This is a genomic window from Salinispora oceanensis (genome assembly GCF_000383575.1).
In the GTDB taxonomy this organism is placed as follows: domain Bacteria; phylum Actinomycetota; class Actinomycetes; order Mycobacteriales; family Micromonosporaceae; genus Micromonospora; species Micromonospora oceanensis.
In genome coordinates, this window is the sequence record NZ_KB911579.1 from 1,930,676 (window position 1) to 1,986,054 (window position 55,379).

54 protein-coding genes and 3 tRNA genes (2 of these 57 running past the window's edge) are annotated in these 55,379 nt (G+C 69.8%); 17 read left to right on the plus strand and 40 right to left on the minus strand.

The genetic code is table 11. The annotated features are described in order from the left end of the window. The 3 genes from SALPAC4_RS0108960 to SALPAC4_RS0108970 form a co-directional block, all read right to left on the minus strand. A protein-coding gene (locus SALPAC4_RS0108960; protein ID WP_027645078.1) for an FAD-dependent oxidoreductase crosses the window boundary here: on the minus strand, window positions 1–562 show its 5' end (the start). 803 nt of this gene lie to the left of the window's left edge; 562 of the gene's 1,365 nt are visible here — the first part of the coding sequence; it begins with the start codon at window positions 560–562; its stop codon lies off the left edge, out of view. Beyond that, on the minus strand, window positions 559–5,883 hold the full coding sequence (locus SALPAC4_RS0108965; RefSeq protein WP_019870040.1) for a non-ribosomal peptide synthetase: 5,325 nt from the start codon (window positions 5,881–5,883) through the stop codon (window positions 559–561). Before SALPAC4_RS0108965 ends, SALPAC4_RS0108960 begins: the two co-directional genes overlap by 4 nt. A 351-nt stretch (window positions 5,884–6,234) precedes the next feature. Next, window positions 6,235–6,444, minus strand: coding sequence for an MbtH family protein (locus tag SALPAC4_RS0108970; RefSeq protein ID WP_026323559.1), 210 nt, complete (start codon window positions 6,442–6,444; stop codon window positions 6,235–6,237). Window positions 6,445–6,950: 506 nt separating this feature from the next. Here SALPAC4_RS0108970 and SALPAC4_RS0108975 point away from each other — a divergent pair. Then, on the plus strand, window positions 6,951–8,198 hold the full coding sequence (locus SALPAC4_RS0108975; protein WP_027645077.1) for a phosphodiester glycosidase family protein: 1,248 nt from the start codon (window positions 6,951–6,953) through the stop codon (window positions 8,196–8,198). A 90-nt stretch (window positions 8,199–8,288) separates the two neighbouring features. Here SALPAC4_RS0108975 and SALPAC4_RS0108980 read toward each other — a convergent pair whose 3' ends face one another. Both SALPAC4_RS0108980 and SALPAC4_RS0108985 read right to left on the minus strand, forming a co-directional pair. Further along, a complete protein-coding gene (locus tag SALPAC4_RS0108980) occupies window positions 8,289–9,821 on the minus strand; it encodes a DUF6297 family protein (protein WP_019870042.1) in 1,533 nt (510 codons plus the stop codon). After that, complete coding sequence (locus SALPAC4_RS0108985; RefSeq protein ID WP_019870043.1) at window positions 9,818–10,453, minus strand: ABC transporter ATP-binding protein; 636 nt, start codon at window positions 10,451–10,453, stop codon at window positions 9,818–9,820. The genes SALPAC4_RS0108980 and SALPAC4_RS0108985 overlap by 4 nt, the downstream gene beginning before the upstream one ends. Before the next feature lie 240 nt (window positions 10,454–10,693). Between SALPAC4_RS0108985 and SALPAC4_RS29120 the strand changes: the two genes are divergently transcribed. Then, window positions 10,694–12,841, plus strand: a complete 2,148-nt coding sequence (locus tag SALPAC4_RS29120) for a GH12 family glycosyl hydrolase domain-containing protein (protein ID WP_027645076.1) — start codon at window positions 10,694–10,696, stop codon at window positions 12,839–12,841. Between the two features lie 189 nt (window positions 12,842–13,030). Here SALPAC4_RS29120 and SALPAC4_RS0108995 read toward each other — a convergent pair whose 3' ends face one another. The 6 genes from SALPAC4_RS0108995 to SALPAC4_RS0109020 all read right to left on the minus strand — a co-directional run bounded on the left by SALPAC4_RS0108995 (window position 13,031) and on the right by SALPAC4_RS0109020 (window position 19,088). After that, a complete protein-coding gene (locus SALPAC4_RS0108995) occupies window positions 13,031–13,957 on the minus strand; it encodes an alpha/beta fold hydrolase (RefSeq protein ID WP_027645075.1) in 927 nt (308 codons plus the stop codon). A 1,002-nt stretch (window positions 13,958–14,959) separates the two neighbouring features. Further along, complete coding sequence (locus SALPAC4_RS0109000) at window positions 14,960–15,790, minus strand: helix-turn-helix domain-containing protein (RefSeq protein ID WP_019870045.1); 831 nt, start codon at window positions 15,788–15,790, stop codon at window positions 14,960–14,962. A 41-nt stretch (window positions 15,791–15,831) separates the two neighbouring features. After that, window positions 15,832–16,980, minus strand: coding sequence for a cytochrome P450 family protein (locus SALPAC4_RS0109005; protein ID WP_019870046.1), 1,149 nt, complete (start codon window positions 16,978–16,980; stop codon window positions 15,832–15,834). A gap of 157 nt (window positions 16,981–17,137) precedes the next feature. Next, complete coding sequence (locus SALPAC4_RS0109010; RefSeq protein WP_027645073.1) at window positions 17,138–17,569, minus strand: RNHCP domain-containing protein; 432 nt, start codon at window positions 17,567–17,569, stop codon at window positions 17,138–17,140. A gap of 20 nt (window positions 17,570–17,589) precedes the next feature. Further along, a complete protein-coding gene (locus SALPAC4_RS0109015; RefSeq protein WP_019870048.1) occupies window positions 17,590–17,973 on the minus strand; it encodes an RNHCP domain-containing protein in 384 nt (127 codons plus the stop codon). 356 nt (window positions 17,974–18,329) lie between these two features. Next, window positions 18,330–19,088: a DeoR/GlpR family DNA-binding transcription regulator gene (locus SALPAC4_RS0109020; RefSeq protein WP_019870049.1), complete on the minus strand. Its 759-nt coding sequence runs from the start codon at window positions 19,086–19,088 to the stop codon at window positions 18,330–18,332. 60 nt (window positions 19,089–19,148) lie between these two features. Between SALPAC4_RS0109020 and SALPAC4_RS0109025 the strand changes: the two genes are divergently transcribed. Both SALPAC4_RS0109025 and SALPAC4_RS0109030 read left to right on the plus strand, forming a co-directional pair. Further along, the gene (locus tag SALPAC4_RS0109025) at window positions 19,149–20,399 is read left to right on the plus strand and encodes an MFS transporter (protein ID WP_019870050.1); all 1,251 of its coding nucleotides are present in this window, start codon (window positions 19,149–19,151) and stop codon (window positions 20,397–20,399) included. A gap of 143 nt (window positions 20,400–20,542) precedes the next feature. Next, complete coding sequence (locus SALPAC4_RS0109030; protein ID WP_019870051.1) at window positions 20,543–21,040, plus strand: ArsI/CadI family heavy metal resistance metalloenzyme; 498 nt, start codon at window positions 20,543–20,545, stop codon at window positions 21,038–21,040. A 111-nt stretch (window positions 21,041–21,151) separates the two neighbouring features. Here the strand turns inward: SALPAC4_RS0109030 and SALPAC4_RS0109035 are convergent, their stop codons facing one another. Beyond that, a complete protein-coding gene (locus SALPAC4_RS0109035) occupies window positions 21,152–21,724 on the minus strand; it encodes a GNAT family N-acetyltransferase (protein ID WP_019870052.1) in 573 nt (190 codons plus the stop codon). A gap of 303 nt (window positions 21,725–22,027) precedes the next feature. Here SALPAC4_RS0109035 and SALPAC4_RS27730 point away from each other — a divergent pair, with 303 nt between their 5' ends. After that, on the plus strand, window positions 22,028–23,320 hold the full coding sequence (locus SALPAC4_RS27730; RefSeq protein ID WP_019870053.1) for a hypothetical protein: 1,293 nt from the start codon (window positions 22,028–22,030) through the stop codon (window positions 23,318–23,320). A gap of 150 nt (window positions 23,321–23,470) precedes the next feature. Here SALPAC4_RS27730 and SALPAC4_RS0109045 read toward each other — a convergent pair whose 3' ends face one another. Next, entirely contained in the window at window positions 23,471–24,244 is a 774-nt protein-coding gene (locus SALPAC4_RS0109045; protein WP_018817030.1) for a helix-turn-helix domain-containing protein, read from the minus strand. Between the two features lie 133 nt (window positions 24,245–24,377). On the opposite strand from SALPAC4_RS0109045, the gene SALPAC4_RS28400 reads away from it, so the two are divergent. The 3 genes from SALPAC4_RS28400 (at window position 24,378) to SALPAC4_RS0109060 (ending at window position 26,518) form a co-directional block, all read left to right on the plus strand. Then, window positions 24,378–24,611 (plus strand): hypothetical protein, encoded by a 234-nt coding sequence (locus tag SALPAC4_RS28400; RefSeq protein WP_026272130.1) that lies wholly within the window; start codon window positions 24,378–24,380, stop codon window positions 24,609–24,611. Between the two features lie 9 nt (window positions 24,612–24,620). Further along, entirely contained in the window at window positions 24,621–24,842 is a 222-nt protein-coding gene (locus SALPAC4_RS28405; RefSeq protein WP_019870054.1) for a hypothetical protein, read from the plus strand. 389 nt (window positions 24,843–25,231) lie between these two features. Further along, window positions 25,232–26,518: an autotransporter outer membrane beta-barrel domain-containing protein gene (locus SALPAC4_RS0109060; RefSeq protein ID WP_019870055.1), complete on the plus strand. Its 1,287-nt coding sequence runs from the start codon at window positions 25,232–25,234 to the stop codon at window positions 26,516–26,518. A 189-nt stretch (window positions 26,519–26,707) separates the two neighbouring features. Here SALPAC4_RS0109060 and SALPAC4_RS0109065 read toward each other — a convergent pair. The 7 genes from SALPAC4_RS0109065 to SALPAC4_RS0109095 form a co-directional block, all read right to left on the minus strand. Then, window positions 26,708–26,781 (minus strand) — tRNA-Phe (locus SALPAC4_RS0109065). 102 nt (window positions 26,782–26,883) lie between these two features. Beyond that, window positions 26,884–26,957, minus strand: a tRNA-Asp gene (locus SALPAC4_RS0109070). A gap of 26 nt (window positions 26,958–26,983) precedes the next feature. Beyond that, a tRNA-Glu gene (locus tag SALPAC4_RS0109075) sits at window positions 26,984–27,056 on the minus strand. 218 nt (window positions 27,057–27,274) lie between these two features. Continuing rightward, complete coding sequence (locus SALPAC4_RS0109080) at window positions 27,275–28,219, minus strand: MerR family transcriptional regulator (protein ID WP_019870056.1); 945 nt, start codon at window positions 28,217–28,219, stop codon at window positions 27,275–27,277. Then, the gene (gene idi, locus SALPAC4_RS0109085; RefSeq protein WP_019870057.1) at window positions 28,209–28,823 is read right to left on the minus strand and encodes an isopentenyl-diphosphate Delta-isomerase; all 615 of its coding nucleotides are present in this window, start codon (window positions 28,821–28,823) and stop codon (window positions 28,209–28,211) included. The genes SALPAC4_RS0109080 and idi overlap by 11 nt, the downstream gene beginning before the upstream one ends. Then, window positions 28,820–30,298 (minus strand): phytoene desaturase family protein, encoded by a 1,479-nt coding sequence (gene crtI, locus SALPAC4_RS0109090; RefSeq protein ID WP_027645071.1) that lies wholly within the window; start codon window positions 30,296–30,298, stop codon window positions 28,820–28,822. Before crtI ends, idi begins: the two co-directional genes overlap by 4 nt. Window positions 30,299–30,327: 29 nt before the next feature. After that, window positions 30,328–31,482 carry a polyprenyl synthetase family protein gene (locus SALPAC4_RS0109095; protein WP_019870059.1) on the minus strand — a complete coding sequence of 385 codons (1,155 nt, stop codon included), beginning with the start codon at window positions 31,480–31,482 and terminating at the stop codon, window positions 30,328–30,330. 64 nt (window positions 31,483–31,546) lie between these two features. Here SALPAC4_RS0109095 and SALPAC4_RS0109100 point away from each other — a divergent pair, with 64 nt between their 5' ends. From SALPAC4_RS0109100 to SALPAC4_RS0109110, 3 genes are read left to right on the plus strand one after another with little or no spacing between them, the layout of a single operon-like run. Beyond that, complete coding sequence (locus SALPAC4_RS0109100; protein ID WP_019870060.1) at window positions 31,547–32,479, plus strand: phytoene/squalene synthase family protein; 933 nt, start codon at window positions 31,547–31,549, stop codon at window positions 32,477–32,479. A 9-nt stretch (window positions 32,480–32,488) separates the two neighbouring features. Further along, window positions 32,489–33,919: a dihydrolipoyl dehydrogenase family protein gene (locus SALPAC4_RS0109105; RefSeq protein ID WP_019870061.1), complete on the plus strand. Its 1,431-nt coding sequence runs from the start codon at window positions 32,489–32,491 to the stop codon at window positions 33,917–33,919. A gap of 28 nt (window positions 33,920–33,947) precedes the next feature. Further along, a complete protein-coding gene (locus SALPAC4_RS0109110; protein ID WP_019870062.1) occupies window positions 33,948–35,402 on the plus strand; it encodes an MmgE/PrpD family protein in 1,455 nt (484 codons plus the stop codon). 24 nt (window positions 35,403–35,426) lie between these two features. Here SALPAC4_RS0109110 and SALPAC4_RS0109115 read toward each other — a convergent pair whose 3' ends face one another. After that, entirely contained in the window at window positions 35,427–36,188 is a 762-nt protein-coding gene (locus SALPAC4_RS0109115; RefSeq protein ID WP_019870063.1) for a crotonase/enoyl-CoA hydratase family protein, read from the minus strand. Window positions 36,189–36,313: 125 nt separating this feature from the next. Between SALPAC4_RS0109115 and bluB the strand changes: the two genes are divergently transcribed. Then, on the plus strand, window positions 36,314–36,943 hold the full coding sequence (gene bluB / locus SALPAC4_RS0109120) for a 5,6-dimethylbenzimidazole synthase (protein WP_019870064.1): 630 nt from the start codon (window positions 36,314–36,316) through the stop codon (window positions 36,941–36,943). A gap of 26 nt (window positions 36,944–36,969) precedes the next feature. Here the strand turns inward: bluB and SALPAC4_RS0109125 are convergent, their stop codons facing one another. Next, window positions 36,970–38,121 carry a LysM peptidoglycan-binding domain-containing protein gene (locus tag SALPAC4_RS0109125; protein WP_027645070.1) on the minus strand — a complete coding sequence of 384 codons (1,152 nt, stop codon included), beginning with the start codon at window positions 38,119–38,121 and terminating at the stop codon, window positions 36,970–36,972. A 14-nt stretch (window positions 38,122–38,135) separates the two neighbouring features. Continuing rightward, window positions 38,136–38,585: a pilus assembly protein TadG-related protein gene (locus tag SALPAC4_RS0109130; protein WP_019870066.1), complete on the minus strand. Its 450-nt coding sequence runs from the start codon at window positions 38,583–38,585 to the stop codon at window positions 38,136–38,138. Between the two features lie 42 nt (window positions 38,586–38,627). Between SALPAC4_RS0109130 and SALPAC4_RS0109135 the strand changes: the two genes are divergently transcribed. After that, complete coding sequence (locus SALPAC4_RS0109135; RefSeq protein WP_019870067.1) at window positions 38,628–39,344, plus strand: MOSC domain-containing protein; 717 nt, start codon at window positions 38,628–38,630, stop codon at window positions 39,342–39,344. Here the strand turns inward: SALPAC4_RS0109135 and SALPAC4_RS0109140 are convergent. The 10 genes from SALPAC4_RS0109140 to SALPAC4_RS0109185 are packed head-to-tail and all read right to left on the minus strand — an operon-like array spanning window position 39,328 to window position 46,796. Then, window positions 39,328–39,918, minus strand: a complete 591-nt coding sequence (locus SALPAC4_RS0109140) for a TadE/TadG family type IV pilus assembly protein (protein WP_019870068.1) — start codon at window positions 39,916–39,918, stop codon at window positions 39,328–39,330. The two genes, SALPAC4_RS0109135 and SALPAC4_RS0109140, sit on opposite strands and share 17 nt — an antisense overlap. Beyond that, complete coding sequence (locus SALPAC4_RS0109145; protein ID WP_019870069.1) at window positions 39,903–40,322, minus strand: TadE/TadG family type IV pilus assembly protein; 420 nt, start codon at window positions 40,320–40,322, stop codon at window positions 39,903–39,905. Before SALPAC4_RS0109145 ends, SALPAC4_RS0109140 begins: the two co-directional genes overlap by 16 nt. 4 nt (window positions 40,323–40,326) lie before the next feature. Next, window positions 40,327–40,521 (minus strand): hypothetical protein, encoded by a 195-nt coding sequence (locus SALPAC4_RS0109150; RefSeq protein WP_019870070.1) that lies wholly within the window; start codon window positions 40,519–40,521, stop codon window positions 40,327–40,329. A gap of 24 nt (window positions 40,522–40,545) precedes the next feature. Then, window positions 40,546–41,415 carry a type II secretion system F family protein gene (locus SALPAC4_RS0109155; RefSeq protein ID WP_019870071.1) on the minus strand — a complete coding sequence of 290 codons (870 nt, stop codon included), beginning with the start codon at window positions 41,413–41,415 and terminating at the stop codon, window positions 40,546–40,548. Then, window positions 41,412–42,314 carry a type II secretion system F family protein gene (locus tag SALPAC4_RS0109160; RefSeq protein WP_050564575.1) on the minus strand — a complete coding sequence of 301 codons (903 nt, stop codon included), beginning with the start codon at window positions 42,312–42,314 and terminating at the stop codon, window positions 41,412–41,414. The genes SALPAC4_RS0109155 and SALPAC4_RS0109160 overlap by 4 nt, the downstream gene beginning before the upstream one ends. Continuing rightward, window positions 42,311–43,825: a CpaF family protein gene (locus SALPAC4_RS0109165; protein WP_019870072.1), complete on the minus strand. Its 1,515-nt coding sequence runs from the start codon at window positions 43,823–43,825 to the stop codon at window positions 42,311–42,313. The genes SALPAC4_RS0109160 and SALPAC4_RS0109165 overlap by 4 nt, the downstream gene beginning before the upstream one ends. Beyond that, window positions 43,815–44,642 (minus strand): P-loop NTPase family protein, encoded by an 828-nt coding sequence (locus SALPAC4_RS0109170; RefSeq protein ID WP_018732095.1) that lies wholly within the window; start codon window positions 44,640–44,642, stop codon window positions 43,815–43,817. Before SALPAC4_RS0109170 ends, SALPAC4_RS0109165 begins: the two co-directional genes overlap by 11 nt. A 2-nt stretch (window positions 44,643–44,644) precedes the next feature. Next, a complete protein-coding gene (locus tag SALPAC4_RS0109175; RefSeq protein ID WP_018732094.1) occupies window positions 44,645–45,304 on the minus strand; it encodes an SAF domain-containing protein in 660 nt (219 codons plus the stop codon). Further along, window positions 45,301–46,260 (minus strand): hypothetical protein, encoded by a 960-nt coding sequence (locus tag SALPAC4_RS0109180; RefSeq protein WP_019870073.1) that lies wholly within the window; start codon window positions 46,258–46,260, stop codon window positions 45,301–45,303. The genes SALPAC4_RS0109175 and SALPAC4_RS0109180 overlap by 4 nt, the downstream gene beginning before the upstream one ends. Then, window positions 46,254–46,796 (minus strand): hypothetical protein, encoded by a 543-nt coding sequence (locus SALPAC4_RS0109185; protein WP_019870074.1) that lies wholly within the window; start codon window positions 46,794–46,796, stop codon window positions 46,254–46,256. Before SALPAC4_RS0109185 ends, SALPAC4_RS0109180 begins: the two co-directional genes overlap by 7 nt. A 369-nt stretch (window positions 46,797–47,165) precedes the next feature. Between SALPAC4_RS0109185 and SALPAC4_RS0109190 the strand changes: the two genes are divergently transcribed. Further along, on the plus strand, window positions 47,166–47,927 hold the full coding sequence (locus SALPAC4_RS0109190; RefSeq protein ID WP_019870075.1) for a prepilin peptidase: 762 nt from the start codon (window positions 47,166–47,168) through the stop codon (window positions 47,925–47,927). A 109-nt stretch (window positions 47,928–48,036) separates the two neighbouring features. Here SALPAC4_RS0109190 and SALPAC4_RS0109195 read toward each other — a convergent pair whose 3' ends face one another. Together SALPAC4_RS0109195 and SALPAC4_RS0109200 are read right to left on the minus strand one after the other, a co-directional pair. After that, window positions 48,037–48,228, minus strand: coding sequence for a DUF397 domain-containing protein (locus tag SALPAC4_RS0109195; protein WP_018735064.1), 192 nt, complete (start codon window positions 48,226–48,228; stop codon window positions 48,037–48,039). Further along, a complete protein-coding gene (locus SALPAC4_RS0109200; RefSeq protein WP_019870076.1) occupies window positions 48,215–49,012 on the minus strand; it encodes a helix-turn-helix domain-containing protein in 798 nt (265 codons plus the stop codon). Before SALPAC4_RS0109200 ends, SALPAC4_RS0109195 begins: the two co-directional genes overlap by 14 nt. 596 nt (window positions 49,013–49,608) lie before the next feature. Here SALPAC4_RS0109200 and SALPAC4_RS28410 point away from each other — a divergent pair. Beyond that, window positions 49,609–49,950 (plus strand): hypothetical protein, encoded by a 342-nt coding sequence (locus SALPAC4_RS28410; protein ID WP_033665051.1) that lies wholly within the window; start codon window positions 49,609–49,611, stop codon window positions 49,948–49,950. Between the two features lie 55 nt (window positions 49,951–50,005). Here the strand turns inward: SALPAC4_RS28410 and SALPAC4_RS0109210 are convergent, their stop codons facing one another. Continuing rightward, window positions 50,006–50,452 carry an NUDIX domain-containing protein gene (locus SALPAC4_RS0109210; protein ID WP_020113475.1) on the minus strand — a complete coding sequence of 149 codons (447 nt, stop codon included), beginning with the start codon at window positions 50,450–50,452 and terminating at the stop codon, window positions 50,006–50,008. A 464-nt stretch (window positions 50,453–50,916) separates the two neighbouring features. Then, the gene (locus SALPAC4_RS0109215; protein WP_020113476.1) at window positions 50,917–51,363 is read right to left on the minus strand and encodes an NUDIX domain-containing protein; all 447 of its coding nucleotides are present in this window, start codon (window positions 51,361–51,363) and stop codon (window positions 50,917–50,919) included. Window positions 51,364–51,716: 353 nt separating this feature from the next. On the opposite strand from SALPAC4_RS0109215, the gene SALPAC4_RS0109225 reads away from it, so the two are divergent. Further along, the gene (locus SALPAC4_RS0109225; RefSeq protein ID WP_223874726.1) at window positions 51,717–52,433 is read left to right on the plus strand and encodes a hypothetical protein; all 717 of its coding nucleotides are present in this window, start codon (window positions 51,717–51,719) and stop codon (window positions 52,431–52,433) included. 622 nt (window positions 52,434–53,055) lie between these two features. Continuing rightward, a complete protein-coding gene (locus SALPAC4_RS0109230) occupies window positions 53,056–53,373 on the plus strand; it encodes a hypothetical protein (protein WP_019870082.1) in 318 nt (105 codons plus the stop codon). Window positions 53,374–53,426: 53 nt separating this feature from the next. On the opposite strand, the gene SALPAC4_RS0109235 is transcribed toward SALPAC4_RS0109230, so the two are convergent. From SALPAC4_RS0109235 to SALPAC4_RS0109245, 3 genes are all read right to left on the minus strand, one after another. Further along, window positions 53,427–53,870, minus strand: coding sequence for a hypothetical protein (locus tag SALPAC4_RS0109235; RefSeq protein WP_019870083.1), 444 nt, complete (start codon window positions 53,868–53,870; stop codon window positions 53,427–53,429). A 194-nt stretch (window positions 53,871–54,064) separates the two neighbouring features. Continuing rightward, window positions 54,065–54,889 carry a MerR family transcriptional regulator gene (locus SALPAC4_RS0109240; RefSeq protein ID WP_019870084.1) on the minus strand — a complete coding sequence of 275 codons (825 nt, stop codon included), beginning with the start codon at window positions 54,887–54,889 and terminating at the stop codon, window positions 54,065–54,067. Between the two features lie 280 nt (window positions 54,890–55,169). Continuing rightward, a protein-coding gene (locus SALPAC4_RS0109245; RefSeq protein WP_020113477.1) for a HEAT repeat domain-containing protein crosses the window boundary here: on the minus strand, window positions 55,170–55,379 show its 3' portion. 129 nt of this gene lie beyond the right edge of the window; the window shows 210 of its 339 coding nt (coding positions 130–339); its start codon lies off the right edge, out of view; the stop codon is at window positions 55,170–55,172.

A 55,379-nucleotide genomic window follows, 5' to 3' on the forward strand; every position in this document is an offset into this window, starting at 1 on the left:
CCTGGGCGTGGTTGGCGCGCAGCCCGTGCTGCAGCTGCTGTCGGACGGTGGAGAAAGCCCCGTCGGCACCGACGATCAGCTCCGCGGTGACTGTTCTCGGCTCGCCGCCGGTGGTGGGCGCGACCTGCACAGTGCCGACCTCCCGGTCCAGACTGGTCAAGACGTGGTCGAAGTGGAACCGCACCCCCGGTTCGGCTTCGGCGGCGGTCACCACCAGGGAGATCAGCTCCTCCCGGAGTACCGAGTGGAGGATCTCGTGCTCGCGCACCCCGTACGGCTGGGCCCGCACCCCGCCCTCCGGCGAGTGCACCACCCGATCGCGCATCGGCACGCTGTGCTTGAGTACGTCAGCGAGGAGCCCCACCCCGTCCAGCGCCCGCATCCCCCGGGCGGAGAGCCCCAGGTTGATCGACCGGCCCTCCGGTTGGGCCAGCGCGGAACGGGGGTCCGGGCGTCGCTCGAAGACCTCCACCTCGTGGCCTTGCCGGGCGAGGTACAGCGCGGCGAGTGAACCGGCCAGGCCGGCCCCGACGACGACCACACGTTCTCTGCGCCTGTTCATGCGCCCTCCTCGGCGATCAGACTGTCCAGGAGCTCGTCAACCTCGCGGTCGGAGAGGTCGTCGAGCGAGGCGAGCAGGTACTTGGGGCTGGTGTCGGCGCTACCGATCCGGTGCGGTTTACCGGGGGAGCCCGCAGCGGTGATCTCGACCGCGAGTTCGGCGACGGTGGGGGCGGCGAAGAGGCTCCGCAGCGCCAACTCGACACCGAAGGTGGTGCGGATGCGGGCGATCAGCCGAGTCGCGGTGAGGGAGTGTCCACCCAGGGCGAAGAAGTTGTCGTGCACACCGACCTCGGTCCGGCCGAGCACGTCCTGCCAGAGCGTGCCGAGCCGCGCTTCGACCGGGGTACGGGGGGCGGTTGGGCCGCTGGCGGTGGTCTCCCGCCAGGTCGGCTCGGCCAGCGCCCGCCGATCCAGTTTGCCGTTCGCGGTACGGGGCAGCGCGTCGAGCAGGACCAGCGTGGCTGGCACCATGTGTGCCGGCAGTCGCCGGGCCAAACCGGCGCGGATCGCTGGCCAAATCGACGCCGGGTCAACGGCGGCGGGTTCGGCGACCGCGTACGCGGCGAGCCGGACGTCGGCGTCCCCGCCCCAGGTGGTCACCACGGCGTCCCGGATGCCGGGCTGGTCGCGCAGCGCTGACTCGATCTCGCCGAGTTCGATCCGAAATCCCCGCACCTTGACCTGCTGGTCGGCGCGGCCGTGGTAGACAAGGCGCCCGTTCGGGAGCCGACGGGCCAGGTCGCCGGTGGCGTAGAGCCGCCCGCCGGGGCGCGGGCTGAACGGGTCGGGGCGAAACCGGGCCGCGGTACGGCCCGGGTCACCGTGGTATCCCCGCGCCACTCCCGTGCCGCCGATGTGGAGCTCTCCGACCACACCGTCCGGTACCGGCTGGCCGGCGGCGTCGAGCAGCAGGATCCGGGTGTTGGCGAGGGGACGTCCCAGGTCGACCGGGCCGGTTTCCCCCACCAACCCGGCCGAGGAGTAGACGGTGGTCTCCGACGGCCCGTACCCGTTGAGGACCCGGGCACCGTCGGCACGCAACGCGTCGGCCAGGTCGCGGGCCAGCGCCTCACCGCCGCTGATCCGCAACCGCACCCCGGCTGGTACGCCCGCCGCGGTGACCAGCATCCGCCAGGTCGCCGGGGTGGCCTGGAGGACGGTGACACCCCGCTGCCCACAGGCGACCCGCAACGCGCTGGCATCTTGGGCGGTCGCCGCGTCAAGGATCTCGACGCGCGCCCCGGCCAACAGCGGCAGCACCAGCTCGACCAGGGAGATGTCGAAGGCCGGGGTGGTGATCGCCGCGACTCGGTCGGCGGCGGTGAGCCCGAACGCCTGGTGGCAGCCGACCAGATGGTTGATCACCGCACGGTGCGTGACCACGACGCCCTTGGGTGCGCCGGTGGAGCCGGAGGTGTAGAGCAGGTAGGCGAGGCCGTCCAGGTGGCCGACGACCGGCGGCGGGTCCGTCGGCAGATCCGGGTCGAGCTGGTCAACCCGGAGTACCACGGGGGCGGTGCCGGCAGCGGCGGTGGCATCGCTGATGAGGGGCGTCCCGGCGGGATCGGTGAGCAGCACCGGCGGGGTCGCGTCGGCCAGCATGGTGGCCAGCCGGCCGACGGGCAGTGCCGGGTCGAGCGGCAGGTACCCACCGCCGGCCCGCCAGACGGCGAGGAGCGCGACCACCAGGTCGGTGCCCCGGCCGAGGCAGAGCCCGACCGGGACGTCCGGGCCGACACCGTGGGCGCGGAGCAGATGGGCGAGGCGATTGACGCGAGTGGCGAGGTCCCGGTGGCACAGGGCACCATCCGGACCGGTGACCGCGACCGCACCCGGGTCGGCCGGGGGGAACCGGTCGAGTAGTTCACCGACGCTGGCCACGTCCGGCAGGGGCAGTGCAGTGTCGTTGCCGTCCCGCAGGATCCGAGCCCGTTCGGCCGAGTCGAGCAGGGGTAGCTCACGGACGGGGGTGCCGGGCCGGTCAAGGGCGGCGGCGAGCAGAGTGAGATACCGCTGCGCGATACGGCGGATCCGGTTCGCCTCGTAGCGATCGGTGCGGTAGGTGAGGCGACCACGCAGTCCGTCGGGGCGGTCCTCCACGGTGAGGGTCAGGTCGAACTTGACCGTGCCGTTCTCCCAGAGCCGGGGGGCGATCCGCAGCCCCGCCACCGTGACCTCCGGCGGTGGCTCGTCGAGGGCGAACATCACCTGCACCAGCGGGCTGTGGGCGAGGCTGCGGGTCGGGGCGAGACGGTCCACGACCCGGTCGAAGGGCACGTCCTGCCGCGTCTGTGCGGCGATGCCCGAGGCTCGGGCCTGGGCGAGGAGATCGGTGAAGTCGGACCGGTCGGCGAAGCGGGCCCGCACGGCGATGGTGTTGGCGAAGAAGCCCACCACGTCCCGGGTCTCTGGCCGGGTACGCCCGGCCACCGGGACCGCTACCAGCAGATCGTCGGCCCCGGTGAGCCGATGCAGGAGGGTCTGGAAGCCGGCCAGGAGCCGGGTGAACAGGGTGCCGTCCCGGCTCGCCCGCAGCCGGGTGGTCAATTCGTCGGGGATGGTGAAGACCACCTCGCCGCCGGTGTCGGACTGCTCACCCGGACCGGGCGATGAGCCTGGTGACGTCGGCGTTGTCGACCAGGCCGGTGCGGTGGTCCGGTCGGCGGGGAGGTCGAGCAGGGTCGGGGCCCCGGCCAACTCCGCGTGCCAGAAGTCGATGTCGGCCGCGAAGGCGCCGCGGTCGGCCTGCTCCCGCTGCCAGACCGCGAAGTCCCCGTACCGCACCTGCGGGGCGGGCAGGTCGGGCTGGGCACCGGCGACTGCCGCCGCGTACCCGACGGCCAGCTCGCGGAAGAGGATGTCGAACGACCAACCATCGGCGAGACTGTGGTGCACCACGACGGTGAGAACATGCTTCTCGTGGCTCCGCCGAATGAGCCCGAACCGGGCCAACGGGCCAGTCGCCAGGTCGAAGGGCTCCCGGGCTGCCGCGTCCACCAGCTCCCGGACCGCGGCGTCTACCCACTCCCGACCGGCGTCGTCGGAGCGGCCGTCAACCCGTTCCCGACCGGCGTCGTCGGAGCCGGCGTCGACCCGCTCCCGACCGGCGTCGTCGGAACCGGCGTTGACGACCGGCAGCCGGACCGGTGTGGCGGGCCCGACCAGCTGGGCTGGTTCTCCGTCGACCGCCGTGAAGTGAGTCCGGAGGGTTTCGTGCCGGTCAACCAGCCAGCTCAGGGTCGACTCCAACGCGGCCACGTCGAGCGGGCCGGTCAGCTCGACCGCCCAGGCGATGTGGTATGTCGCCGTCCCCGGCGTCAGCTGATCGAGCATCCACAACCGACGCTGGCCGAGCGACGCCGGCAGGAGGTGGGACTCGGTGCTCGTTCCCACGCCGGGCCGCGTTGCCGTCGGTCCATCCGCCAGCCGACGTACCCCGGCGTTGACCGGCTGCGCTTCGGCGTGCGCGCCGAGGATGCCGGCCAGCCGGGCGAGGGTTGGGTTTTCGTGGACGACGCGTACCGGCAGGTGCACCCCGAACCGATCGGCGACGACGAAGGTCAGCCGGGTGGCGAGCAGGGAGTTTCCGCCCAGCGCGAAGAAGTCGTCGTCTGGGGCGGAGGGGCTGGCGCCGAGGAGATCGGCCCAGAGGGCGGCCAGGCGTACCTGGACCGGATCGGTCACCTCGGTGCCGAGCCCCGCTGCGGGCGGCTCGGCTCGGGGCAGCGCCCGCCGGTCGAGTTTGCCGCTGCGGGTCAGGGGCAGCGTGGGAAGGACCAGGTAGGCCCCCGGTCGGAGGTGGGCCGGGAGCCGGTCGGCCGCGTACTCGGCCAGCTCCTGGGAGGTCGGGGCCGACTTACCGGAACGGGGCGTCAGGTACGCCAGCAACCGGCGCCGTTCCCCCTCCCCGTCCACCAGGACAGCGGCGTCCCCCACGGCGGGGTGAGCCCGCAGCGCCGCCGCGACCTCGCCCGGCTCGACCCGGAACCCGCGGATCTTCACCTGTTCGTCGATTCGGCCGAGAAAGTCGAGGGTGCCGTCCGGCCGCCAGCGGACCCGGTCCCCGGTGCGGTACATCCGGGACCCGGGGCGGGGGTCGAACGGGTCGGGAAGGAAGGCCGCCGCCGTGGCCCCCGGGCGACCGAGGTATCCCCGGGCGACCCCGGCACCGCCGGTGTACAACTCACCGGGAACCCCGACGGGTACCTGCCGTCCCGCCGGATCGAGAACGTACACGGTGCTCCCGGGCACCGGCCGGCCGATCGGCACCGGGTCCGGCACGGACTCCGCGTCCGTCATCGGGTGCACGCAGGTGAAGGTGGTGTTCTCCGTTGGCCCGTACCCGTTGATCAGGACTGCCCCATCGCGCGCTCGCAGTGCCCGGCGGACCGCCTCCGGAGCGAGCACGTCCCCGCCCGCGAGGAGCTGCCCGACCCCGGCGAGGCAGTCCGGATCAAACTCCACCAGTTGGTGAAAGAGACCGGCGGTCAGCCAAAGGACTGTGATCCGTTCCCGGCGCAGCAGCCGCGCCAGCTCGGTGAGCTCCAGCGCACCGGGTGGGGCCAGCACGAGCCGGGCCCCGCTGGAGAGCGCACCCCAGATCTCCAGGGTCGCCGCGTCGAAGGCGACCGGGGCGAGTTGAAGGACTGCCTCGGTGGGCCCCAGGCGCAGGTAGCCAGGCTGGTGGACCAGGCGAACCACGGCGGAGTGGGTAACGGCGACACCCTTCGGCGTGCCGGTGGAGCCGGAGGTGAAGTTAACGTAGGCGAGGCCAGCGGGGTGAAGTCGCCGCGGTGCGACGCCGGTTGACGCGGCCAAACTCGTCGACCCGGCCAAACTCGTCGACGCGGCCAAACTGGTCGACCCGGCCGGGCCGGTTGAGGCGGCCACGCTGGGCTGGTCCAGGCGGAACAGCCGCCTGGCACCCGGCACCTCGGCGGTGGCCAGCACCGGTGGGTCCCCGGCAACGGCGAGCAAGCGCCGGATCCGCGCCGGCGGGTCGATCGGGTCAAGCGGCAGATACCCACCGCCGGCCTTGAGGATGGCGAGCAGGGTGACGACGAGCTCCACCGAGCGGGGGAGGAGCACCGCCACCGGCTCGTCCGGCCGGATACCCCCAGCGACGAGCCGATGGGCCAGGGTGTTGGACCGCTCAGTCAGCTCACGGTAGGTAAGCATCTCCCCGTCCCCACCGACCACCGCGACCGCGTCCGGCTGCCGCCGCGCCACGGCGTCCACGAGGTCCGGCACGGTGCCACCGACTGTGGTGGTGGGCATCGGGTCCGGGTCGTTACGGGCGTCGAGGGGCCCTGCCCACACTGTGCACTCCTTCGCGTCGCAACACCGAAAGACAGCTACAGAACAGTGGAACGGAGAACCACAAATTCCGCCGGCCTCACGTTGAGCAACACTCATGGGCCGGAGATGAAAAGAAACTACGAGCAATATTCAAGACCTGTCAACCAACCGACAAGCCTGACCTGAGCCGCTTAACGGTTAGCCGACAGCTGACGGGCGATCCGGCTATTTTCGGGACAATGTCAACCATCTCCCGACGCGTAACTCGGGAGTAGCCGACGGCGAAGAAAGTGACCCGCGGGCCGAACAAAATAGCCGCGGGCACCCCGGTTAACCGGAGCGCCCGCGGCGGTAGGCGGGGTACGGCGTGGGTCAGCCCTGGGCCTCCAGCCACTCCCGTAGCCCACGCGGGCGCAGGTCGGTCCAGACCTCGTCGATGTGCGCCAGGCAGCTGGCACGATCGCCGCTGAAGCCCACCGTGCGCCAGCCGGCCGGAAGCTCCGACCCGTCCGGCCAGATCGAGTACTGCTCTTCGTCGTTCATCACGACGTGGTAAGGGCGCGGATCCTCGGATTCTTCCATCGACACTCTCCACGGGAGACAGCCACAAGTTAGCCGGAAACTATACCGCCCTATTCGGTTGGCCCGGGTTGACCGATCGTCGCCAATTTGGTCATCCGATCGCCCACGGAAATCAGGCCGAGAATGCGAACCCATCGGTTGAGCAGCAAGGCCCGGAAACATAACCATGCGCCTACTTCAGGTAATTCGAACAATTTAGCAGTCAGTAGCTATTTTTCAGGCCAAGGGTGGCGCGCATGGAAGTGTCACCGCCGCCAGCTACACGGTTTCACTCTCCGTGACCGCGCCCCTGGGCGGCAGCGCCGCACGGCACCGACGACACCCGGACCGGCCCTTCTGGACCGGCGGCAGCGACGTTGTGGCCCGGGCTCACCACACCCAGCGCTAACCAACTATTGACGTACCTTTCGCATCGCTGCTCTGGTGAGTTCCCCAGCACTGGACAGCATGGAGGGATGGCAAAGATGAGAAACAGGTTTCCGCACCCGCGCCGCAGCGCGGCCACGGTGGCGACAGCCCTGCTTGGAGCAGCCCTGCTTGGACTCACCACCACCCCCACGCCGGTTTCGGCGGACGAGGCCACCCTGCCCATCGGCGACTCCGACCTGGCCGAGAGCCGCAGCACCGAGACCCTCGCCCAGGGCGTAACGCTGACCCGGATCGTCCGAGGCACCGAACCGGCACCGATCGACCAGATCGGCGACACCCCCCGTGGCCCGTGGGTGGTCAATGTCCTGACCATCGACCCCAGGCAGAGCCGGGGGCACCTCGCCGCGACCTACGGATCCGACCTGGCCGGAGTCGAAAAGACCACCGACCTCGTCCGCGAGTCTGACGCGCTGGCCGGGGTCAACGCCTCGTTCTTCACCTTCACCGCCAGCGCCGAGTATCCCGGCGACCCCGTTGGCCTCGGGGTGTACGGCGGGCAGCTGCTCAGCGAGCCCACCGGTGACGCCGCGGAGGTGGCTCTGGTCCTCGACGCCAAGCACCACGAGGTGCTCATGGGCCAACTGCAGTGGACCGGTGACGTCCGCAACGCCCAGACCAAGGTCAGCCTTCCGCTGGAGTACCTCAACCACCCACCGGTTGTCCCGGACGCCTGCACTGAACTTCCAGACCCGACCCAGTGCGCCGACTCCGGCGACACGGTGCGATTCACGCCGGAGTTCGCCGCCAGCACGCCGTCCGGGCCGGGCGTTGAGGTCGTCCTCGACCGTAAGGGCTGTGTGGTCCGGACCACGACCACCCGCGGCACGACTCTCACCCCGGACCAGACCTCCCTCCAGGCGACCGGGCGGGAAACGACGGATCTGCTCGCCGTGGCGCAGGGCTGCGTGAAGTACTCCAGTTCCCTGCGGGACGAGGCGGGCAAGAAGGTTCCGCTGCGCCCCGGGACGTTCGCCGTGAACGGCCGCTACCGGCTGATTAAGGACGGGCAGGTCGTCGCACCCACCGACTCGGACGGCTTTTTCGCGCGCCACCCGCGCACCATCGCCGGAACCACCCTCGACGGCAAGATCATGCTCGTGACCATCGATGGTCGACAGACCACCAGCGTGGGCACCACCATGACCGAGACCGCCACGGTCGCCGCCGCGCTCGGTATGCACAACGCGGTCAACCTGGATGGCGGTGGATCAACCACGATGTCTGTCGATGGCGCTTTGGTCAATCAGCCGAGCGGTAGCGACGAGCGCCCCGTCGGCGATGCCCTCATCTACATCGACCGTAAGTTCGCGACGGCTGACGGCTGACGGCTGACGGCCAGGTAGTCCGGCTGACTGCAGCCGCAGTAACTTCGAGTCAGCCGGACTCGGCCGCTCCAGCCCGTACCAGTGGCGGGGTCAGAGTGAACCAGCGGTGCGGGCGGAGAGCCGCACCAGCAGCGCGCACCCCAGCACCGAACTGACCGCCTGCGCGAGCAGCCACGGCCAGCCGAGCACCTCCGGCGCCGGCAGCAGCACCAGACCGACCGAGACCGGCAGCGTCAGCACGGCCAGCACATCGACCCCATTGACCAGCCAGAGCAGCATCCCGGCCGGAAACGCCCCGAGCGGCGTGTCGACCAGGATGGTGCCGAGCGAGGCGGCACTCGCCTTCGCCCGCTGGTAGGCGCCCGCCGCCACGGCCGGCCCCGCCAGCAGACCGAGCACCCACCACGGCCCGGCGAGCGCCCCGAGGCCCTGCAACACGGCCAGGGTGATCGCGAGCCAACCACCAGCGATGACGGCGGGCACCACGAGTCGCGCGGCGGCCACTCGACGGCCCGTGAGACCGAGCAGGCGCAATATCGCCGGGTTCGCGGCGTCACTGTGCGTGGACTCCCCGGTAAAGCCGGCGGCGCCCAGCGCGCCGATCAGGACCACGCCGAGCAGCAGCCATACCGGCCCCTCGGCGAGGTAGACGGGGACGGCCACCGAGCCCACCGGCCACCAGAGCCGCGGCGCCTTCCGGCGCAGAATGATCAGATCCTGGGCGATGAGCGGAGAGAGCCAGCGGGTCGGCAACAGCCGCGTCGTCCGGACCCGGGTCCGGCTGCGCCAGAACCGGCGGGCACTCATCTCGGCGAGGTAGGAGGGTTCGACCGCGTACGCGACATCGGCGTACGCGCCCGCGTTGATCGACGCCTCCGCGATCGGCGCGGCCGGCCAACTCTCCACCGTCCGCAACGTCAACCCGACCAGGAACAGCCCCGTGACCAAGGCGGCGCCACCGGCGGTAAGCACCACCACGGGTGGTATCGGCAAGGTGGGCAGGCCCGGCCCGCCGGCCGCGCCGAGCGCGGCGGCGACGACGAGGCTGCCCGCGCCGACCGCGACGCCGCCGCCGTCCGCGAGGCGGGCCGCGGCGGGCCGGGGCTGGCCGGCGATGGCGAGCAACGCCACGAAGACCGCGCCAGCCGCGCCGGTGGTGCCGCCGGCCCACAGCGCCAGGAGCTCGGCCGGGCGGGCGACGATCCGCCCGGTCACCGCGATCCCGATGGCAGCGCCGACGACGAGCGCGGCGACGGTGGTGAGGGCGAGCGCCGGCGCGAGCAGGGTACGCCGGGGTATCGGCGCGAGCAGCAGCCAGGTGGCGTCACTGCGGCTGACCGAGAGCGGGCCGAGCTGGCGCAGCACGACGAAGAAGGCGGCGAGGACCGCCACCCCTCCGACAAACGGGGTCACCGCCGGCTCACCGGACGCCTCCGGCGGCCAGACCACCCGCGCCACCGGCTTCCCGACCAGCGCGGCGGCCATCAGCACCGTGAGGGCCACGACGTAGACAGCGCCGATGTCGACGCGGCCCTCGGCGGCGATCCGGCGGCGGCGTACCCAGCGGCGGGCATGAACCGTGGCCGGTGCCGCCGGCCGGACCGGGGCCGCGGTCGGGGTCACTCCGCCTCCGGCCGGATGAGTGCGACCGCGCTGGCGCCGACGCCGACCCGGAACCCGTCGTCGTGGCTGGCCATCACGAGCGTGCCGCCGGCCGCCACGTACGAGCGCAGGTGCGCGGCGACCGCACCCTTGATCCGGGTGTCGAGGCGTTGCTCGGGCTCGTCTAGGACGAGGAGCCGGCTGGGCCGCACGAGGGTCGCGGCGAGCAGGAAGCGCTGCCGCTGCCCCGAGGAGAGGGTGCTGGGCAGGCTGTCGGAGAGCCCGGCCAGGCCGAGGGTGACGCAGAGCTCGGCGATGTGCCCATCATCGGGGTCCCCGCCGTTGACCACCCGAACCAGGTCGAGATGTTCCCGCACGGTGAGGCCCTGGTACCAGCTCGGCGACTCTACTGTGGTGGCGACCTCTCGCCAGAAGTCCGCACCGCGACCCGGCACCGCCGTGAAGACGGAGATGTCACCGTCGGTTGGCTCCTGCAGGCCGGTGACGCACCGCAGCAAAGTTGACTTTCCGACCCCGTTCTCGCCGACCAGTGCGACGGCGCTGCCCTCGGGGACCTGGAGGTCGATCCGATCCAGCACCAACGTCGAGCCGTACCGGACCGTCACCTGCCGAACATCAACCACCACGGTCATCGGCGCGTTCCCACCGTCATACCTCTGCCCCCCGTCGCGCGAGTGCGCGCACTTTGCCGGACATCATGACAGAAGCCCGGTGACCGGAACAGATCAGAGTTGATGACGGCCGGACCTGCACGACACTTGCCTGAAACAAGTTTTCATCAACTCTTCTCGATCTCGAAGCGCCATGGTTACATCGGTACGTGCCGTTGGTTGGAGCGCTCCCAAAGGCACACCGAGACAAGGAGGTAAGGCATGAGACGCCTGTTCCAGGCGCTGACCGTACTGGCGGTCGCTGCCACCACCGCGCTGGTCGCCGCAGCGCCGGCACAAGCCGCGACGATCTGCGAGCAGTACGGCACCACCACCATCCAGGACAAGTACATCGTCCAGAACAACCGTTGGGGCAGCGCCGCCGAGCAGTGCATCGAAACCACCAACAACGGGTTCCAGATCACCTCACAGCAGGGATCCACCTCCACCTCCGGGCCGCCGCTCTCCTACCCGTCGATGGTGCTCGGCTGTCACTACCAGAACTGCTCACCCGGGACCAACCTGCCGGCACAGCTCAGCCAGGTCAGCAGCGTTCCGTCCACGATCAGTTACGGGTACGCGGGCGGCACCTACAACGCCACCTACGACATCTGGATGGACCCGACTCCGAAGACTGACGGGGTGAGCCAGATGGAAATCATGATCTGGTTCCACCGTCAGGGCTCGATCCAACCGATCGGCGGTCCGGTCGGCAACACCACTGTGGGGGGTCGTAGCTGGGAGGTCTGGCAGGGTAACAACGGCGGCAACGACGTCGTCTCCTACCTCGCACCGGCGACCATCAACAGCTGGTCGTTCAACGTCAAGGACTTCATCGACGATGTCGTCGCGCGGACCCAGGTCACCAACGACTGGTACCTGACCAGCCTGCAGGCGGGCTTCGAACCGTGGAACGGCGGCGTCGGGCTGGCCGTCAACAACTTCTCCGCTGATGTGAACATCGGGACGAGCCCCCCGCCCCCACCCCCGCCGGGGGACGGCGGCACGATCGTCGGCCAGGCCAGCGGACGGTGCCTGGACATCCTGGACCTCGGCACCGCCGACAGCACCCCGATCCAGCTCTGGGACTGCACCGCAAACTGGAACCAGCTCTGGAGCCGTACCGGCAACACCTTCGTCAACCCACAGACCGGTAAGTGCCTGGATGTCTCCGGCGGGTCCACCGCCAACGGCGCCCGGGTGCAGCTCTACACCTGCAACGGCACCGGAGCCCAGAGCTGGCAGGTCAACGGCGACGGCACCATCACCAACCCGCAGTCGGGCAAGTGCCTTGACGCGGTGGAGCAGGGCACCGGCAACGGCACCCGGCTCCAGATCTGGGACTGCTTCGGCGGTGGCGGCACCCAGCCCAACCAGGTCTGGACGGTCGGCGGCGGCAGCACGCCCCCACCCCCGCCTCCGGGCGACGACCAGACCCCGTTGGCGATCAACGGCCAGCTGTACGTCTGTGGCGTGAACCTGTGCAACCAGTACAACCAGCCGATCCAGCTCCGCGGCATGAGCACCCATGGCCTGCAGTGGTTCAACAACTGCTACAACGACGCCTCGCTGAACGTGCTGGCCGACGAGTGGCGGGCTGACCTGTTCCGGATCGCCATGTACGTGCAGGAGGGGGGCTACGAGACCAACCCGCCGTGGTTCACCAACCGGGTCAACGAACTCGTGGACGAGGCCGAGGAGCGCGGCCTCTACGCGATAATCGATTTCCACACGCTGACGCCGGGCGACCCGATGTACAACCTCGACCGGGCGAAGACCTTCTTCGCCGCCGTCGCTTCTCGCAACGCCGACAAGAAGAACGTCATCTACGAGATCGCCAACGAGCCCAATGGGGTCGGCTGGGGCACCATCAAAAGCTACGCCGAGCAGGTCATCCCGGTGATCCGGGCCAATGACCCGGACGCCGTGATCATCGTCGGCACCCGCGGCTGGTCCTCGCTCGGCGTCTCCGAGGGGTCCAACGCCGACGAGATCATCAACAATCCGGTCAACGCCAGCAACATCATGTACGCGTTCCACTTCTACGCCGCGTCGCACAAGGACCTCTACCGCGCCGAGGTACAGCGTGCGGCGGCGACACTCCCGCTGTTCGTCACCGAGTTCGGCACCGTCGACTACACCGGCGATGGTGGGGTCGACGTGGGCAGCACCAACGCCTGGATCAACCTGCTCGACCAGCTGAAGATCGGCTACGCGAACTGGACCTACTCCGACGCCAACGAGGGCAGTGGAGCATTCACTCCCGGGACCTGCACCAGCGGCAACTTCTCCGGGACAGCTAACCTGACCGCCTCCGGCAATCTCCTTCGCAGCCGGATCAGCACCCCCGACAACTTCCCGACGAGCTGACCCCGGCCTGACTCCGACCGGCCCGTGGCCGGCGGCGGGAAGCTCTCCTCAGCCTCACCCGCCGCCGGCCACGGCCACCGCCGCAGGGCGTGCCGGTGTCCGCAGGTGTACGGGCGCGACCTACCGCCCACCACGGCGGCCGGTTACCCGCGCACGGTGCGGCCTGCTACCCGCGCACGGTGCGGCCTGCTACCCGCGCATGGTCCGGTCCGGGCTGACTCTTCCTGAGCCGTGGTGGGGCGCGGCCAGCGTGGGCGTCAGCGCGGCGGCTACTTCTTCGGGGAACTCCTCGTGGACGAAGAGTTTGCCCCGCCGAACTTCGTGCAGGCGAACCTCACCCCGGAAACCGGACATCATCGCGCGCGTCCAGGCCACCGGGAAGTAGGGGTCGTCGGCACCCCAGACCAGCTGGACGGGGACGTTGATGCGGGAATGCAGGCCAGCGAGAGCGTCGAAAGCCGAGAAGTCGAAGTTCCGGGGAAACTGGCCGAAGGCCCAACGCAGATCAGCATTATCCTTGAGGGGCCGCAGAAAGAATTGCGCGAAGTCTCCGTCCAGCAGGTTTCGGTCATGAAAGGCATCACCGAGAACGAATCGGTTTCGCCGCAGTAGTCTGATGTTCAACGCCGTCGTGAGCAGCCGCTCGAATCCGGGTAGGTGGCGGGTGGCGAACAGCAGCGAGAGGCGCCAGTGGGCCCCCTGCGGCTGCTCGGTGTCGATCAGACCCCAGGAGCGGACGCGAGGATCGCCCGCCAGGGCGCTTCGCGCGATGAGCCCACCGCTGTCATGGCCGACAACCCCCACATCATCAAGGGCAAGGGTGTCTACGACGCGCCGTACCGCCGCCGCGTGCGTGGCGACATCGATGCGAGCGGTTTGGTCGAAGCGGCTGTCCCCTGCCCCGACGAGATCAATGATGTGACATCGAAAGTGCGGAACGAAAAACGGCAGCAGGCTCCGGAACGTTGCCCCACTAACTGGCCAACCATGCACGAAGAGCACGTCTGGCCCTTCGCCAATACTGCGAACCGCAACCTGACCTTCACCCACATCAATGAGGCGATCCGGCCGAGCGCGGAAGAAGTTGCCGGCCTGCACGACGGTAAAATCAGACATCGATTCACTCCTGTCGACATCATGTGGCTTGGCGAAGCCACCGGAGGAGAGCACGTACCGCTACTCTCGCCGGCAGTACGCTCGTCATTACTCGACAGTGACAGCCCAATAACGCTCTGTCGATTACCTGCAAGGTAGTGAACCCTTTTCAGCGGGAGAAGCCGTCGCGCGGGGAACAGCGTCGTCGCTCCTCATCTCACCCCCGCCCGCCTCGCCCCACCTCACCGCCGACGCCCATCACGAATCCGCTCGAGCGACTGCCGCGCCACTCACACCACGACCGCGCCCCGCCACGACCAACCGACACACGCCACGACCGACCCACGCCACGACCGACCGACCGACACACGCCACGACCGACACACGCCACGACCGACCCACGCCACGACCGACACACACCACGACCGACCCACGCCACGACCGCGCCGCACCAGACCAACCGACCGCCACGACCAACCGACACCATTGCCGCGCCACACTGTCGAGCTGCCCCGCCCGTGCGACCGATGCCGGGGCAGCCCAAAGGTGCCCGCCATCAAGTTCCCATCAACGACCAATCGGCCTAATCACCATCTCACCTCACCAACCCGACCGCGCCACCACAACAGAACCACAGGCACCGGCACCACCAGCACCGCCGGCAACACGGCACCACGGCACCACCGGCCCGCACATTTCCACGCCCCATCCATGAGGGCAGCTCGACAGCACGCCGAACTCCACCTTGCCTGCGACGCACGGGGAAGGCGGCGGCCAGCTCCTCCACCATCACCTCACCCACGGAGCCGATGCAGCCGGACACCCGAGGCGCCGCGTAGAGCGACTGCCCCAGCCAGCGCGGATCGCGGCGATGTCGTAGGGAACCACTCGCTCGCCAGCAGTCCGCACCGGCGCCGACGAGCCGGAACCCACAGGGCCAGTCTGCAGCCGGAGGCCGAGTGGCCCAGCCGGAGGCCGAGTGGTCCAGCCGGAGGCCGAGTGGTCCAGCCGGCAGCCGAGTGGTCAGCCGGAGGCCGAGCGCCGGCTTCTCAGTTCTCGCCCGGTCTCCTCGTCGGCGGGATAGAACGACTCGATCGACAGCTCGGAGAGGGTTACGTCCAACGGCGTACCAAAGGTTGCCACCGTGGTGAAGAGGTTGAGCACTCGGCCGCCCCGTCGTAGCCGCACCGGCACCACGATGCCGTTGGGCTCCGGGCCACCCGCATAGGCTTCGCCGCCGGGGTAGCCACGCAGCTCCTCCTCAAGGTCAGCCAACTCGGGGTCGCCACTGAACTCCACCTGCCGGCTCAGCCGATGCAGTAGGTGCCACCGCCACTCACCCAGGTTCACGATGTGTGGGGCCAGCCCTTCCGGATGCAGACTCGCCCGAAGGACGTTCGCCGGTGGTACGAGCAACTCGGGTGCCACCAGCTCGGTAAGCACCGACAGGCTCTCGTTGGCCGCTACCAGGTTCCAGCCCCGGTCAACGACGACGGCGGGATACGGTTCGTGCCCATCGAGCACCTGCCGGATGGCGGAGCGGATGACACTCATGGGCGGAGCGTCCAGCGAGTTCTCCGAATAGACCGGCGCAAATCCGGCAGCCAGCAGTAACCGGTTCCGCTCCCGCAACGCCAGGTCCAGCCGGTCCGCCAGCTGCAAAACCATCTCCCGGCTCGGTGCGGAGCGGCCGGTCTCCAGGAAGCTGAGGTGCCGGGTGGAGATGTCGGCTCGGATGGAGAGCTCCAGCTGGCTGAGTCGGCGCCGACGACGCCAGTCCCGCAGCATCACCCCAACGGCCGGTCTCGTGACGGTCATCCAAGCATCGTCCGTCGCCGACTTCTCGCTGTCCATTACCTGCGAGGTAGGGCCCGCACGGGCCAACCCGGGCTCTACTACCAGGTGACCAGGAGTTCGGCCGGGCCATGCGTGCGGAACGTCGGCCGCCACCGGACCGGCGCCCCGGGTGCGGCGAGTGCCAGGCTGGGCAGCCGCCGGGCCAGTACGGTGATCGCTTCCTCGGCCTCGACCCGGGCCAGGGCCGCACCGAGGCAAAAGTGGGGGCCGTTGCCGAAGGCGAGCCGCGCGGAGTTTCCATCCGTCCCCCGGGTGGCGGCGGCGATACTCAGCAGCACGGTGTCGCCGGCCGGAATCGTGGCGCCCCCGATGGTCATCTCCTCGATGGGGAAGCGACGGATGGCGGCGGGTGCGGGCGGTTCGAGGCGCAGCGTCTCCTCGATCGCCTCGGAAGCCCGCGCCCCACGGAGGCTGCCATGGCCAAGTAGGCGCAGCACGGTCGAGGCGATCAGGTTGGCGGTGTTCTCGTACCCGGCGAACAGGATCAGGAAGGCCAGTGAGGTCAGTTCGTCCCGGGTTAACCGGTCCCCCTCCTGTTCGGTGGCGACCAAGGCGCTAAGCAGGTCGTCCCCGGGTCGCTGTCGCTTCGCCTCGATCAGGTTGACGACGTAGCCGTGCAGTTCGACGACCGCCTGCCGGATGGCGTCCCGGTCCGGTGGGTAGCTGGTGAGCATCGTGTCGGTCCAGGCCCGGAGATCGGTGCGCCTGGCTTCCGGTACGCCCAGCAGGTCGGCGATGACCTGGACAGAGAGCGGCGTGCAGTAGCCGGTGACCAGGTCGACGGGGCTGCCCGTGGCGACCACCGTGTCCACGAGTTCTTCGGCGGTTCGTTCGATCCGGGGACGCAGTGCGGCGACCCGCTGTGGGCTGAAGGCCGGGCCGACCAGGCGGCGCAGTCGGGTGTGATCGGGTGCGTCCAGGTTGAGCAGGTTCGCGTCGAGGGCCGGCGGCAGCGCGAATCCGGACCAGCCGCCCCGGCTGTGCTTTCGGTTGAGGGCCAGGCGGGGGTCGGCCAGCGCCCGGGAGACCAGTTCCGGGCTGGTGACCAGCCAGGCCAATGAAGTATCCGGCAGCAGCACCTGATGCACGTCGCCGGTCTTTCGAAGCTGGTCGTACTCCTGCCCGAGTCGCGCGCCGGAACGGGGAATCGGGGCCGGTTCCGCCCGCATCGGTTGGTCTTGGGACATCACGCCAGAGTAGCGGCGATCCACTGACAGTCCGAAGTGGCATGAGGCCGGTCGGCGAGTCAACGTGGGTGGAAGCTCGGCGAGTTGAACTGGGTCAGCTCAGCTCGCCGAGCCCACTCCGCCGGTAGACCTCAGCGGTCAGGTGCCGATCGGACGATCACGGTACGAGAAACACGCGCCGGGCGATGCCGGGATCCCGCAACGGCTTCACCGCCAACCGTACGAGGATCAGTGCGTTGTCGTCGCCGGCGATCCGGTTGGCGCTGAGCTCACCGCAGGAGCGGCACTGGTGAATGATCATCCATTCGCCGTCGGGCCGCACCGACATGCTCAACGCTTCCATCCGACCACGGCAGCTCGCGGCTCGGTCGCCGGGTATTCGCCGGTCCACGTGCAGACTGGCCAGACAGTTCGGGCAGTGATTGCGGTGCGTGGTGCCGGGCGCGTCGGACGACACGTCCAGCCGGCAGCCCACGCATCGGAAGTCGTTCGCCCGATGCCCACCCTGACGGTGGAGAACGTCCTTGTGTCGCTGTGGCCGCCGGTTGGCCCGTGCCCGCTCGTGCGCGCTTCTGCTCCGCCTTGGCATCGTCGATACCTCCAGTCGATTCAGAGGTCGCCGAAGGTCTCGAGCGGGAACGAGGGCTGCGCCAGTGGTCGCACGGCGATACGCATCAGGATGAGCTGGTTGTCGTCGGCGCAGATGGGGCTGGAGGTCAGCTCATCGCAGCGTACGCAGCGGTGGATGACCATCCAGTCGCCGGTGCGGAGCACGGCGATGGCGATCGGCGACATCCTGCTCTGACAGTCACTGGGACCGCCCTCGACGTGATCGTGAACGTGCTGGGAGTGCAGACAGGACGGGCAGTGATTGCGCCGGATGCCGTCTCCGGCGGCGGCGGACACGGTGAGGCCGCACCGAACGCAGGAGAACGTGTCGATCTTCAGGATGTTCTGCGACGTACGCGAGAGAGTCTTCTTGGTGTTGGACACCCGGGGTGCTCCTTGCTGAGATGTCGTTAGGGACAGCAAGAGCAGGCCGAGCAAGCCTCGCACCGACCCGTCGTGGCATACGCGGGCCGAGCATGGGTGGCTGAGTCAGGCACCGGAAGAGTCCGGTCACTTACCGCTCGGAAGGAGCGGTATCGGGAACTGCGGACTACTGGACGGTGCAGCGAGGCGCGCTCGGCGCGGGCTGGATCATAAAATCTCTCTCCCAGGGCAGCGGCCTAGAGCAGGGGAAACGGAACTTCGTCAGGGTAGGCAGCCCACACCGCCGCTGTCACCCGGATTATCGAGCACCCCAGCGCATCCCCACGATCTGGCCCCACGGGAGACCGGCTCACAGATCACACCTGGCGTACGGCAACACCGAGGGCTTTCAGGGCGTCCACCTCCTCGTGGGGGGCGTCGTCGGTGGTCACGACGGCGTGCAGCGCAGCGGCGGGAGCGACCAGGGCGAGGGCGGTACGGGAGAGTTTGGCCGCCTCGGCTACCACGATGACGCGGTGGGCCGCGGCTATCGCGGCGCGCTTGATCGCGGCGTCAGCCAGGTCGTACGCGGTCAGCCCGTTGGCGGCGGTCAGGCCGCAGCAGCCGACGATCGCGGTGTCGAAGCGCAGCGCGGCGAGGGATGCCTCCGCCAGGGGGCCGGTCAGCGCCAACTCGCCGGGGCGGGGCTCCCCACCAGGCAGGAGCAGCCTCAGTTGGGGTGCACCGACGAGGGCGCTGGTCGCGTGCAAGGACAGCGGCATGACGGTCAGGCGGCGGCGGGCCAGTGCGCGGGCCACCGCGAGGCAGGTGGTGCCGGCGTCGATGACGACCGCCTCGCCGTCCGCGATCATCTCGGCTACCGCCGCGCCGATTCGTTGTTTGACCTCCACGCCGTCGCTCGCCCGAAGCGCGAACGGGGGTTCGTCGCCGCGCAGCAGCACGCTTCTGGCCCCGCCCCGGTAGCGCTCGAGCAGGCCCTGCTCGGCCAGGAGCTCCAGGTCCCGACGGACGGTCATCTCCGAGGTGCCGGTCTGCTCCGCCAGCTCCGCGACGCTGAGCTGGCCGGCCCGGCGTACGGCATCGGTGATCTGTCGGTGTCGGTCCACGCTCGCCATCCCCCTATTGAACACCAGTTGCGTTCAAATTTCGAGGTCCGAACAAAAAAGATGTTTGCTATGTTCGCTCGCATGTTTGAATCGCTACGGGCGGCCCGGCTGGCCACCTTCGCCTACTTCACCCTCAACGGCTTCATCCTGGGGATCTGGGTCGTCCATATCCCGGTCATCGAGCACCGGGCCGGCGTCAGCCACGCCACACTCGGCTGGCTCCTGCTACTCCTCGGTGCCGGCGCCTTCGTCGGGATGCACGTCGTGGGACCCCTCACCGACCGCTTCGGCGCGCGTCGGATCGTCCCGCTGAGCGCGGCCCTGTGCAGCGCGACGCTGATCCCGCCCGCCTTCGCTGGGAACGCCGGGGCACTGGGCCTGGCACTACTGGTGCTGGGTATCGGCAACGGCTGCCTGGACGTCAGCATGAACGCCCACGCGGTGCAGGTCGAGGCCGGCTACAAGCGCCCGATCATGTCCGCGTTCCACGCCATGTTCTCCGTCGGCGGCGTCCTCGCCGCGCTGGTCGGCGCACGGACCCTCAGCTGGGACTGGAGCCCAACCACCACGCTGGCCACGGTCAGCCTCCTCGGCCTGGCAGCCACCGCCGTCGCCGCACCCGCACTGCTGTCGTTGCCGACGAAGACCGGCGCACGGACCCCAGCTAGCGCCACCAGGAGCCGCCGGGCCAAAACTCCCCTGCGCATCTGGGCGCTCGCCGGGCTCGCACTGATCCTGATGCTCACCGAAGGCGTCGCCAACGACTGGAGCACGTTGTCCCTGCGCGACGCGTTCGACGCCCCCGCCGCCACCGCCGCGCTCGCCTACGGCGCCTTCGCCGCCGCCATGACGATTGGACGCTTCCTCACCGACACCATCGCCGCCCGCTTCGGCCCGGTGGCCATCGTCCGGTACGGCTCTGCGCTGGCTGCGCTCGCCCTCACCACCATCGCGCTCGCGCCGTCGATCCCACTCGCTCTCGCCGGGTGGACGCTGCTCGGAATCGGCCTCTCCGGCGCCGTCCCGCAGCTCTTCAGCGCGGCCGGTCACACCGACCCGGATGCTGCCGGCACCAACGTCTCCCGCGTCGCGGGCCTCGGGTACCTCGGCATGCTCGGCGGACCCGCCGTCATCGGGCCGCTCACCCAGCTGATGCCCCTGAACTACACGTTCGTCCTGCCCGCGGCCCTCTGCCTGGTCGCCGCGCTCGTGGCCCATGTCCTTCACCCCCGAGCGGGAGAGCCCCGGCTCGACATCGAGGTTCCGCAGCCGGCCACCGCCCGATCGATAGCGAACGGGCCCGGGGTGCAGCGAAGCTGAGAGCTGTTTAGATAATCCTCTAGGTTGACAGTCTTCAAATCAGAGAGCAGACTAGAGCTTGCTTCGAGAAGCATCTAGACAGCCAAGCCGGCGTCGTACCACCACGCCGACAACCAGATGATCGAACCCACAGGAGGAAAACCATGTCCCGGGTACAGCTCGCGCTCCGCGTCTCCGACCTCGAAGGCTCGATCGCCTTCTACTCGAAGCTGTTCGACACCGAGCCGGCCAAGCGCCGCCCCGGCTACGCCAACTTCGCCGTGGCGAACCCGCCGCTGAAGCTCGTACTCCTGGAAGGTGAGCCGGACCAGGCCACCGCGCTGGACCACCTGGGGGTCGAGGTGCCCAGCACCGACGAGGTAGACGCCGCGACCCGGCGGCTCGCCGACTCCGGTCTAACCACGCTGGAGGAGCAGAACACCGAGTGCTGCTATGCGCTCCAGGACAAGGTCTGGGTGCACGGCCCCGGCAAGGAGCCGTGGGAGGTCTACACCGTCAAGGCCGACTCCGACCAACTCCAGAAGGCGACCGAGAGCGATTGCTGCACCCCGGCCGGGGCGACGGCGACCGAGGGCGCGTGCTGCACCCCGACCGCGGCGAAGGAGACGGCGGGCAGCGGCACCCAGTCGAGCTGCTGCTGACTGCTACTACGCATCGAGGCGGTGACCGCCGGCGCCTCGCTCAACGACCGCGCCGGCGGTCCTGCCTCGCTCAATGCCGCCGGTCCTACCAAGGTGGTTGGGGCCGGTAGCTCAGTGCGTCGACTGCCGCATGATCCAGGTGGGCAGGGGCTCCTCGAAGGTGCTCGCCACCTCCCAGCCGGCCCGCCGGTACATCTCGACGTTGTCGGGGTTGCTGGTTTCCAGGACCGCCGGAAGACCCGCCGCGGCGGCGTGCCGCAGCCCCATCGCCATGACCGCGTGGCCCCATCGACGACCCATACTTTCGGGATGGGTGCCCAGGACACTGAGGTACCAGAACGGCTCTGTGGGCAGCGCCGCGTCCATCGCCCGATGGAAGGCATCGAAGCGGCTCAGCGCGTCGGCGGGGAGGTGAGTGGCGAGAACGCCGTCCAGCTCCTCGTCCCCCGCCCCCGGCGCCTGCCAGATCGCGACCGACGCTCCGCGCTCGATCGTCCAGATCGTTTGCTGATGCACCTGCTTGTCGAAGAGGTACCCGAAGAAGACAGTGGCGTACTCAGGGTAGGTCGCCTGGTCGGGAAAATAACATCGCAGAAGGGGGTCCTTCTCGAAGGCGGCGACAAGTGAGCCGACGACGCGCTCACGGTCTCCCGGGCTGGCAACGTTGATCTCAGGTGCTGTCACGGGATGCAAAGCTACCGCAGCTCAAGGCGACTACCCGGCGCATGTAAGCAGGCTCGCATCTCGTTTGGGGGTCTTTATTCGCATATCTACCCCTTAAGCGCCTTATGACGGATTTTACTCGGGTTGGTTGCCACCTACCGGGTAGCCCGAGGAGCGCCACACCGGACCGCACTGGGCGACTCCTCGTCCGTAAACGGGGAAGGACACCGGAGCGCGATGAACCATCAGCACCACCAACACGAACCGAGCGGGCCACGTCAACGCCGCCCAAAGCCACGATGGTGGGCGCTCGGACTGGCCGGGATGACTGGCTTGGCCCTCACCACTGTCGGGGTTGCCGCCGCCCCCGCGGACGCCGCCCGACCTTTCCCGACCAGCGCCGAGGACCGCCCCGGCAAGACCGCGGACCGCCCCGGGACGCCGGAGACGCCCACGACCGACGGGCACCGCGGCACATCCGACGAAAAGAGCAAGGGCAAGAAGGAACCCAAGGGCATTCCCATCCCCTGCGACACCGACAAGCTGATCGCCGCGATCACCCTCGCCAACGCCCGCGGCGGCGCCACCCTCGACCTCGCCAGCAAGTGCACCTACCTACTCACCGCCATCATCGACGACGCCGGCCTCCCCGCCATCACCACCCCCATCACCCTCAACGGCGGCAAGCACACCATCATCGAACGCGCCGCCGCCGTCGAACAGTTCAGAATCCTCACCGTCGACACCGGCGGCGACCTCACCCTCAACCACCTCACCATCACCGGCGGGCAAACCGACAGCGACGGCGGCGGAATCCTCGTCAACACCGGCGGGGCGCTCACCACCAACCACAGCACCATCACCCGCAACATCTCCGGGGACAGCGGTGGCGGCATCCGCAACAACGGCGTGGCCACCCTCAACCACTCCACCGTCAGCCGCAACACTGCCGTGTTCGGCGGCGGGATCTTCAACTCCGGCCTGCTCACGTTGATCAAGTCTCAGGTCGAGTCGAACAACGGAAGTGAGGCGGGCGGCATCTTCAGCCTTGGCAACATGAGCGCCACGCACAGCGTCATCGCTCACAACCAGGCCAGCGACGCCGGCGGCGGGCTGCTGCTGGGTTCGGGAACGCACACCCTGACGCACACCCGAATCGTGAACAACGCCGCACCCCAGGGCGGCGGTTTCCTGCTCAACTCCCCCGGCCAGGTCACCCTCGAGAAGGTGCTCCTCGCGGACAACACCGCGACGAGCCAGTCTGGGGGCGGGGCGGTGGTCTCCACTGGCGCATTCCTCGTCGTCCGGGACAGCACCATCAAGAACAACACCGCCGCTACCGCCGACGGGGGTGGCATCGACAACGCCGGAGAGACCGTCCTCCAGCAGACGGAGGTCATCGGTAACCAGGCGGGCAACCAGGGCGGCGGCATCTACAACGAAGCCACCGGCACCCTCGACCTCATCGCGACAAAGATCATCAAGAATGTCGCCGTCGTTGACGGCGGGGGCATCTACAACGACAACGGCACGGTGAACCTGAACACCGCCACCGGCACGATCGTGATCAAGAACCGACCCAACAACTGCGTCAACGTCCCCGGCTGCGCCGGCTAGCGAACCGAACGACATCGGCCCCACAGTGGCCCCGCTCCCGCCGCACTCCGGTAGGGGCGGGGCCCGGTCTGTTCGACGCGGCTGGCGGGCCAGGGTGCCGGCCGCCGGCATCACGCCGGGGGTGCCCTCAACGCCCAGGGAGACGACGCGCTATCCGGGAAGGTCCTGGGGCAGAGTGTTGTACCGGTCCAGAGTGGCCTTGCTGGTCGAGTTGTCCTGGAACACCAGCTCCCATGGGCCAGTGTTGATATCCATGGCTTTACCGAAGCCGACCCACTTACCGGTCATACGTCTGCCGGTCGGTTCGACGAGTAGCTGAATCGCTCCGTGATAGCGGGCGCCTCGGTAGTAGCCCTCCTCGGCCGTCTGCTCGGTCCACGTCCCGGTGATGACGCTGCCATCCACGGTGAGATCCAGCGCCAGCGACGACGAGGCGGAGTTCGGGAGGCTACGTACGGTCAGCCGGTCACTGTGCTGCAACAGCACCACGTAGTGCTGCCCGGCGTAAGACTCACCGCGGCCGCTCGAGTAGAACTGATAGCGACTGAGCCACACGCCCACGTAAGTGCCGTGCGGGGTGCCGGGGCGGGCCGCTGGCTCCGGCGTAGCCAGATCCGACATCGACGATGTCAGATCGTGGCCCCCCTCGCGATCAGCCTTGACCTGAGCGCCCGGCAACGCGGCGAAACCAAGCAGCTCGATAGGGAGGCCGGTAACCACCTCCAGCGCACGGAGGTAGACGGGCCTGGGAGCAGCGATCGCGCCGGACTCCCACCGCTGTACCAGCCGCTTGTTGGCGTCGTTCGGTTCTCCGGCCCGGTGGCCGGCTGCCTGCAGCGCGCGGGCGAAGTCGTCCTGGCTCATCCGCATCCCGGCACGGACAGCTCGAAGCGCGGTGTTGGGGGTAGTCATGGTCATCACCATAGCTATCTGTCGCCTGAATGTCGCCGCCAATGTGGGTGGTTTGCCATGTGCTGTGCCGCCGTGCTCGGCGACACAGCAGCGACATCATGACGGGAGCCAACCGCTGTAGCAGTACCGAGGGAGGGCAATCCTCATGCGAAACATCCGTAATGCCTGGCGGCGACTCATCGACCAGTCCGCACCCATACGGACTGGCGCCAAGCACCGCTTCGGCCGTCAGCCCGCGCGTGTGGATACGACCGGACCGACGACTCGGTACGCGGCACGGGCGGGTGCCTACCACCCACTCCGCAACCAATCAACGGTGATCTTTGATACCCGGCCGTTGATGACCCCGCTGGCCCGGCAGCGGGCCGACTCCCGGTGACGGCCACCGATGCCCGATCGCGCCCGTGGTCAGCTGTCGGCAGCCCAGTTGCGCAACCGGATGCTCCTGTCCGCTCGGCGAATCATCACCGAACACTGGCCACGCGTGGACCGGTGCTCGGTCTGTGGCTGCAGGTGGCCGTGCCCACCCACCGAAACCGCCTACGACTACCTCGCCTCGATGGGGCAGGGCTGCTGGGCGCCCCCGAAGGGTGTGCGGGGCTTGCGGTGACACCAACCCCCGCAGATCCGTCCTGGCGGCTGGACCGGACTGCTCCGCTGTGACCTGATCCGAGCACCACCAAGCGTTCGGGTTGGCCCTGTCCGCCCGGATCGGTCGGGAGGTCCGGCCGTTGGCCTGATTCGCGCCGCATCTATGTCCCTTTTAAGCGTGTTTCTCGTGTTCGTGTCGATGTGGGGCCAGTGTCGGGATTAGCTGAAGGTGGTCGCTATCGCCTGCCCGGTAGCCGGGGAACAGCCACCGCAGGGTGGTGCGTTGCTCGCCGTTCACGGAGAAAGGAGACCAAGACTGTGATGGCCCAACCGCACCACGACCACGAACCAGACACGCCCCGGGCACGCCGAGCCAGAAACCGGTGGTGGGCCGTCGGGTTGGCCGGCATGACCGGCTTGACCCTCAGCACCGGCGGCGCGGTCGCCACCCCAGCCGCCAGCGCGATCAAACACGACGTCGCTGCCGCCGGCGACGCCCCCTCCGTTGACGAGCGCCGCGGTACCCGCGACGACGGCAGGGGCATGCACTACGGCAAGGGCACCGGGATGAAGGGCAAGCAGCCCAAGGGAACCCCAGTGCCCTGCGACGCCGAAGCCCTCATCGCCGCGATCACCCTCGCCAACGCCCGCGGCGGCGCCACCCTCGACCTCGCCAAAGACTGCACCTACCTGCTCACCACCAACCTCGACGGCGCTGGCCTGCCCACCATCACCACCCCCATCACCCTCAACGGCGGCAAACACACCACCATCGAACGCGCCGCCACCGCCGACCAGTTCCGCATCCTCACCATCAATATCGGCGGCGACCTCACCCTCAACGACCTCAAACTCACCGGCGGACACACCACCGGCGACGGCGGCGCAATCCTTGTCAACCCCGGTGGCAGACTCACCACCAACGACAGCGCTATCACCCGAAACATCGCCGACGGTAACGGCGGGGGCATCACCAACAACGGCGTTACCCACCTAAACCACTCGTCCGTTGATGACAATCGCTCCGCCGTTTTCGGTGGCGGGGTCCTCAGCTTTGGCGTACTCAAGATCCGCAAGACTCACGTACGCGCCAACACCGCTTTCATCGGAGCTGGGGTCTTCGGCGCGGTGGAAGTCCAGATCGACAGCAGTACCATCAACGCCAATCACTCCTCATTCGGCAGCGGCGGCCTTGTCATGTTTATCGGAATCGGCACCGTGACGGACACCGACATCACGAACAACACCGCGATGGAGGTCGGCGGCATCCTCGTTAACCTCGACACACAACTCACCCTCAAATCGGTCACCGTTTCCGAAAATGTCGCCACCACCAGCCTCGTGGGCGGCCTCGGAATAAACCCGGGCTCCTCCGTTGTGGTCGAGAACAGCAACATCAAAAACAACACGGCCGCCACCGATGCTGGCGGCATCTACAACACCGGCTCCCTGGTGTTACGGCGAACAAAGGTCACCGGAAACCAGGCGGGCGACGAGGGCGGCGGCATATTCAACACGTTCGGGGGCGCCGTCAGTCTCTTCGACACGAAGGTGGTCAAGAATATCGCCACCACCGACGGCGGGGGGATCTTCAACGTAATCAATGGAACGGTCGAGTTGAACACCGCCACCGGCACCATCGTGGTCAAGAACCGGCCGAACAACTGCTTTGGCGTACCTGGTTGCGCCGGTTAGCAATCCGTGCGGTTCGCGAGGGAGGCTGCCGGGCCGGGGACGGCGGTCTCCCTGCACGCGAGCCGGGGCGGAGACAACCGGCCCAGACACCTGGCCGGCCGAATGGCCGTCGACGCGCGGAGGCCACAAGCAAGATCCCCACCGACGTTTCCGCTGGTGGGGACCGCAATAGCCCGGCGAAAGGCTATGTGGCCAGGGGCGGGGTCGAACCGCCGACCTTCCGATTTTCAGTCGGACGCTCGTACCAACTGAGCTACCTGGCCGTGCTTCGGGTCATGGTACCTGGCCGTCGAGATCACCGACGGGCCGGGTCACCTGCCCGATATGTCGAAGGCCGCGCGTACTGGCGCGGCCTTCGACGTTTGCGGTCCTGACGGGACTTGAACCCGCGACCTCCGCCTTGACAGGGCGGCGAGCACTCCAACTGCTCCACAGGACCTAGCTCATCCGACCGAGGTCGGACCGTGCCCCCAACGGGATTCGAACCCGTGCTACCGCCTTGAAAGGGCGGCGTCCTGGGCCGCTAGACGATGAGGGCGGCCCCGCCATCATTGCACACTCACAAGTTCTGGCGGTCTTGCTCCCATCCGGCCCCGCCGGAGGCTTCAAAAGCATACGTGATGGCGCGTCGCTCAGCCAAACCGACCCCGGGGCGTTCCCCGCAGGGACGGAACCCGCAGGTGAATCCGGTACTCCGACCGTCTTGGTCCCGCCGCCGGCCCACCCCGCGCGCGGCCCACCCCGCGGGCGGGCCGCCTAGCCTGCGGCCGACTGGTCCAACGAATCGCGTACGGCGGCCGCGAGCGAGAGCGCCTCGGCGAGGTCCACCGGGCGCACCACCCCGGCGGGAAGGCTGCCGGCCCGCCACCCCGGTCCGGCCGCGAAGACCAGCAGCGGCCGTTGGGGGCCCGTGAGCAGGGCGGTGAGCTGTGCGGGATCCGCGGTGCTCCGAGTCTGCGACCAGAGCACGACCGCAGCCGGCCCGGTCCGGTTGACCGCCTCCAGTAGCGCCCGCACCGGCACTCGGGCCCCGAGCAGCCGGTGGGCGATCCCGGCTTCGGCCAGCGCCGCGCCAAGGGCTTCCAGCGGCAGACTGTGCTGCTCCTCGTCGGCGCAGGAGAGCAGGAGGCGAGGGGGCCCATCGGGCGCGTGGGCGCGGACCACCGCGGCGAACGCCTCCGACACGCAGCGGGACACCAGGTGTTCGACCTCGATCAGCGCCGCTGTGGCGACGTGCCGTTCACCGATCCCGGCGAGTACTGGTCGCAGCAGGGTGTCCCAGGTGGTGACCACGCCGTCGGTGCGGATCGCCCGGTCGATCACCTCGTTGATGGCGTTCGAGTCAAGTCGCATGGCGGACCGAGCCAGGCCCCGAGCGGCCGGGCCGGACCGACCCACCGGAATTGTCGCGCCGCCGCCGTCGCGGGCACTCCGCTTCCCGGCCCCGACACCGGCCCCGGGCGGCCCGGTGTCGGGAGCCTGAACGGCCCAGCGGGCGGCCTCGGCCGGCGCGACGCCGTTGGCGGTGAGCCGCCGCATGGTCTCGAGGCGGGCGAGGTCGGCCGGGGTGTAGCGGCGGTGGTGCCCGGGGACGTGCTCGCTGGGCCCGAGCCCGTAGCGCTGATGCCAGGTGCGCAGGGTCGTCACCGCGACGCCCAGCCGGCGGGCGACGGCGCCAGCGCTCAGTGCCTCATCCGCCACCTGGCCGCTCCGGAGCCTCCTCGGCCGCCAGCGTGGGCTGACGCAGGTCTGGCTGACGCAGGGTGGGCTCGCCCGGGTGAAGTAACCGGTTGAGCACCCCAGCCAACCACGGGGCGTACGCGTGCGGGTCGGCGTCGAGCTCCGCTGCCAGCACGGCCGGGGGCACCCAGCGCAGCTCGGCGACCTCCTCCGGATCGGGGCGCAGCGGGGCGTGGGCCGGCAGGTCGCCCCGGAGGACGTGGTCGTACTCGAACTCGACCCTGCCGGTGGTCGGATCCTCGGCCCGGTAGACGTAGCTGCCGACCTCGGTCAGCTCGACCGGGGCGGCGCCCAACTCCTCGCCGAGCCGGCGGTTGGCGGCGATCGTCAACGGCTCGCCGGGTAACGGGTGGCCGCAGCAGGCGTTGGCCCAGCGCAGCGGAAAGCGGGTCTTCACCGCGGCCCGGCGCTGGAGCAGGACCCGGCCGTCGGGGTCAACGAGCAGCACCGAGAAGGCGCGGTGCAACCGCCCCGGCGGTTGGTGCGCGGCCCGCACCGTGGTCTGACCGGTCACCACGCCGGCCTCGTCCACCAGCTCAACCAGGTGGGCTTCCCGGCCGGTCATGAAGGGTCTCCGGTCACCCGCGCGGCGGCGAGCTTGCCGGAGATCAGCACCATCGGCACCCCGACTCCGGGCTGGGTGCCCGAGCCGACGAAGACCACGTTCGCGAGTCCGCGGTGCAGGGTGGGCGGGCGGAACGGCCCGGTCTGGAAGAGGCTGTGCGCGGAGGCGAACGGCGTGCCGGCAGCCATGCCCTGCTCCGCCCACTCGGCGGGGGTGACCGTCCGCAGCACCTCGATGCCGTCTCCGAAGCCCACGTAGCCCCGCTCCTCCAGCGTTCGCACCAGCCGGTCGGCGTAGCGGTCGGCCAGACCGCCCCGCCAGTCGAACGGGGCCCGGTCGAGGTTCGGCACCGGCGCCAGCACGTAGTAGGCGTGCCGGTCGGCGGGGGCCACCGACGGGTCGGTCCGACTCGGGTTGGTGACCAGCAGCGACGGGTCGCTCATCAGTTCGCCCCGACGGATGACCTCGTCAAAGGTGCCTCGCCACGCCCGCCCGAAGTGGATGTTGTGGTGAGCGATCTTCGCATAGCCCCGCGTCGACCCGACATGCAGGACCACGCAGGAGGGGGAGTAGGTCAAGCGGCGGTGCCGGGTCTGGAGCAGTTCCCGGTGTGCCACCGGCAGGTCCGGGTTGAGCACCACCACGTCGGCGGGGACGAACTCCCCACTGGCGGTGCGGACACCGGTCGCCCGGTCGGCGGCGGTCTCCACCTGGGTCACGGTGGTGTCGTACCGGAGTTGCACCCCGTGCTTCTCGGCGGCGCCGGCCATGGCCCGTGCGACGGCGTGGATCCCGCCGCGCGGAAAGTGCACCCCGGCGACGGAGTCGAGGTACGCGATAACCGCGTAGATGGCGAGCGCGTCGTGCGGCGCGAGCCCGGCATACATCGCCTGGAAGGAGAAGACGCGCTGGGTGCGCGGGTCTCGGAAGAACTGGTTGATCTTTGTTTGGAGCCGCCGGAAGGCACCGCCGGCGAGTAGCTTCAGCAGGTTCCCGGTGAGCAGGTCGGTGGGGGCGTCCAGGTTGCGTTCGATGAAGTCAGCCCGCTCGAGGCGCCACAGCTCACGGGCGTAGTCGACGAAGCGGAGGTAGCCGTCGGCCTCCCGCGGGCCGCAGACCTTCGCGATCTCGGCGGCCATCCGGGTCGTGTCGGTGATCACGTCCAGGGTGGAGCCGTCCGGATAGTACGCCCGGTAGGCGGGGTCGAGTGGGCTCAGCTCGAGCCAGTCGTCGAGCTCCTCACCGACGGCGTGCAGCGCCTCGGCGATCAGATCCGGCATGGTCAGCACCGTGGGACCGGTGTCAAAGTCGTACCCGTTGACGCTGAGTCGACCGGCCCGACCACCCGGCACCGGCTCGCGTTCCAGCACCGTCACCTGGCGACCGCTGCCGGCCAGGTGCAGCGCGCAGGCCAGCCCGCCGAGCCCGGCACCGACGATCACCACTCGGTCCGTACGCCCGCGTACCGTGCGCACCTGACCACCTCCTCGGGAGAACGCGCCCATCATGCTCGCCGGTGGGTGGCGACGGTCGCGAGACCGGCGAGCGCGGTCCGCGCGGTGTCGTCGATCGCTGGAGCAGCGAGGGCGTCGAGCGCCTCAGCAACCCGGTCGGAGATCATCTGCTCGACCTGGGCGACGGCGCCGGTCTCCGCGACCACCTCCGCCAGTCGGGTGACCTCCCGGTCGTCCGCGCCCACGCCGATCTGGTCGAGCGCCCGGCGCTGTGTGTGGTCGGCCCGGCTGCGGGCCAGCATGAGCAGTGCGGTCGGCTTGCCGGTACGCAGATCGTCACCGGCGGGTTTTCCGGTGGTGGCCGGGTCGCCGTAGACGCCGAGCAGGTCGTCGCAGAGTTGGAACGCCTCGCCGACGGCCTGGCCGTAGCGGGTGTACGCCGCGATCAGCGGGGAGCCGGCGCCGACGCCGGCCAGGCGGGCACCGAAGAGCAGCGGCCACCGCACCGTGTAGCTGGCGGTCTTGTAGCGGGCGACCTGCAGGGCCCGCTCCACCGACCAGTTCGTCGGGTCGCTCTCGCCGAGGACGTCGAGGTATTGCCCGGCGACGGTCTCCACCCGCATCTGGTCGTAGCACCGCCGGACCTCCAGCAGCCGGGCCGGCGGCAGGACGGCCTGCGCGAGGAGCCGGTCGGCCCAGACCAGGCAGAGGTCACCGACGAGGATGGCGACGTTCTCGCCAAACTTGCCGGAGTCGCCGCGTCGCCCGGCCGCGGCGTGCTGGGCGGCGACCGCGACGTGTGCGGTGGGCCGGCCACGGCGGGTGGCGGAGGAGTCCATCACGTCGTCATGGGTGAGGGCGAAGGCGTGCAGCAGCTCCAGCGCGGCGAGCGCCGGCAGCACGGGGGGCAGCGGCTCAGCGCCGCCGACCACGCCCCGCCACCCCCAGTAGGCGAAGGTCGGGCGGAGCCGCTTCCCGCCGGCCAACACGCTGTCGCGGGCGATGGTGGCGAACTCGCCGGCGCTCGGGTCGATCGTGGCCAGTGCGTCGATCTCGGTGTCGAGGAAGTCGACGAGGGTGTCGTCAACCGCGGCGACGACCTCTTCGGTGTAGGCGGCCAAGCGGGCGCGCACCGGGTCGGTTTCGCCACCACGGCGGGCCGGGATGGCCCGGGGGGCTTTACCCACAACTGCGTCGTTGGCCATGCGCGGGAGCATACCCTAGGGTTACGAGTTGCGTCGATTCATGCGTCGAATTGAGGGAGGGCCGGTGGATACGGATCTCACCGCCGCCTACGACCGATGCCGTGAGTTACACCGTCACCACGGCCGCACCTACTATCTCGCCACCCGGCTGCTTCCCACCTGGAAACGGCGACATGTACATGCTTTGTACGGTTTCACCCGCTATGCGGATGAGATTGTTGACCGAACCGAGGAGTTGCCCACGGCGCAGCGGGCCGCTCAGCTGGACGACTGGGCCGCGCGGTTCCTCGCCGGCCTGCATGGTGAGTCGGTCACCGACCCGCTGCTCCCCGCCGTGCTGCACACCATCGCCGTCTTCAACCTGAACCGAGACGACTTCGCGTCGTTTCTACGCAGCATGGCGATGGACCTGACCGTCAGCTCCTACCCCACCTACGCCGACCTGCTCCACTACATGGAGGGCTCCGCCGCCGTCATCGGCACGATGATGCTGCCGATCCTCGGCAGCGCCGACCCGGTCGCCGCCCGTGAACCCGCCCGCCAGCTCGGCTTCGCCTTCCAACTGACGAACTTCATCCGGGACGTTGCCGAAGACCTCGACCGTGGCCGGACCTACCTACCGGACGCGGACCTGGCCCGCTTCAGCGTCACCCGCGACGACCTCCTGGCCGCCCGCGCCGCCGGCCGGACCAGCGAACCGATTCGGGAACTGATCCGCTACGAGGTGGCCCGGGCCCAGGCGCACTACGCTGCCGCCGCGCCCGGTGTCACCCTGCTCGACCCCGCCTCGCAGGCCTGCATCCGCACCGCGTACACCCTCTACGGGGGCATCCTCGACGAGGTCGCGGCGCAGGACTTCGATGTCTTCGCCCAACGGGCCCGGGTGCCGCAGCACCACCGGCTGGCGGAGACCGCCCGTGCCCTGCTCACCCGAACCGGCACTCCCGTCCGGGTGCCCGGCCCACCATTGATGACACTCACCCGGCCCCTTGCCTAGGCTGACAGGATGGAGCCGGAGCTGGTGGACGTGGTCGTCGTCGGGCTCGGGGTCGGCGGCGAGGAGGTGGCCGGCCGGCTCGCCGAGGCCGGGCTCAACGTCGTCGGCATCGAGCGGGGCCTGGTCGGTGGCGAGTGCCCGTACTGGGGATGCGTGCCGAGCAAAATGATGATCCGGGCGGCGAACACCCTCGCCGAGGCACACCGGGTGCACGAATTCGCCGGGTCGGCGCGGGTGTCGCCCGACTGGGCACCCGTGGCGGAACGGATCCGCGCGGAGGCCACCGACAACTGGGACGACCGGGTCGCGGTGGAACGGTTCGGCAACCAGGGTGGGCGCTTCATCCGGGGCAGCGGACGGCTCGACGGACCGGGTCGGGTCCGCGTCAACGACCAGGTCTTCCAGGCCCGACACGGAATCGTGCTGAGCACCGGTACTCGCCCCGCCGCGCCCCCCATCAACGGGCTGGCCGAGACTCCGTACTGGACGAACCACCAGGCGATCGAGGTAGCTCGGCTACCGGAATCGTTACTGGTACTCGGCGGCGGCGCGATCGGGCTGGAGCTGACACAGGTCTTCGCGCGATTCGGCGTCCGGGTCACCGTGGTTGAGGCGCTGGACCGGGTGCTGGCGACCGAGGAGCCGGAGTCGTCCGAGGTGGTCGCCACCGCGCTCCGCGCCGACGGTGTCGATATCCACACCGGAGTGCTGGCGGACCGGGTCGACCACGACGGGCAGAAATTCACCCTACGGGCGAATGACGTGCGGTACACCGCTGATCAGCTGCTGGTGGTGACCGGCCGCCGGGCGCACCTGGACGAACTGGGCCTGGACACTGTCGGCGTCCGCGCCGACCAGCGCTTCCTACCGGTTGACGACCGACTGCGCGTCACCGAGGGAATCTGGGCGGTCGGCGACGTGACCGGCGCTGGTGCCTTCACCCACGTCGCGACCTACCAGGCGGGCATTGTCGTCGCCGACCTGCTCGACCGCGTCCGTCGATCCGATGGTGTCGAAGGCCTCGAGCGGGGAAGATCCGACGCGGGAGCGGGGGCGGACCCGAACGGCACGGCCGTCCCCCGAGCCGACTACCGGGCGCTGCCCCGGGTCACCTTCACCGACCCGGAGGTCGGGGCGGTCGGGCTCACCGAATCGCAGGCCCGCCAGCGGGGAATCAACGTCCAGGTCGGCTCCGTGTCACTGGGCTCCTCGGCCCGCGGTTGGATCCACCGCGCCGATGGCCTGATCAAACTCGTCGCGGACGCAGACCGGGGAGTGCTGGTCGGTGGAACGTCGGTCGGGCCAGCCGGCGGCGAGGTGCTCTCCGGGCTGGCGGTCGCCGTGCACGCGGCGGTGCCGCTGGCCGAACTCCGCAGCATGATCTACGCGTACCCGACCTTCTACCGGGCCATCTCCGACGCCCTGCGGGACCTGGGCTGATCCGGCCGGGCGAGGAACGGAGACGACAATGGCCGGTGCGACACCGACCGACCCGGACCGGCCGACCGACCCGGACCGGCCGACCGACCCGGACGAGCCAACCGACCCGGACGGGCCAACGGGTCGGCTCGTCACCTGGCTCGCGGAGACCTCGATCGACGCCATCCCCACCGATGTCACCACCCGGGCCCGGCACCTGATCCTGGACGGCATCGGCTGCCTCCTGGTCGGCGCCCGGCTGCCCTGGTCCCAGATCGCCGTGCGGAGCCTGACCGTCGAACCCGGCTCCAGCCTGGTCGCCGGGTGGGACCGCACCACCGACGCGTCCACGGCGGCGCTGCTGAACAGCAGTTTCATCCAGGGCTTCGAGCTCGACGACGTGTCGTACCGGATTCCCTGGCACGCCAACGCGGTGTTGCTGCCGGTGCTGCTGGCCGTGGCCGGCCGGCGGGCGACGGTCACCGGGGCCGACCTCCTCCGGGCCGAGGTGTTGGGCTTCGAGGCCGGCGTCCGAGTCGGCCGCGCGCTGGGCGGGCCAGCGTTGATAACCCGGGGCTGGCACTCCGGCGCGGTCTTCGGCGGGCTGGGGGCCGCAGCGGCCGGCGGGGTGCTGTACGACCTGACCCCCGCCCGGTTCGAAGACGCGCTGGGCATCGCCGCGACCCAGTCGGGCGGGTTGATGGCCGCGCAGTACGAGTCGATGGTCAAACGCATGCAGCACGGCTTCGCGGCCCGCAACGGCCTGGTCGCGGCGACCCTGGCCGCCGGCGACTACATCGGGATCAAGCGGGTCTTCGAGCGCGGCTACGGCGGATACCTCGCGGTCTTCACCGCGCGGCACGACACCGATCCGTCGGCGATCGGCGATGCGCTGGGCGAACACTGGTATCTGCCGGAACAGACGATCAAACCGTACGCGGCGATGGCGTACACCCACCCGGCGATCGACGCGGCGCTGGCGCTGCGGGCGACAGACGCTTTCGACCCCACCGCCATCGAACGAATCGAGATCGAGGTCGCCGAGTCCGTCTTCGACCACGCAGTCTTCCCACTCCACCGGCCGATCGAGAGCGTCGCCGCGCAGATGTCCGTCTGCTACACGACGGCGGCGGCGCTCCTCAACGGCGCGGTCTCGGTGGAGCAGTTCCGACCGGACCGGCTGGACCAGGACGACGTGTGGCGGCTGATCGACCGGACGACCGTCACCCGGGTGTCCGGACCGGCGTCCACCGGGCGGGTGCGCCTGACCACCGATGCTGGTCACACACACGAGCAGCGCACCGAGACGCCGCTCGGCTCGGTGCGGCGTCCACTCAGTAACGCCGATATCGTGGACAAGTATCGGGACCTGACCGGGCGGATCCTGGACCGGCACCGACAGCAGGCGATCGAGGACCTGGTGCTGCACCTGGACGAGCGCCGGGACGCCCCGGCGGCACTACTCGCGCTGCTCGCCCCGGCGGTCGGCGGCGCGCTGGACTGACCCGTCCGGCCCCGGGCGGCCCCCTCAGGCACCGGCGCCGTGCCGGCCGGCACCAGCGGCGAACCGAGCCGCCCCCGCCACCGCGTCGGCGGCCAACGACTCCATCCCGTAGGTCAGCTCGGTCGCCAGCGCCGCCGGCTCCGGCAGCGCCGCCGTGGCCAGCACCGCGGCCCGATCGTTGCGCAGACAGGTCTGCGGGTGCCCGGCGAGCTCCGCGGCCAGCTGCTCGGCTGCGGCCCGAGCCGTACCGGGGGCGACCAGCCGGTTCACCAGACCCATCGCGTACGCCTCGGGCGCCGGCACCGGACGGCCGGTGAGGATCAGGTCCATCGCCCGGCTCTCGCCGATCAGTCGGGGCAGCCGGAACGTCCCACCGTCGATCAGCGGTACGCCCCAACGCCGGCAGAAGACGCCGAGCACCGCGTCCTCCTCGGCGACCCGGAGGTCGCACCAGAGCGCCAGCTCCAGCCCGCCCGCCACCGCGTACCCGGAGATCGCCGCGATCACCGGCTTGGACAGCGTCATCCGGGTCGGACCCATCGGGCCGTCCCCATCCGGTGCGACCCGGTTGCCGGTGGGGGCGCCGATCGCCTTCAGGTCGGCACCAGAGCAGAACGTCCCGCCCGCACCGCAGAGCACCGCCACCGCCGCGTCCGGGTCGGCCTCGAAGGCGCGGAAGGCATCGGCCAGCGCCCGCGCGGTCGGACCGTCCACGGCGTTCCGCGCCTGCGGCCGATCCAGAATCACTGTGGTCACCGTCGCGGCCCGTTCGACCCGTACGCCCATCGGGACAGCATGACCCCGGCGGTGTCCGGTACGCCAGAGCCGACGCCCGGCCTCGGCGCGCGATCTGGCATCGTCCCTGGTGTTCGATTTAGAGTGCTCGGCGATGTGATCATGTGAGGTGCCCGATGGACCTGTACGACGTCATCCACCGCCGCCGGGACGTGCGGGCGCAGTTCACCGGGGCGCCGGTGTCCGCCGAGACCCTGAACCGGGTGCTCGCCGCCGCCCACGCGGCCCCGAGCGTCGGATACTCGCAGCCGTGGGACTTCATCCTGGTCCGCGACCCGGAGTTACGCCGCGCCTTTCATGAGCACGTCAGCGCCGAGCGGGAGGTCTTCGCCGCGACCCTGACCGGGGAGGCGGCCGAGCGGTTCGCCCGCATCAAGATCGATGGGGTGTTGGAGTCCAGCCTGTCGGTCGTCGTCACCTACGACCCGGCCCGGGGTGGCCCGGCGGTCCTCGGCCGGCACGCTATCGCCGACACCGGGCTCTACTCGGCCTGCCTGGCCATCCAGAACCTCTGGCTCGCCGCGACCGCCGAGCAGCTCGGCGTCGGCTGGGTGTCGTTCTACCGGGAGCAGTGGCTCGCCGAACTGCTCCGGATCCCGGCCGGGATCCGTCCGGTGGCCTGGCTCTGCCTCGGCCCGGTCACCCACTTCGAGGCGGTACCCGACCTGGCGCGGCACGGCTGGCGGAGCAAGCGCCCGTTGGCCGAGGCCGTGCACACCGACTGTTGGGGCGAGACGCCGGCGTAGCGGCCGGGGACAGTCGTCAGCCGGGTTCAATCCCGCCGGTGCCGGCCAGCCGGTAGTTCCCACTGCCGTTGACCGCTCGGCAGCGCCCGACGGTCGGTCCCGGCACGAACGGTAGCCGGGCGTCGGCGCAGGCCGAGCAGGGCGCCGATCTGCGCGCCGACGATACTCGACACGGCGAGGACCGCCGAGACGGCGAGCGGCCGATTCACCCGGTTCGGATCGGCGGGACCGGCTGCACCCACGGCCACAATCGGCACCTCCGCCGCCGGATCCGGAGCGGTCTGGTCCGAGGCTGCCGTATCCGTCTGGGACGCGTCCGAAACCGCCGTCCCCGAAACAGCCGACTCCGCAGGTGACGGCGGTGTTGCCGGCTCGGCCGGCGCCGGCGCGGGTGGCTGGGGCGGGGTCGGTCGGGCGACCAGCCGTCCGGTGGCGTGGGGGCCGGGGCCACGGTCGTGGGCCTCGGCGGGCAGCCGCAGGAGCTGACCCGGGTGGATGCGGTCGGGGTCGGCCAGCCGGTTCAGCGCGGCGAGGCTCCGGTAGTCCTCGAACCCGTCCAGGTACCGCGCGGCGATCGATCCGAGGTAGTCCCCCCTTGCCACCCGATAGACCGGTGCCCGCTCGGGCGCGGCGGTCGAGGCAATGGATGCGGCGGTCGGCGCGGCGGTCGAGGCAGCGGATGCGGCAGTCGGTGCGGCTGCGGCCCTGGGTGCTGTTGGGCCTGCCGCCACTTGGGCTGTTGGGTCCGCTGCCACCGCCGCCGTGGATGCTGGCGGGCCTGCCGCCACCGCCGCCGCGCTGGCCGCCACGGGACTCGCCACCAAGATCAATGCGACTGAACCGACCAGTGCGGCGGCGGCCCGCTGTTGCCGGCCCATCCCCGGCAACCGGGGTGCGGGGCGACGGACGGCGAGGGCTCCCAACTCGACCAGCACCGAGAGGGCGAACGTGGCCCAGCCCACCCAGCCCGCCACCGCCAGCACCCGGATGAAGAGCTGGCCGTCGTCGCGGCTGGTCAATACCGTGCCGATCTCACCGAGGGTCGGCACCTGCGCCGGCAGAGGGTTACCGGCGAACGCGAGCAGCGCCACCGGGGCGCCGACCAGCAGCACACCGAGCAGGGCGAGGGCACCGAACCCGGTGAGCACCCGGCCAAGGAGACGAGCCGATGTGGACATGGCGGCCTTCCTTCCTACAGTCCACCGGTCAGCGCCCGAGCGGTCGCCTCCCCGGTGACGTTGACGGTGTCGTTGAAGCCGACGAGGCCGAGCAGCGACCTCTCGTAGGTGACGGTGACCCGCACCCGAACCACGGTCTCCCCATCAACCACCGGGAAGCTGACGGTGTGGGCGCTGGCACCGGCGGCGGCGAGATACTCGGCCACCGCCCGCCGCGCCTGCGGCTCGTCGATCCGCTTTGGCCCTCCCTCGATCGCGGTGGCCAGGTCGATCGACTGTCCCCCGGCGCGGGCGGCTTCGCTGGCGAGGTTGTCAGCTCGCTGCAGCGCGCGTAGCTGCCCAGCCCCGTCGAAGGCGAGCGCCACAACGGTGAGAATGCCCAGGGCGGCGATGGCCAGGAAGACACTGACCCGGCCCGAATCGTCCCGGCCCGAGGCGGTGCGGCGCATCGGTACGGCGGTCATTGGGGACACCACCGGTACGGCGTCCCCGCTAACGTGCCTTCGATGAAGGTGGCTGAGATCCGTAGATACCCGATCAAGTCACTGCTCGGCGAGCGGCTCGACGACGTCGAGTTCGAGCAGCGAGGACTCGTCGGCGACCGGCTCTGGGCGGTCCGCGACGTTGACGGCAAGATCGGCAGCGGCAAGAACACCCGCCGGTTCCGGCGCATGCCCGGCCTGCTCCACCTTCGTGGGCGCTTCGGCGAGCGCGTTCCCACTGTGGAGTTACCGAACGGAGAAGTGTTCGCCGCCGATGACCCGGCCGGACACGCCGCGGTCAGCCACACCATCGGCAGGAACGTCACCATTGCCCGCGAGGCGGGGGTCCAGCACCACGACGAGGGACCCGTCAGCCTGATCACCACGGCTGGGCTGCGCCAACTCGCCGGGATAATCGGAGAACCCGTTGACCCGGTACGGTTCCGCGCCAACCTCGTCATCGACCTACCCGGCACCGGCTTCCCTGACGACAGCTGGCTCGGCCACGACCTGCAGGTCGGGCCGACCGTCATCCTGCGGCCACAGGAGTTACAGACCCGCTGCATCATGATCGACATGGCGCAGGGTGACCTACCCGAGGATCGCCGGCTCCTCAAGGCCCTCGCCGAGCGGCCGGACCTGACCTTCGGCGTCTGGGGGACCGTCGTCCGCCCCGGCCGCCTCGCCGTGGGTGACACCGTGACCGTGACGTCCCGCACGCTCGTCACCGCCCACTCGTAGCCGGGTTCGACACCGGTACGGCGTCGACACTCGTGGACCCGAGCGCTCTGCTCCGGTAACGGTCCAGCGGCGAGGTGAAGCTGGCGGACACCCGGCGGCTGTTCGGCACCCCCGGAATGGTCTCCAGCCGCAGGTCGGACAGGTCGACGGTGCAGGAGAGGCGAACCGTCACCGCGGCCTGCTGGCCGATCGGGCTCCGGAACGCGGCGGCGAAGCTGGTCGCCTGCCCGTTGACGGTGCCACTGAGGTCGACCGTCGGCGTACTCGTGCAGTTCAGACCGCGCCAGTCGAGCTGTCGGACGGCCGCCTCCCGGGCCTGCTCGGCGGCGGTGCCCGCGTCGCGGGAGATGGAGGCGGCACGGGCGGCGTCGTGCGCCGCCGCCTCGACGGCCTCGGCCGCGACCGCGGTCCGCCCGGCGACCCCGGCGAGGACCATCAGCCCGATGAAGGCCGGCGCGAGGATCGCCGCCTCGACGGAGACCGACCCGCGGTCGCGCTGCCGGTCGCCGCGTCGGCCACGGTCGCGTTGCGGGTCGCGGCGTCGGCCACGGTCGCGGATCACGGCTCCGTCCACCGTTCCACCGTCCCGTGTGCGCTCTCGCTGATCGGGAAGTCGACGCCGGGTACGACGGAGAGCGAACGGCCACGGACGGTGCAGGTCACGTCGGCCGCGTCGGTCTGGCAGCTCGGCCCCGGGGAGTCCCAGTCGACCAGCCAGCCGCCGGCTGCGGCGAGGAAGCGTCGCGCCCGGTCCGCGCCCGCGTCCGGCGGGGCGTTGAGCACCCGCTGTGCGTTGACCCCGCTCTGCGCCGCGTGCATCGCCGTGGATCGGGCGATGAAGACGGCGGCCACCTGAATCGCTCCGAAGAGCAGCACGAAGATCACCGGCATCACCACCGCCAGCTCCACCGGGTTGGCGCCCCGGTCCGTGCCGCCGAGCCGTCGGCGCAGGGCGAGGCAGGACCGTCGCACACGCATCGGATCAGGGCGCGGTCGGAATGGCGTTCATCCAGCCCTCCGCCCGGGTGGCGACGAGCGTCGTGACGGTGATCGCGGCGGCCACCAGACCAAAGATGATCACGGCGGTGGGGACGGGGCTGTCCCCCCGCTCGCGGTCGGAGCGCAGCTCGGCCAGGCGCGCGGCCAGCGCGACCTGTAGGTGAACGAAGAGGGACATGGCGGGCTCCTTGTCGGACGGGCGTCAGAGACGGGCGAGGAACGGGTAGGTGGCGAAACCAAGCAGTACGAAGACGAGCAGGGCACCCGGGATGTCCAGTCGGCCGGTCACCCCCTCCGCCCGCGCCAGGTTGTCGGTGCGGATCTGGTCGCGCAGCGAGTCGGCCCGGCTGCGCAGGGTCTCGTGCACCTGCGCGCCCTCGCTACCTGAGGAGCGCATGATCGCGCCCACGTCGCCGAGCTCGGGAATGCCGATCCGGTCGGCGAGCTCCCGCAGCTCGTCCCAGGGCGAGTGCATCTGGAGCTGGGCGAGGCGCAGCGACTCCCGGATCCGGTCGAAGACCCAGCCGTCGCAGACCTCCGCCGCCCGCTCCAGCGACTGCACCGGCCCGTGCGCGGCGGAGAGCTGCAACGCCACCAGATCCAGGTAGGTGCAGACGGCGGCGCGGAACTCGCCGCGGGCCGCCTCCGCCTTGGTCAGCACCGCGCGGTGCGCGAGCCACGCGCAGATCAGCGCCAGGCCGATGCTGCCCAGCACCGGTACGGCTACCGGCAGCGCGACGCCCATGGCGGCGAAGGTGAAGCTGAGCAGGGTCGGCGAGGCGAGCCCGATCAACGCGGAGAGCAGCAACGACAGGGCGTACTGCTCGGGGGTACGGCCGAGCAGGGCGAGCTGTTGGTGCGGCGGACGCAGCCACCGGGCGATCCCGGTCAGCCACTCCAGCCGCTGGCCGGCGGGCCCGGCCGGGTGGGACGCCCCCGGCGGCTGGTGCAGCCGCCGCAGCGCGGGACCGAGCGCCGGGGTCGCCGGAAGGAGCTCCTGGACCACCAGGAAAACCCCGAGCCCGACCAGCGCCCCGGCGGTCACCGCGATGGTCAACAACCAGTTCGTCACGTCAGCACCTCCTGCGGCTCGGGCGCCGACAGGAAGCGGGCCGGCCGCTGCGGCTGACTCATCGCCCGGACCCAGGCCAGCAGGACGATGAAGGACACCCCGAGCACCGCCATCACGAACTGCCCCGTCGGGGTGCCGTACGGGCGGATGTAGTCGGTGTTCAACAGCCCGTACGCGAGCACCGCCAGGGTCATACCGGTGAGGAAGCGGACCGCGAACCGGGGCTGGGTACGTTTGGCCTCGATCTCCCGTCGGGTGGCGACCTCGGCGCTGGCGGCTGCGGCGATCGAGCCGAGTACGTCGCCGAGGCGCTCCCCCCGATCGGTCAGGTGCAGAATCAGCGCCGCCACCACCTGGTCGCAGACCGGATCGGCGATCTCGTCAGCGAAGGCCAGCAGGGCGGGCCGGGCCAGCCAGCCAGCCTGGAGGCGGGCGGCGAGCAGCCGTACCTCCTCCTGGATCTCCTCCGGTGCGGTGGCGACGGTGCCGGTGATCGCGGCCTGCAGGCCCTGCCCAGTGGCCGAGATGTCCTTAAGTCGTCGGGTCCACTCACCGACCGCCTCGATCCGGGCGATGGCCCGTTGCTCGGCCCGGCCCACCGAGAAGAGCCAGGGCGTGCCGGGAACCGCGACGGCGACCAGCAGGCCGACCACCGGAAGCCCGGTCAGCAGGAAGCCCAGCGCGCCGGCGAACACCGCGCCGACGAGGAGCAGCTGGTGGAAGCGGCGCTCCCGCGCCGTGGTGCCGAGGCCAAGCCGGCTGAGCCCGCGCCGGGCTCCGGGGCCCGGGCCGGGTGGACGGCGGGTGCCGACGATCGCGACGACGGCCAGCAGCAGCCCGGCCACGCAGGCGGCACCGGAGAGCACCGCGATGAGTTCGATGTCGACGGCGGCGTTCATCGTTGGGCCAGCCGCGTCTGCCGGGGGCGCCGCCACGCGCCGCTGCCCGCCTCGACCCACCGGCTGAGCAGTCGGGTGTCGTAGCCGACCCGCAGGAGCTGCGCGCGGATCCGCTCCGGTAGGTGCCGGGGCACCGCCCGCCCGTCCGGGCCGGGCCCGAAGACCGTGGTGGTGGTGATCCGGTCGCTGTCGCCGACGCCGATCACCTCCTCGATGTGGGAGACGAAGCGGTGCTTGCGACCGCCGATCGCGGTCTCGTCCTCGATGGTGACGTAGACGATCAGGTCGAGGGCGTTGCCGGCCATCCGGCGGGCCTGCTCCACGGTCATCTCCCGGCCGTGCGCCAGGGCCAGCTCGATGATCCGGTCGCCGACGCCGGCCGGGGTGCGGGCGTGGATCGTGCACATCGAGCCGCGGCTGGTGGTCATCGCCTGGAGCATCGGCACGATCTCCCGGGAGCGAACCTCGCCGACGATGATCCGCAGGACGCCCATCCGCAGCGACACCGGGATGAGGTCGGCGATGCTGACCTCACCGGCCGGGCGGCCGTCCGGCCCGCGTTCGCCGTGCCCCTCGCGGGCTTCGAAGCTCATCACCGCCCGGTGCCGGTCGCCGCGGCGGGCCGGTAGCAGCTCCCGGCTCTCCTCCAGCAGCACGTACGGCTCATCGGCCGGGATCTCGTTCATCAGGGCCCGGATGACAGTTGTCTTACCCGCCCCGGCCAGGCCGGCGACCATGATGTTCAGGCCGGCGCGCAGGGCGGCGCGAAGGAAGTCGCGCAGCAGCGGGTCGAGCATCTCGTCCAGGTCGTTCCGGCCGCCGGCGAGGTCGTCCAGCCCCACGTCGAGCGTGTTGTGCTTGCGGATCACCGCGTAGGGGCGGTGGCTGACCAGGAACACCGCGGCGAGCCGGCTGCCGTCGGGCAGTTGCAGGTCGAGGGTGGGCTTGGAGGTGGAGAGCGAGCGTTCGGTGGCGCCCGCCCGCCGGGCCGCCGCCTGCAGGATCTCCACCAACTCCTCGTCGCTGTCGGCGATCGGCTCGATCCAGTCGACTCCGCCGCCGCGCCGGGTGACGCGCACCTGGTCGCAGCCGAGAATGTGCACCTCTTCGATGCTCTCGTCCACCAGCAGGGTCTGGAGCCGGCCGAGCCCGGCCAGCTCGGCGGTCACCTGGTCGAGCAGGATCCGTTCCTCGTCGGCGGTGAGCGGGGTGCCGGCCCGACGGACCGCGTCGGCGTACGCGGAGACGACCGCGACCGCCAGCCGGGCGCGCTCGGTGTCCTCGGCGTCGGGGTCGAACTCCCGGCCGCGCTGCCAGTGGGTGAGCCGTTCGCTGAGCTCTCGGCGCAGCTCCCGGACGACCTGGAAGTCGACCCGGGGGCGGGGCGGTGGCTCCGGCCGGGCAGCGGTGGACCCCGGCTGCCGGCCGTTCGGCGGGGCCAGCGGGGGCGCGGTCGAGGTGGCGGTCGGGGGGTGCCGCCGGGGGTCGGCGGAGACGGGTTCAAATCGCATTCGACGCCTCCTGCGTCACCGCGCCGGCGCCTTCGTGGCCCGCCGCCGGCCAGGCCAGGCGGGCCCGCCGCCGGTCCAGCAGCGTCCCGATCGGCACCTCCAGCTCGCTGGCGGCGCGCAGCAGTGGCCGGCCGACCCGCACGGTCCCACCGAGGGTCAACACCTCGGCGGTACGCGGGTCGTGCGGCAGCCGCGCGACGACCGGCACCTGCAACGCCTTGCTGATCTCGCCGCGCCCGTGCCCGTCACCGACCAGCAGCAGCCGCAGCGTGCCCGGGGCGACCCGGTGCTCGGTGAAGTCCCGCTGGATCGTCCGGACCAGCGCGCGGGTGGCCGAGACCTCGGGCAGCCGCGCCCGGGTGACCACCAGCACCACCGAGGCGGCGCGCAGGAGCGGCCAGGGCGGGCCGGGTACGTGCAGGCGGCCACAGTCGACGAGGACGTCGTACGGGGGGTCGCCGCGGTCGAGTTCGGTGAAGAAGTCGGCGAACCGTTGCCAGAGCGGGGTGACGCTGCCGGCCTGGGCGGGGTCGACCACGCCGGGCAGCAGCAGCCGTTCCCGTCTCGGCGCGTCCAGGTCGACCAGCTGCGACCAGAACGTCGCCTCCAGGTTGCCGTCCCGCAGCTCCCCGACGGCCAGCTCACCGATGCCCCGGGGCCCGTCGAGCGTGCCGCCGAGGTAGCCGGCGAGCAGGGATCCGCCCGCCGGGTCGCACTCGGCGAGCACCAGCCGCCGGTGCCAGGTCAGGGCGCAGGCCAGCGCCGAGGTGGTGACCCCCGGCGAGCCCTTCGCGGCGACCAGCGCGATGATCGCCATGCTCAGGCCGCCTCGGTGAGCACGATGGCGATCCGGTCCTGGGCCACCAGCGCCGCCACCGCCGGCACGTCCCGTACGGCGAGCGCCAGGTAGACCACCATCTCGTCGTCGTTTCCGACGATGTTGGCATCGATCACGGTGGCCTCGAACCGGGTCGCCGTGGTGACTGACCGGTCGTCGTTGCCGGCCGGGGTGCTGACCAGGGACACCTTGTCCCCGGGGTGCAGTTGCCGGGCCGGCGCCTGGGCCAGGTCCAGGCCCACCGAGAGCTGCTGCTGGCCGGCGGCGAGCAGCGGTTTGTCGGTGAGCTGTTCCATGGTGAGCAGCGTTCCGGGGACGAGCGACACCTTCGCCCGCTTCCCGACCACCTCGCCCTGCTGCCCGGCCGGCACCGGGGAGAGCCCCGCCCCACCGGCGACCTGCACGGTCACCAGGTCGTCGGCGCTGACCAGGCGGCCAACCTCGACCGGTCGGGCCACCGCCAGGTAGCTGCCGGTGGCGCGGACCGCGTTGACGGCGAAGGCCGAACCGAGTCCGCCGAGGGCGATCAGGAGGACGGCGAGGCCGAGCAGGCCGGGGCGCATCCGGCGCTGCCGGAGCACCTTGGGCGGGGTGATCGGGGCGTCGGCTGTCGCCGCTGCGTTGCTGGTCGCGAGGCTCACTGGGTTACCACCTGAAGCTCATCGATCTCGATCGTCACGGTGCCGCTGGTCCGGGTGACCTCGAAGCTGCCGCTCTCGCCGCCGCCGCTCCAGCTCACCGTCCAGTGCGTGGTCGCCTGGATCTGGTAGTTGCCGGGCTCCGGGTAGCCGCTGTGGTAGCCGCAGTCCGGGGAACGCTTTCCGGCCAGTGGGCTATCCGATTCGTACGCCGTCCCGGCGCCGGAGCAGGTCACCTTGGTGCCGTTGCCCATGTCCCAGCGCACCCGGGTGACTTCCGCCGCGATCGAGACGGTCAGCCCCCGGTCGCTGGCGGCGGCCTGCTGCGGGCCGAAGTAGTGGCGGGGTTGGCCGGACCCGGCCGTGCTGGCCCACATCCACACCGGCAGGCCGACCAGCCCGGCGCCGATGTGCCGGCGGGGGGCGACGGCCACCCGCGGCGGGAGCAGGTCGATGGAGGCGAGCGCTCGCCGGGCCAGTTCCGCCGGGTCGGGCGGGGTGCCGAAGCCGGGCGGCGGGGCGTCGAGCAGCTCCATTCGCTGCCAGCCGATACCGCCACTCCTACAGGTCACCAGATACCAGTCGAAGCCGTCCGGAGTGCCCTCGGGCTGGGGCTCGATCAGCTTGTAATAGCAGCCGTCACCGTTGTGGAACCAGCCGAGCACCTCGTCGTAGCAGGGGACGACCTCGCCGTCCCGCTGGCACGTCGCACCGCCACCGTCGCCGCCGCCCCCGCCGTCACCGGGGCCACCACCTCCCGGGTCCCCGCCACTGCCGGGGTCGTCGTCCCAGACCTCACAGGTGTTCTGCCCGGGTGGGCAGATCACGTCCGGCGGGTCGGCGCGGCCGGCGGCGGGTGCGACTGCCGCCGCCAGCCCGAGGGTAAGGAGCGCTGCCAGCCCGCTGGCGATCAGCGCCGCCAGCGGGGTGCGACGGGATCGGGCGGCCCGGGTCAGCATGGCTGGTCCTCATGGGCGGCCCCGGTGTTGACCAGCCAGCGGCCGTCCGGGTATCGGGCCACGGTCACGGTGGCCAGATGCCGGGTGCTCTGGTTGCCGGGCACGACCCGCTCGTCTTCCGCGTAGACCAGCCACCAGTCGGTCGCGTCGAGGCAGTCCTGGATCTCGACGGTGGCCGGGACACCCACGAGGTCCACGGCGGTCACGACGGGGTCCGAACGGAGGGTGCCGATGCGGATGGCGCCGTGCTCTTTGGCGGTGCGGATGGTGAACCGAACCCGGGTCAACAACGGGTCGGCCAGGTAGGTGGTGAGTTCCGGGTGGTGTGGGTCGCTGTCGCCACTCGCTTCCTGCGTCACCGCGAGATATCCGGAATAGGCGGCGAGCGCGGCTTTCCGAGCATTTCGCTCATCCGCTTCCCCCGACGCCGGAGCAGGTTGATCAACCACGCTCACCGTCTCGACCGGCGCTTCCCGGTCGGTGCCGCAGCCGGCCACGGCACCCAACACCGCGCCCACCACCAGGTACGCCGACACGCCCCTGCGCTGCCTTCCTCGCACTGTCCCGACCCTCCTCGTCGACCTCCACCGGGCGGTCGCTACCCGGCGAATCCGGACATGCGGAAGCGCGGCCAGATGCTGCCATCCGGGCCCCATACAAGGCATCCGCATTTACCGTTACCGACTTGTAAGAAAGATGACTCCCACCCCGCCCACAGTTTCTTGATCGAATGATTGCAGGGTCACCTTGCACTCAATGGGCGAGCATAGGCTGACGACAGCCGATACAACAGGGGCAATTCAGTTGAACACGCTCAGTAATGAAAGGTGGTGGGGCGTGGAGCCCTCAGGTCAGGTCAGTCGAGACCAAAGCGCCACCCAACAATTACTGTCTGTATTCAGTCGATGGAGTTCGACATGACGGTGACCGGTTCCCGCCGTACCGCACCCCGCTCGCTGCTGGCCGCGCTCACGATCACCCCGGTGCTCCGACTCGCCGCCGTACGGCACTCCGTACCGGTGGGGGTGGAGGCCCGGCTCGGCTGCGACGCCTGCGGCGCCCCGATCAGCCTGACCCGATCCGGGCCGGCGATCGGGCCGCGCGCCCGGTGCGGCGGGTGCGGCGCGCGGGTCGGCCCCCCACCTGGCACGGTGGAGGTCGCCGCGCTCGCCGCCGGCCTGATGCTGCTGCTGGCCGGCGGGCCCATCATCGAGCTGGCCGCGGTGGCCTGGTGGCTCGGCTGGGCGGTGCCGCTCGCTTTCGTTGACGCCGCGGTGCACCGGCTGCCGGACCGACTCACCGGCCCCGCGACGCTCGGCACCTGGCTGCTGCTCGGACTGGCCGCGACCCTCGACACCGGGTACGCCCCCTGGCTGCGCGCCACCGCCGCCGGGCTCGGCCTGGGCCTGCTCTTCGCCACCAGCACCCTCCTGCTCGGCCGGCGGGGCTTCGGACTCGGCGACGCGAAGCTCGCGGTCGGGGTGGGTCTGCTCCTGGGCTGGCACGGCTGGCCGGTTCTGGTGCTCGGGCTGCTACTCGCCTTCACCCTCGCCGCTGTGACCGCCCTGACGCTGCTCGCCACCGGGCGGGCCCGCTGGTCCAGTCACCTGCCCTTCGGCCCGTTCCTCCTGCTCGCCACCCCGGCCACGCTGCTGCTCACCGGGTGACAGGAGAGTGGACGACGAAGCGCCCGTCCCCTGAAAATCTGCCAGGTGGGGGACGGGCGCAGGTCGGGTCGACACCCGGATCGGGATGACCTCGCTGGTGCCGCGGTGGTCAGTCGCGGCCGGGCAACTGGGCGACGAACGCCCGCCACGCCCCCGGCCCGAACACCAGCGCCGGCCCGGTCGGGTCCTTGGAATCCCGCACCCCGACGATGCCCGGAAGGTTGCCGGCGACCTCGACGCAGTCGCCGCCGCTCGTGCCGCTGCGAGTGGACTTCTTCCAGCGAGCGTTACTGAGGTTCATGCAGGCACTCCGCTTCTTTGATCAGCGCGACCGATGAGGCTTGCGGGAGGGCGACGCCCCGCACAGTCTCCCACCTGGTCTGAAGGGTCGCCACCCCTTCCTCGGCGGTGACGACCTCGCCGGCAAGCTGGTCCTCCAGGTGCACGACCCAACCTCCATCCGGGAGCATTGCCAGGGCGAGCGGACCGGAGAGCCCGGCGTGCAGGCCCGCGGCCGTAGGAATCACGTGAATGTGGAGGTACGGCAGCTCCGCCATCCGGAGTAGATGCGCGAGTTGCTCGGCCATGATGGCGTCCCCGAGCCGCAGCGCTCCCTCGTTGATGACGGCCACGACCTGCGGCGGTCGGTCGCGGGTCAGGATCTTCTGCCGCTCCAGCCGAGCCGAGACCTGCTGCTCCACCTCGAACTCGGGCCGGGTGTCGTCAAACCGCAGGACCGTGCGGGCGTAGTTCTCGGTCTGGAGCAGGCCCGGAATCAGATTCGGGTGAAAGTAGCGGAGTTGCCGCGCGACCGCCTCGGCCTCCAGCCAGGGCTTGAACCAGGCGGGCTGCTCGTCCCGGTGCGCCAGCCGCAGCAGCGACTCGAAGAGGCCGCCGGTCTCCAGGATCTCGTCCGCCCGACACGCGTACGGCAGGTCAGTCATTCGGGTGCCGGTCTCCACCGCCGACACGGTCGACGCCGAGTAGTTCGTTCGACGCCCGAACTCCTCCTGACTCATGCCGGCGAGCGCCCGCTGTCGACGGAGCTGCACCCGGATGAGATCAGCGGCACGTTCAGATTCCATCGGCCCTCCAGAGATTCTTCTAGATCGCCACACCACGCCAGCCCAACAAGCAAGATCGCCAAGCGCCGCCAGGAAAAGAGCACGATCGCCAGACCCTCGCCAGGATCAGCATGAAGCCCTTCCGCCGCCAGGTGGTTAACACAGAGAGTGAATTGAGACGGCGTGAGCCGGTGGAGGACTTTCCCGCCGGAGGCGCCTGTCGGACCGCCCCCACCCCCGCGCTGTCAGTGGGGGCGGTCCTCCACCAACATCAAGGAGGTCCAGATGCGAATTCGCTGGTTTGGTTGGCGTCGGAGGAACACCGCGCCGCCCCGCCCGCACGAGACGAACGCGCCGTACCGCGCAGGCGGGGCGCACCGAGCGGGCGGAGCACACCGGGCAGGCAGATCACCCCGCAGCAACGCGCCGTACCGGGCAAGCGGACCACACCGGGGAAGTAGGCCGTACCGGGAAAACAGGCCGTACCGGGGAAGCGGGCCTGACCGCCCAGCGAGCCTGCCGGCATGGATGACCCAACCCACCCTCGCCGAACCCCAACCCGGACGCGTCGGCCGACTCACCCCCGCCCAACAATGGCGAGCCAACGGAGGCCACTGGTGAACCCCCGCCACAACCTCCCCACACCACGACTCGGCCCCCACCCCCAACACCCACGCCACCGCACCAGAAACCAACCACCCCACACACCCCTACGACCCACCTGGACCTGCCGCGCCTGCGGCCACCCCTGGCCCTGCGCCGAAGCCCGCCTCCTCCTCACCGCCCAATACGACACCCGGCAATCGAGCCTATCGATCTACCTCGCCGGACTCTGCTACGAAGCCATGCACGACCTCTACCACCTCAACCCCCACGACGCACCACACCCCCGCGAACTATTCGAACGCTTCGTCGCCTGGGGGCCGTTCCGGCGGTCGGCGCGGAAGCTCCCCGATTGAGGTTTCGATGCCGAGGCGAGGCGGGGACCGTGGTCGGCACCGCCAGCAGCAGCGATCAACCGGCCCGGACCAACTGGCGGTACTCCGCCGAGCCCAGAAAGCGCGGCACGATCTCCGCGTTAGCCCGCCCGAACTCCAGGGTGAGCACGTCAGCCCGGTCAACGAATCGCATCGCCGCCCCCTCCCCACACACCACATCCGCATCGGTGGCGCTGGTCGACGCGTAGAAAATTGAAAATTCGCCGACCGTGCCGGGGAAGCTCCCCGCCGGAGCCAGGCCCCGCCAGAACAGGCGCAGCTCATCGACTCTGAGACCGGTCTCCTCATAGAGCTCTCGGTGGGCAGCCACCAACGGCTCCTCGCCCGGATCCAGGTGGCCACCAGGTAGCGACCATCGATGCGGATCCACTTCGGTGTTGCCGTCTCGAAGCTGCAACAACAACCGACCCCCAGGATCGACCAAAATCACACCCGCGATCCGTACATCCACTCGCGTCACCATGCGCGCAGCCTAATCCAGCTGGGCTACGGGTATGGATTGAAAGTTCGGCTACCGTGCTTGGCTCCGGAAGTTCGAAAGTGACCTCCGCGTCCCGCACCACGCCTCCCCTTCCGTCCGCCGTGGATGCCGAGTGCCGCACCCTTACCCGCGACCTTCGTCGCCGAGGCGTACTGGCGCTCTCCGCCTTCGGTCTTGTCTGGGCCGTGGCAACGTGGGAATCGTGGGCCTGCACTTCTTCCCCCTCGCCCGGCTGTATGACCAGTGGCAGTACCGGTGGACCGCGTCCCTGCTGACCGTCGTCGCGGTCGCCGGCTTCTCGCTCGTCGTGGCCGGCTTCGCGAAGGGACCGTACGGATCGTGGTCGGCCTGGGCTGCGCCGTGGTGCTGTGGACCTCGTCGTACCATCTGGCCCTGCGCGGCTGACGGCAGTCGCCAGCGCACGCTGCCTCCGCCAGCAGCAGCGATCAACCGGCCCGGACCAACTGGCGGTACTCCGCCGAGCCCAGGAAACGCCGCACGATCTCCGCGTCAGCCCGCCCGAACTCCAGGGTGAGCACGTCAGCCCGGTCAACGAATCGCATCGCCGCCCCCTCCCCACACACCACATCCGCATCGGTGGCGCTGGTCGACGCGTAGAAAATTGAAAACTCGCCGACCGTGCCGGGGACGCCCCCCACCGGAGCCAGGCCCCGCCAGAACAGGCGCAGCTCATCGACTCTGAGACCGGTCTCCTCATAGAGCTCTCGGTGGGCAGCCACCAACGGCTCCTCGCCCGGATCCAGGTGGCCACCAGGTAGCGACCATCGATGCGGATCCACTTCGGTGTTGCCGTCTCGAAGCTGCAACAACAACCGACCCCGGGGATCAACCAAGATCACACCGGCGATCCGTACGTCCACTCGCGTCACCATGCGCGCAGCCTAATCCAGCTGGGCTATCTGTAGAGCCACCATGATCAGCCTTCCGCCCTTACCTACCGGGATTAACCCTCGTCACACAGCGCGCCTACCGCGAGGCGCACCTCAACCTGTCTTCCCTCGGTCCAGATCATCAGCGGTACGCACTCCGGACTCGCCACCCAGGTGCGGCCGGTGAACAAAGCTACCGAACCACCCTCTGAAACAAGCCTTGACGGGCATCGATCACGGTGTTGGCCCAGAAATGTGGCGGGTTCGGCGCAGGTTCGTGGCATCCGAGTCGGTCAGGGAAAAATAGGGGACAGTCCGGATGCTCTGGGTCGCGACGTGGCGAAAGATAACTCGGCATGCAGAACCGAGTGACAGCAGCGCTACTCCGCTACGTCGAGCAGACGTACGGGCCGGACATGTGGCGTCGGCTGGCCACGGCCACTACGACGGTGCCCTCAGCAATGAGATCGCTGAAGGGCCGCCGTTTCGTGGCCTCGATCCTTGCCCTACCTCTCGCGCTGGTGACCACCGCTCTCACCGTGGTGCTCGCCGGCATCATGCTGATCAATGTCGGTTACCCGCTGCGGCAGGTCCTCGGTCTGGGCGGTCACGAGGGCAACGTATGGGCCAGCACCTACTACGACGCTTGGGGCGGTCCTACCCTGTTGGTTGCCTGGGCGGTGCACGCAATGCTCGCGATCCTGGTCCTTTTCCCACTGCTGGGTTGGGCCATCCGCGGTCTCGTTCAGCTTCAGCTACGCCCCGCCCCGACCACGATCGCATCTCCGCGTGCGGTGGATGCGGTCGTAGCGTCCGGAAAACGTGGGCGGCCCCGAACTCGTAGACAAACCGGGACGCGCAGGCGGGATGCCCGGTGGCGGCGGGTCCGTATTGCTTCCGCGGCGTTCGGTTCGGTGTACATGTTGGCCCTGCTGGCGAACACGGCGGGAATCGGTGACAACGTCATCTGGGTGCCGCGCGACGTGCTGAGTACATGTGCGCTGATCGTCGTCTTCAGCCCGCTGGTCGCCGCCGCGGTGCTGGTTTTCCGCACGGAGCCGCCCGAACGGTGAGCGGCCCAGTCGCGAAGTGTCGAAGGGTTGCGTGAACAAGGTCGACGCAGTCACATCCGCTAGCTATCTACTGGTGGCACGACCGCTGCCCGGTCAGGCATGGTCGAGGTGACCGGTGGAGTCGCTCTCTTGTCAGCTGCCCACTGCACGGTCGCAGCAGCGGCCCGGTCGGGCCTGTCGTTACTGCGCCCCGCCTCATCACCCGCCAGATCCTCGCCGAACCCAAGGCCGGACTATTCACCCTGACCCCGCCGACGACGTCCACGTAACCCCACCCACCCAGGTCGCTGACGAACCGCATCACACATCGGACGTCAGCTCCCGAACCGCTCTCAGCAGACAGGAGGCCACCGTGGCAAGTCCCAACCTCGGACATCGGCATACACTGCTTGACCCTTCCATACGACCACTGACAAACAACTTTCACCACAGTAAACGCGAAAGCTGTTATCCGAACACGACGCATATCTTGAAGAGACACGAAGGATCGTCTACGTTTACACCCGCGCGCCGACCACGACGGTGACTGCCTCGAAAGCGCCACGCACGACAAGGCCGCCGCCGTCTCCATGACCGGTGGGGAGGCAAGGCACATGCGGAGGTCTACCTGGGCGGTGATGAGGTGAGCCGCGTACTCCCGTTCATCGCGGGCGGCGCTCTCCTCGGTGCCGTCGCCGGCCTCTCCATCGGGCTGGGTAACTACACGGCCGCATGGATCGTCTGGCTCCTGTACTTCGGCGTGGTTGAAGTGACGGCGGTGCTCAACAGTCGCGACGGTGACACCCTGTCCGAGCACGTCTGGTTGTGGTTCGGCACGCAGCGCCGCAAGCCCGGCGAGCCGGTCCGGAAGGTCACGGGCTGGGTGTGGCTGCGGCGGTTCGCACTGCTGGCGTTCGTGACCTGGCTCGCCCTTCACTTCCTCACCGGGGGCCTCTTCTGATCGCCTGGCTCCACTGCCCCATCGCACACGTCACGGGTTCCGACCCCTGACAGCTAGTCCAAGATCCAAACCCGCATGTCCGAAAACGCCTCGGTGCTGCCGAGCACAGCGATGACAGCAGACACGCAGAGCGCCACGAAGACACGTGAATGCCTTGTTGAGTCCGCTCGCACTCGCCGACTCACCGCATAGCCGAGCAGAACCAAGGAGCCAAGCACAACCCCGGTGAAGGGACTCATCACTGCCGCAGCCGTGCCGAGCCCGTGCAGAACCCTCGCAAGCAGGTTGCCGAGACCCGCCCCTAAATCCTTCGGATCATTGCCCTCGCCGGTTACGAAATCGTGGCTCCCCAGCGCAAGTCGAGCGAAGCCATAAAGGAGGAGTACGGAAAGGTAGCTAATCCCGAATGCCAACTGAAGCCAGGTCGCACCCCGCACCACCAAGGACCACGGGCGGGGAAATTCGTCCGCGTCAGCGACATTGACCGAACTACTCATCCCTAAATACCTCCGGCCGATGGATAGTTCTGAGCGACAGTACGTCCCACTGCTCAGAACATCAAGCAAGCCTGACATTCGCGCTAGGAGCGGAAGAGGCCGGCGTACGGATCGCTGTCGTGCCAGGGGTAGTCGTGCCGCCGGAATGCGGCGGCGACCAGCCTCGGGGTGGCGGGGAGCTGCTGGCCGCCCGATCAGCGCGGCGTCTTGTCTATGGGGAACTGTACTTCGGTGAGCAGCTCAGCGGGACTGACCGTTCGCGGGTCGTTGAGGTAGACCTCGCGCGGTGGGCCCGCTGGATGAATACCCTCCTGCTCGATCCACCCGGTGACGACGTGATAAGCGGGGCTGATCTCCTGGTATGGCCCTCGGTGGACGGTGGTGGCGACCGGGCCGCCGGGGAGCTCACGGTAGCGGACCGGGTCGCCGGATAGGACGGTGCCGGCCGGGACCGGGATGCAGATCTCGATGTCGCCGTTGGTCTGTTCGTCGATGACGTCGTGGTAGATGACGAACGGCTTCCCGTTGGACTCGGCGCCGGCGTTGCCGATGGCGTTGACGACCGTGCCGAAGCCACGGCCCATATCGGCACCGATCGCATTGAGGCTGGTGTGCAGGGTGAGGCTGGCCACCGGAATGGTGGCGGCTTCCTTCACGATGACGTCGTAGGGCATGACACGTCCTCCTCGATCGATGAGTGCTTGGAGGAAGCGCAGCATCTGCTCCTGCTCGGCGAGCCGGGCCCGCAACCGCTCCCGATGCGCGACGAGGCGTTTGCCGGTCAGTTCCGGGTCGTCGTCGGCGAGTAGGTCACGGATGTCCGCGATCGGCATGTCGATTGCGCGTAGCATCCGGATCGCCTCGGCCCGCTCGGCCTGGGCCCGCCGGTAGTAGCGGTAGCCCGAGGACGGGTCGACCCAGGCGGGTGCGAGCAGGCCCTGCTCGTTGTAGAAGCGCAGGGCCTTGACTGACAGCCGGCTCATCCGGGAGAAACGCCCAATCGGGATCAGGTCGTCCATGCTCGGTTCCTCCGTTCCGCACCGATGCTGGAGTCTCCCCTGGCGGGAGAGTCAAGCCTGGGACGGCGGTTCGGCGGGTCGCGGGCCAATTCCAGAACGGCCCGGCTGTACAGACGTCAACGGTCGGCCCGATCCGCTGCGACGGGACCTGGCGCAGGAGTTGGTCGACGTTGGCCAGGAGCCGCCCGCACTGGGCGCGGACCGAACATCAGGCCCGGCGCCGTTCTAGGCCCCGGCGGAAGCCCATACGCAATTATTTCGTAATCTGGCCGTTGAAGGGTCAGTCGTTGAGTCCGTTGCATCGCGCTTTCCACAGCTCTCGCCGTGCCTGTTTGGTGTTGAGGCGCTTCAGTCCAATGACAGCCCAAGACCGGAATGACTCGTCGTCGCTGTATAGTTGTTCGGTGAGTAATGGCAGCGCTTGGGATGAGCGGGCTTCGCCGATGAGTTCGAGCAGCCAGCAGCGCAAGCCGTGGCCGTTTCGTTCCTG

What these genes read in the sequence shown, in the direction of transcription:
- SALPAC4_RS0108970 (WP_026323559.1), bottom strand. Translation starts at nt 6,444, where the DNA reads ATGGAAGAATCCGAGGATCCGCGCCCTTACCACGTCGTGATGAACGAC.
- SALPAC4_RS0108985 (WP_019870043.1), bottom strand. Translation starts at nt 10,453, where the DNA reads ATGACCGTGGTGGTTGATGTTCGGCAGGTGACGGTCCGGTACGGCTCG.
- SALPAC4_RS29120 (WP_027645076.1), top strand. Translation starts at nt 10,694, where the DNA reads ATGAGACGCCTGTTCCAGGCGCTGACCGTACTGGCGGTCGCTGCCACC.
- SALPAC4_RS0108995 (WP_027645075.1), bottom strand. Translation starts at nt 13,957, where the DNA reads ATGTCTGATTTTACCGTCGTGCAGGCCGGCAACTTCTTCCGCGCTCGG.
- SALPAC4_RS0109000 (WP_019870045.1), bottom strand. Translation starts at nt 15,790, where the DNA reads ATGGACAGCGAGAAGTCGGCGACGGACGATGCTTGGATGACCGTCACG.
- SALPAC4_RS0109005 (WP_019870046.1), bottom strand. Translation starts at nt 16,980, where the DNA reads ATGTCCCAAGACCAACCGATGCGGGCGGAACCGGCCCCGATTCCCCGT.
- SALPAC4_RS0109010 (WP_027645073.1), bottom strand. Translation starts at nt 17,569, where the DNA reads ATGCCAAGGCGGAGCAGAAGCGCGCACGAGCGGGCACGGGCCAACCGG.
- SALPAC4_RS0109020 (WP_019870049.1), bottom strand. Translation starts at nt 19,088, where the DNA reads ATGGCGAGCGTGGACCGACACCGACAGATCACCGATGCCGTACGCCGG.
- SALPAC4_RS0109025 (WP_019870050.1), top strand. Translation starts at nt 19,149, where the DNA reads ATGTTCGCTCGCATGTTTGAATCGCTACGGGCGGCCCGGCTGGCCACC.
- SALPAC4_RS0109030 (WP_019870051.1), top strand. Translation starts at nt 20,543, where the DNA reads ATGTCCCGGGTACAGCTCGCGCTCCGCGTCTCCGACCTCGAAGGCTCG.
- SALPAC4_RS27730 (WP_019870053.1), top strand. Translation starts at nt 22,028, where the DNA reads ATGACTGGCTTGGCCCTCACCACTGTCGGGGTTGCCGCCGCCCCCGCG.
- SALPAC4_RS0109045 (WP_018817030.1), bottom strand. Translation starts at nt 24,244, where the DNA reads ATGGTGATGACCATGACTACCCCCAACACCGCGCTTCGAGCTGTCCGT.
- SALPAC4_RS28400 (WP_026272130.1), top strand. Translation starts at nt 24,378, where the DNA reads ATGCGAAACATCCGTAATGCCTGGCGGCGACTCATCGACCAGTCCGCA.
- SALPAC4_RS28405 (WP_019870054.1), top strand. Translation starts at nt 24,621, where the DNA reads ATGCCCGATCGCGCCCGTGGTCAGCTGTCGGCAGCCCAGTTGCGCAAC.
- SALPAC4_RS0109060 (WP_019870055.1), top strand. Translation starts at nt 25,232, where the DNA reads ATGACCGGCTTGACCCTCAGCACCGGCGGCGCGGTCGCCACCCCAGCC.
- idi (WP_019870057.1), bottom strand. Translation starts at nt 28,823, where the DNA reads ATGACCGGCCGGGAAGCCCACCTGGTTGAGCTGGTGGACGAGGCCGGC.
- SALPAC4_RS0109095 (WP_019870059.1), bottom strand. Translation starts at nt 31,482, where the DNA reads ATGGCCAACGACGCAGTTGTGGGTAAAGCCCCCCGGGCCATCCCGGCC.
- SALPAC4_RS0109105 (WP_019870061.1), top strand. Translation starts at nt 32,489, where the DNA reads ATGGAGCCGGAGCTGGTGGACGTGGTCGTCGTCGGGCTCGGGGTCGGC.
- SALPAC4_RS0109110 (WP_019870062.1), top strand. Translation starts at nt 33,948, where the DNA reads ATGGCCGGTGCGACACCGACCGACCCGGACCGGCCGACCGACCCGGAC.
- SALPAC4_RS0109115 (WP_019870063.1), bottom strand. Translation starts at nt 36,188, where the DNA reads ATGGGCGTACGGGTCGAACGGGCCGCGACGGTGACCACAGTGATTCTG.
- bluB (WP_019870064.1), top strand. Translation starts at nt 36,314, where the DNA reads ATGGACCTGTACGACGTCATCCACCGCCGCCGGGACGTGCGGGCGCAG.
- SALPAC4_RS0109125 (WP_027645070.1), bottom strand. Translation starts at nt 38,121, where the DNA reads ATGTCCACATCGGCTCGTCTCCTTGGCCGGGTGCTCACCGGGTTCGGT.
- SALPAC4_RS0109130 (WP_019870066.1), bottom strand. Translation starts at nt 38,585, where the DNA reads ATGACCGCCGTACCGATGCGCCGCACCGCCTCGGGCCGGGACGATTCG.
- SALPAC4_RS0109135 (WP_019870067.1), top strand. Translation starts at nt 38,628, where the DNA reads ATGAAGGTGGCTGAGATCCGTAGATACCCGATCAAGTCACTGCTCGGC.
- SALPAC4_RS0109145 (WP_019870069.1), bottom strand. Translation starts at nt 40,322, where the DNA reads ATGCGTGTGCGACGGTCCTGCCTCGCCCTGCGCCGACGGCTCGGCGGC.
- SALPAC4_RS0109150 (WP_019870070.1), bottom strand. Translation starts at nt 40,521, where the DNA reads ATGTCCCTCTTCGTTCACCTACAGGTCGCGCTGGCCGCGCGCCTGGCC.
- SALPAC4_RS0109160 (WP_050564575.1), bottom strand. Translation starts at nt 42,314, where the DNA reads ATGAACGCCGCCGTCGACATCGAACTCATCGCGGTGCTCTCCGGTGCC.
- SALPAC4_RS0109165 (WP_019870072.1), bottom strand. Translation starts at nt 43,825, where the DNA reads ATGCGATTTGAACCCGTCTCCGCCGACCCCCGGCGGCACCCCCCGACC.
- SALPAC4_RS0109170 (WP_018732095.1), bottom strand. Translation starts at nt 44,642, where the DNA reads ATGGCGATCATCGCGCTGGTCGCCGCGAAGGGCTCGCCGGGGGTCACC.
- SALPAC4_RS0109180 (WP_019870073.1), bottom strand. Translation starts at nt 46,260, where the DNA reads ATGCTGACCCGGGCCGCCCGATCCCGTCGCACCCCGCTGGCGGCGCTG.
- SALPAC4_RS0109190 (WP_019870075.1), top strand. Translation starts at nt 47,166, where the DNA reads ATGGAGTTCGACATGACGGTGACCGGTTCCCGCCGTACCGCACCCCGC.
- SALPAC4_RS0109195 (WP_018735064.1), bottom strand. Translation starts at nt 48,228, where the DNA reads ATGAACCTCAGTAACGCTCGCTGGAAGAAGTCCACTCGCAGCGGCACG.
- SALPAC4_RS0109200 (WP_019870076.1), bottom strand. Translation starts at nt 49,012, where the DNA reads ATGGAATCTGAACGTGCCGCTGATCTCATCCGGGTGCAGCTCCGTCGA.
- SALPAC4_RS0109210 (WP_020113475.1), bottom strand. Translation starts at nt 50,452, where the DNA reads ATGGTGACGCGAGTGGATGTACGGATCGCGGGTGTGATTTTGGTCGAT.
- SALPAC4_RS0109215 (WP_020113476.1), bottom strand. Translation starts at nt 51,363, where the DNA reads ATGGTGACGCGAGTGGACGTACGGATCGCCGGTGTGATCTTGGTTGAT.
- SALPAC4_RS0109225 (WP_223874726.1), top strand. Translation starts at nt 51,717, where the DNA reads ATGCAGAACCGAGTGACAGCAGCGCTACTCCGCTACGTCGAGCAGACG.
- SALPAC4_RS0109235 (WP_019870083.1), bottom strand. Translation starts at nt 53,870, where the DNA reads ATGAGTAGTTCGGTCAATGTCGCTGACGCGGACGAATTTCCCCGCCCG.
- SALPAC4_RS0109240 (WP_019870084.1), bottom strand. Translation starts at nt 54,889, where the DNA reads ATGGACGACCTGATCCCGATTGGGCGTTTCTCCCGGATGAGCCGGCTG.